Origin of the sequence: Polynucleobacter necessarius, assembly GCF_900095185.1 — a bacterium.
Lineage (GTDB): Bacteria > Pseudomonadota > Gammaproteobacteria > Burkholderiales > Burkholderiaceae > Polynucleobacter.
Genome location: NZ_LT606948.1, coordinates 1,305,262 through 1,361,341, shown reverse-complemented (window position 1 = coordinate 1,361,341; position 56,080 = coordinate 1,305,262). Strand labels below are relative to the sequence as shown.

Here is a 56,080-nt window from a genome sequence, read left to right as displayed (position 1 = left end):
CCCAATTCCAGAACCGCCCGAGCGGACGGCTTCCAGAATTGATGCTCGATCGATCGAATCAATAAAGGCATCCAGCTTTGCACCAGCACCGGTTAATTCGATAGTGTAACTTTTATCAGTCACATCAATAATACGACCGCGGAAGATATCGGTAGTGCGTTTAAGCTCTTCCCGCTCTTTACCTACAGCACGAACTTTAATCATCATCAGCTCACGTTCGATATGCGGGCCTTCACTTAAATCAAATACTTTGACTACTTCAACCAAGCGGTTTAAATGCTTAGTAATCTGCTCGATCACATCATCAGAACCAAAGGTAACAATAGTCATGCGAGATAAAGATGGATCTTCGGTAGGTGCTACGCTCAAAGTGTCAATGTTGTAACCGCGAGCAGAAAATAAACCCACTACACGTGACAATGCGCCTGGTTCGTTTTCAATCAGTACAGAAATAATATGACGCATTAGAGATCCTCACTACCCAAAAGCATTTCAGTAATACCTTTACCTGCTTGAACCATAGGCCAAACGTTTTCCTCTGGATCGGTCTGGAAGTCCATAAATACAGTGCGATCTTTTAGGCAGATTGCTTCCTTCAGCGCATCTTCTACATCAGACTTCTTTTCAATACGCATGCCAATGTGGCCATATGACTCGGCTAACTTCACAAAGTCAGGCAGAGAGTCCATATATGAACTCGAGTAGCGCTTGTTATAAGTCAATTCTTGCCACTGACGCACCATACCCAGATAGCGATTATTCAAAGAGACAATCTTGACCGGCGTATCGTATTGTTTGCAGGTAGAAAGCTCCTGAATACACATCTGAATAGAGCCTTCACCCGTAATCGTAAATACCTCCTTCTCCGGGAATGCTTTTTTGATGCCCATAGCGTATGGCAATCCAACACCCATAGTGCCAAGACCGCCCGAATTAATCCAACGACGTGGCTTATCAAATTTATAAAACTGCGCTGCCCACATTTGATGCTGACCTACATCAGAACAAATAAATGCATCGCCGCCAGTCAGCTCCCATAGCTTTTGAACGACGTACTGCGGCTTTACAATTTGCGAAGCTTCGTCGTATTTCAGGCAATCTTTTTTACGGCACTCATTAATCTGATCCCACCAGGCAGCAATCTTGTCACCGTTTTTACGTAGTCCAGCTGCTTTGAGTTGAGTAGTCATCTCAACTAAGACTTCCTTGAGATTGCCGACAATAGGAACATCAACCTTTACACGCTTCGAGATCACAGAAGGATCGATATCAATATGAATAATCTTGCGTGGATGACTTGCAAAGTGAGTAGTATTGCCAATCACGCGGTCATCGAAACGCGCGCCAATCGCAATCAATACGTCGCTGTGTTGCATCGCCATATTCGCTTCATATGTTCCATGCATACCGAGCATACCCACGAATTGTGGACTAGTTCCCGGGAACCCACCTAAACCCATCAAGGTATTAGTAACGGGATAACCCAGGAGATCTGCGAACTCTTTTAATTCTGCAGAGGCATCGGACAAAATCACACCACCACCGGTATAGATGTATGGGCGCTCCGCTTCTTGCAATAGAGCGACTGCTTTACGAATCTGACCGCCATGACCCTTGACAACTGGGTTGTAAGAACGCATCTCTAAGGTCTCTGGGTAAACAAAAGGTCCTTTTGCTGCAGACACGTCCTTTGGAATATCAATCAATACAGGACCAGGTCGACCTGTCTGGGCAATATGAAACGCCTTCTTCACTACGAGCGGAAGATCCTTCACATCCTTGACAAGGAAATTGTGCTTGACAACAGGACGAGTGATACCGACAGTATCAGCTTCCTGAAAAGCATCCTCACCAATCGCATTGGTCGGTACGTTACCGCTAATAATCACCATTGGAATCGAGTCTGTGTAGGCGGTTGCAATACCAGTTACGGCATTCGTAACACCTGGACCCGAAGTCACCAATGCAACCCCAACCTTACCGGTCGCACGAGCGTATCCATCGGCAGCGTGAACAGCAGCCTGCTCATGGCGCACAAGAATGTGCTCAAACTTATCCTGCTTAAAAATTTCATCATAAATAAAGAGGACTGAACCGCCGGGGTAACCCCAGACATACTCAACACCCTCTTTATGCAATGCTCGAACGAGCATTTCCGCTCCAATCATTTCTGGAGGCGCTATTTCATTATTTATATTTGCTGTGTCTTTATTAGCTTTGGTAGCTAAAAATTCGGCGCTGCTTGTATTAATTTTCTTTCGTCCTTTGCAATTTTCGGCAAAAAATTGTTTGGTCTGTTCTGTCTCCTGCTTATGGCCTGAGTTCGAACGGCGCTGCTACCGGAAAATCCACTTCTTGGATGCGATTCTAGGTAGACAGCCCTATATTTTATAGCAATCCCCTAAAATGGCGTAATTCTTACCGATTCAGGTCTAATCTATTACATGGCATCACCTCAAGAACTATCTGACTTTTTAAGCGGTGTCGAGCAACGCGCTTTTAAGCAAGCAGTTTATGTCATGCGCGACGATGATGCAGCTCTAGATATTGTTCAAGACGCCATGATCAAATTGGCGGAGAAATATGGGGAGAGACCTGCTGGCGAACCTCCCCTTGTCTTTACCAGGATATTGTAAAACCGCATTCATGACTGGTTGAGAAGATAAAAGGTGCACAATGCTTAGGTTACCTTATTTTCTAAGTTGGGCAAGACAACAGATGAAAATGATAACTTTAACCCTTTAGCGTCACTCTCAACGCCAGATGACAGTGAAATTCACCAAGATGGGGCTCAGAAACTGGAAATAAGTCAGCTTTGACAGGCTTTGGAGTCGGAAATCTCTAAATTACCCGTACGTCAACGAGACGCCTTTCTGATGCATTCTTGGGATGAGCTAAGCATTACTGAAACGGCGCAAGCAATGCGTTGTAGTGCAGGAAGTGTCAAAACTCACTGCTCTAGAGCCACCCAGACATTAGCTAAAGCATTGAAATTAAAAGGAATTACGCTGTGAAACACTTTGATAACCAATTAACCCATTCCCAAGTCGACCAATTTGGCCAGACTAGCGCTGCCCTGCTTCGTCAAGATGCCCACAATATTCCTCAAAATATCAAGGAGCGCTTGTACGCTGCCCGTATGAAGGCTGTGAATGTCCAAAAGCGTGAGAAAGTACTCATTCAAAAGCCAATTTTGGCTGGCCCGTCACACAACTGGACTACTGGCTCAAATGGGGTTTGGGATACGGTTGGCTGGATTGCTCCACTAATAGTTTTGGTATTTGGTCTCATTGGTATGGCTGAATGGCAGGAAAATTCGCGTATCAACGATATTGCTGAAGTTGATGCTGCACTTTTATCGGACGATGTGCCTCCAGACGCTTATGCAAATAGCGGATTCATGGCCTTCTTAAAAAATGGCCCTCTTTCTAAATCCGACAGCTCATCTGACTCTGCTCTCAATAAATAATCATCGCTTGTTTGCGACTCGCTTGATGCCTTCAACATCTAGAACGTGTATTGCATTTAGCATAGCGCTCATTTTGCTTGCTTACGCCATGTCCATAGGCGTGACGCATGCACAAACAAACAACCCCTAAAAGTCCGAATCGCAAGGTTGTCACCACAACGAACCCTGAGAGAAAGCCTGACGGCACTTGAGAAAGTCTCCAACCAGCACAACAAAAAATTCTTGCCCCGCTAGAAAGCGACTGGGACTATATGCTGCCAGACAGCCGCAAAAAATGGATTCAAGTTGCAAACATCTATTCAAAACTGAGTCAGCAAGATCAAGAACGCCTCCAGTCGCGGATGACTGGTTGTGGTCTAACTTGTCTCAAGAAGAACGTGGCATGGCACGCGAGAACTATCTTGCAAGTCTACAATTTCCAGCGGAGCAAAAAGCAGAAGCATGGAGCGCTTACCAAAAACTGACTGATGAACAAAAAAAGAAACTCGCTGAATCAGAGGCTAAGAAAAAGCCTACTGCTGCTAACGCGCCTACACTGCAGCAACATCCAATTTCTCCCAAAACCACTTTGCCGCCAATTCCTATTGGCCCAAGCTCACCCGCACCTACAGAAAGCACTGGAAGCAATACGGAAAGTGGTTCGTCAAGCAACTATAAGCAGTAAATGACGCCTGCCGAACTAAACGTACTTCCATCGCCTCAATTTTGGCGACGAGTTTCATGTGGCCTTTACGAACAACTGGTTTTACTCGGGGTCATAGCCTTTACATTTTTACTCCCCAATCTGGGCTTGGGAATACTATTTGGCATCTCGCTACCAAGCTGGCTGACATTTATATACCTATACGCAATTCTAGGAATTTACTTTGTTTGGTATTGGACCAAGTTTGGCCAAACCTTAGCCATGCAGACTTGGCGGGTTCGTTTGATTAGCAAAGATGGATATAACCTAACCAAGCCACAGGCTTTTTGGCGTTATGTCTATGGGTCGTTATGGCTCATTCCCTGTGTTGTTCTGCAATGGGCTTTTCATTTAGAAAAGTGGCAAATTATTGAAATGCTTTTTGCTGTAACTCTATTTATGTGGCCTTTAAGTATTTATCTAGGCCGCAAACAGTTTTTACAACGACAAAGTATTCCTGATCGATTGGCTGGCACACGTCTTGTAGAGCTTCCTAAAAACTTAGTAACACTACCCTAAGCTTCACGAAGACACTCAATTGCAGTAGCTTTTTGAATGCGTTGTTGAAAGCAATATCCCGAAGCAAGACAAGCAATTACTCCAAACGAAACGCCCATCAATAGCGCTTGTCCAAAAGCATTAAATTGAATATCCATGACATAGCGCCCTAGTACCCAGGCAGAGAGACCTGAAAATAATCCAGCTAACGCACCAGAAACCAATCCCACCATCAATAATTCAGTATTAGCGATGTTGGATAAGGGTAGCGCTCATCTTGAGCGGCTGCAATAGCAGTCATTAGCACCAAAATTGCCGCAGAAAGCGTAAATGCCAGTAACAAACCCAATACTGAGGACAGTTTATTGAGCACTTCCTGAATTTACTGAAAGGAGGCAGATATATCGACAATCGTTAAGTTAGGATAGGTTTCACTGAAAGTCTAAGGCCGCTTTTTGAGGCTCTATGTAGTAAGAGGTAATCCAAGATTGTGGAAGTGCTTGCAACTGTGAAGGCGGCATGCTGACAAAAAAGTTAACACGCATCGATCCCTAGTCTAACTTATGCAAGGAAGTAATGGGGGCAGTAATTTTTTCACCTGCAACCTTCGAAAGTGAGTTGATCACACATTTTCAGCTTCAGGGTTTTAGCAATGCCTGTCCCCATTGAAATCTGTGGGGTATCGCCCTCAATCCATTTGCCCGCCATCATCTGATTGCCAAGAGGCAATTGATCTGTGTATGACAAATTAAATTCACGATCAATTAAACGCTTCGCATTATCTTCGGCACAACTATTGGGGGGGTGATGTCTTTGCCATTAATCTCACTTAAACGCCCCCGCACCATTGGATAGAACTGCGGCGCAGATACTCCTCCAGCTGCTAGCGCCTGTGCCAGAATGACGAATGACCAAGCGAAGCGTTTGGTTCGAATTCCACATAGCAAAAATAATGATGACAATGGAAAAACTGAGGATAGTCCATAAAGCCAATTTCCAATCCCGAGCAGCCAATATAATTAATACGACAGCCGCACTAAAACCAAATAAAGCAGTCAGCAAAACAGATGTGCCGATAGGATCAAATGCACTTCTAATCAGATGAATTGGTGAAATCTTCACCAAACTCCAAAATGAAGGTCCAGCAAAGCCAAATAATAAACACCAAGATTCCTAAATCCATCTTGCCTCCAGATACTTTTTTTATATTTTTAGTCCAACTGCAATTATTTAAACTACTTCATTACAAATGGTGCACACCATCTTCACTTCCGGTCACTTTCGCATGCTTATTGCCCCATCAGTTTTGGTAAATTAGCCGCATATTTAGATAATTGAGCTTCATCTTCCTGGATGATCTCAGCTAAGGCTTGTTGCTGACCCAAAACAAGCGCTTCAGGAGTGTTATCTTTGATGGCCACTCATTTGCTGTAGCAGTTTGCGCCAATTAAGGGATTTGTCTTCGCTGCGTTTGTAACCGAGAGAAAAAGTTCAACGCTCACAACAGCCTCTGGCTTAACACGATAGTCGCCATAAAATTCATTTACCGTACACTGAAGGGTATATAGAAAGGGAAAAGCTATCGCTTTGCCCCATGGTTGCAGCAAAGATATTTGCTCTGTTAAACCACTGACGTTCAGCACTAGCGATCCTCATCCGCTGGGATGACGGTATAGACATTATAAAAATCTTTCCCATATCGAGAAACGCCCAAGCGGTATACCAAAGACTTTCCATCAAATGGGGGCGCAACATTAATATTGCCAATCTTGAGCCATATATCCGTCCGCGTCTTCAGGGGTGCAGCTGTGCGTTCAGGTGTACCCATCCAGCTGACGGGGTGGTACAGGGGCCCTCGTCGGTAGAGAGCAAGCGGTTAAACTCAAAATAACAATTGAGAACGGAGTTTGTTTAATCATTTTTGTGCTCCAGAAGCGCCCACGCCATTCATTGGTGGCGTAATTTTGGCGGGTGGCTCACTCCAAAATAAGACTAGAGGGCGATTGACTCTCGCAATACGACTAAATTCATTGAGCTTCTCACTCGCCTGTTTGAGATTCTCAAACGTTGCGCTGGTATCACCCTGAATACTTGTTATCGTTTGTCGCAAAGCCACCACCGTGCCAACAAGTTCCCGCATCAAAATATTGAGCTCATCTTTATCGGTCACTTTAGCAATACGCGCCATGATAATATTGAGCTGCTTGACAGCTGCAAGCACACCCTCGTTACCTTTACCATCACCAGCCATCAACACATTCAAATTACCCAATAAAGCATCCAGCTTCTTTTGGGTGCCATCAATGTTCATGTCATTTAGGGCGCCAATCAATTTTTCTATTCCGGGCCAAAAATTTGCATTCTGACAACCACGTATTGGCAGCGGTCATGAAATGGCTTATCTCTTTCGTACATATCGCCTGATAGACCAATTCAGGTCACCTGGCCTATTTTGACACCCCGAAAGCGTACAGCCGCTCTTGTATCAAGACCAGTTACAGACTGCTTTAGATAGATCTCAACATAAAAAGATTTTTTAAAGATCTGCCCGGATCCAAAAATTGGATAACTACCAATAGCACTCCGATCGCCGCTAGAACAAATACGCCGAGGCGGAAATAATGCGGATTTGAGTTATGCTCATGCTGCGTCCTTACTCATAATGCGCTTGAAAGCTAATCCCAACAATTCAAATTTTCCGCCAGCAACAGATTGTGCCTCTTCAACAGCAATTAAAAAGGCAATTCCAGCTCTCTTCTAAACAAGAGACTTTTGATACCTCAACACTGAGGGTTCTGCTTTTACTGTCACCTTGGGCTAGCCAAGCATCCTGAAGGTCGCGGATTTGAGTCCAGGTGCCGCCCAGAGAATACACATTGATAACGCCACTCCAAGACACTTTTGCACTTTACGGCGTCAATCAGTCCCCAAACTGCTACATATGGGTACTAGAAACGCTATTGATGGTGCTTAATGTGGTCATGGATCAACAATAAGGGATCTCTGTGAAATATTTAAGAAATTCAAAATGAAAAATGGTCTCGTTTTTCAGCTAGACCATCGTATAAGTTGGTGCGGCTGGCAGGAATTGAACCCACGACCCCTTGGTTCGTAGCCAAGTACTCTATCCAGCTGAGCTACAGCCGCAGCAGCTATAATTATGCCATGGAAGAGAAGAACTACATCACACTCGCCGGTCACGAGCGGATTAAAACAGAGCTATTACAGCTTTTAAACCTTGAGAGACCGGAGATTGTCAAAGTGGTGCACTGGGCGCAACGGTGATCGGTCTGAAAATGGCGACTATATCTACGGTAAAAAGCGCCTTCGGGAGATTGATAGGCACATTCGCTTCCTCAATAAACGACTGGAATACGCTGTAGTTGTGGACAATTCCGCTTGAAAATCTGGGGAAAATGAAGCCGATCAGGTTTTCTTTGGGGCTACAGTGACTTATTCCTCTAATGAGCGCGAATACGAGTGACATGCATTACATCGGGATTAGCGCGTAGGCTTCGCATCACCTTGGACAGATGTAGACGATCGTAGACCTTAATGGTAAAGCGAATTATGACCGAATCTTCTTTAAAGCGATCCGCCATCGAAACATTCATGATATTGGAATCGGCCGCTGTCACGCTACTTGCTACCCTTGCGAGAACACCCTTACCTTGGCGAGTATCAATTGCTAAATCCACTTCAAACTCGCGATTCAGCTCTTTCCCCCACTCCACTTCAACCCATTTATCGCTGTCTTTAGAAAGTATACGTAAGGCTATAGGGCAATCATTAGTATGCACTTGTAAGCCCTCACCCTTGCCTAGGTAGCCAATGATATTGTCCCCCGGGATAGGATGACAACAGGTTTGGAAGTGGATTGAATTACCCTCACGACCATCCACCAATATTGCTTGACGCTGGTGATGATTGATTTCTTGGCTTGGTGCAACCCAATCAGCAGTGCCCAAACGCATTTGTTCGGTACCGCCCTCATCATCAATCAAGATTTTTAGGCGTATTGCTAATTCTTGTGGTGAGCGTCCACCAAGAGCAATGTTGACACAGGCCTCTTCGCGGGTTTTATCGCCTGTCCCATGCATGAATTTCTCCCAAATTTCTGGAGAAAGTAAGGCAGCATCAATGCCCTGCTGACGCAAAGCATTTCCCAAGAGACGCTCACCCAATTGCAGCGACTCTGAATAATGCTTTGTATTTAAGGAACGCCGAATGGAAGCGCGCGCTTTTCCAGTCCGAACAAATGCTAACCAACCAGGATTAGGCTGAGAATTTGCTGATGTAATCACTTCAACGATGTCACTATTCTTAAGCTCACTACGTAAAGGCAGTTGCAAGCCATTGATCTTTACAGCTACACAGGTATTACCAAGATCGCTATGAATAGAGTACGCAAAATCAAGGGCGGTTGCGCCCCTCGGTAATGCCCTAATTTGTCCAGCAGGAGTAAAAACATAGACCGCATCTGGGAACAAATCAATTTTGACGTACTCTAAAAACTCTTGTGAATCACCGCTACTATCCTGAATATCGATCAGCGACTGCAACCGCTGATGAGCGCGATTGTGGACCTCGCTCATATCTGGTGAGCCGTCCTTATATGCCCAATGTGCAGTTACACCTGCTTCTGCTACGGCATGCATATCAGTTGTACGAATTTGAAACTCTACAGGGACGCCAGAGGACCCTAGCAAAGTAGTGTGAAGTGATTGGTAAGCATTGAGCTTTGGAATGGCAATGTAATCTTTAAACTTACCCGGCATTGGCTTGTAAAGGGAATGCAGAATACCGAGGGCACGATAACACTCGTCAATCGTATGTACAGTTACACGAAAAGCATAAACATCCAAAACCTGAGAAAAACTCAAATGCTTTAAGCGCATTTTGTTGTAGATGCTAAATAGGGTCTTCTCACGGCCTCGCAGATCCACTTCAAGATTAGCTTTGGCAAAAGCCATACGTGAAGCTTGCAAGATTTTTTCCATCATTTCCTTGCGGTTACCTCGTGCTCGCTTTACAGCACCTTCAATCACCCGAAAACGCATGGGCATCGAATAACGGAAACTTAAATCCTGCAGATCACGGTAAATGACGTTAAGACCCAGTCGGTGAGCAATTGGTGCATATATCTCAATCGTTTCAGCAGCAACACGGCGACGCTTTTCCATAGGTACTGCATCAAGGGTTCGCATATTATGAGTACGATCGGCCAGCTTAACTAGGATCACTCGGACGTCGCGCGCCATTGCCATAAACATTTTTCGCAAGCTTTCTGCTTGTGCTTCTGCATGACTCTGAAACTCCAATTTATCCAGCTTAGTTAAACCCTCAACCAGCTCTGCCACTTTATTACCAAACTTTTCGACTAAATTTGCTTTGGTACAACCAGCATCCTCAATAACATCATGTAATAAAGCAGCCATGATCGAGGGAGCGTCAAGCCGCCAAGTAGCGCAAAGTTCTGCAACGGCAACGGGATGCGTGATATAAGGTTCACCGCTATGGCGATATTGGCCAAGGTGAGATGCATCTGAAAAATGAAAGGCTTTTTTTACTTGCGCGATTTCTTCAGGCCTGAGATAAGAAAGCTTTGATAGCAAGCCTTCAATAGAGATCACTTGATGCTTGAGTGGAAGATTGGGTACGGAGGTTGGCCCAAATAAATGACGACTCGATTGAGCAAGCAAACTTGCAAGAATCGATTTTTTACCGCCCTGATTTATTTGATTAGTATCGCTACCCAATAACTGAGTTTGGGCTGAATCAATAGAAGCGTCTTTAGGCAAGGCGCCTCCAACTTTTTCCGATGTATTGACGATTCCTAAAGGGAACTCCACACCGGAACTCCTTTATTACAAAGGTACTTTGGTCAACATGTCACGGTCAGTTACACCAGCAGCTACTTCACGTAATGCAACTACAGTAGCTTTATCTTTGGACTCAACACGTGGAGAGTGACCTTGCACCAATTGGCGCGCGCGATAAGTAGCGGCCAAAACTAATTCGAAACGGTTTGGGATAGTTTTAAGACAATCTTCTACAGTAATACGGGCCATGCTGAACTCACTTAATTTAGCTGCAATATTTATAGGATAACTGATTAGACCCCGAGTCGCTTTAAAAGGGCAGGATTTCTGGCTATACTGGGCCTAGACCGAAGACGGCTGGAGGCCAAAATATGCTTCAGGTCGACTAGAGCTTGGTCAAAAGAGTCATTTAGGACAATATAGTCTGCTTCATTGGCGTACATCAGCTCAATATGGGCTGCGGCTAAACGACGTTGAATAGTTGCCTCGTCATCCTGACCACGCTTTCGCAGACGCTCTTCCAGAGCCTCAATTGAGGGCGGAAAAATGAAAATCCATTGAATCGTAGAAATGAGTTTTCGAATCTGTTGGGCGCCCTGCCAGTCGATCTCCAACAAAACATCGCTACCAGTCTGCATTTGAGACTCAATCCAAGACTTTGAAGTGCCGTAAAAATGTCCATGCACTTCCGCCCACTCTAAAAAATGACCTTGGTCGCGTTCTTGCAAAAAAAGTTCCTTAGTGAGAAAGCGATAATCCTTACCATCCACTTCACCAGGACGTGGTGCACGGGTAGTGGTTGATAAAGATAACTTAAGACCAGAATCTGCTTTTAATAAAGCATTGACCAGAGAGGATTTACCAGCACCAGATGGTGCAACAATCATGAACATACTGCCTTGATAGGCTGGCGTCAAAATTGAGTTAGTCATAAGTAATGAATGGAGATTATTCGAGGTTTTGAACTTGCTCGCGCATTTGCTCAATCAGAAGCTTGAGCTCAAGAGCGGCTTGGGTACATTCTGTCGATACAGACTTTGAGCTCAGGGTATTTGCTTCACGATTGAGCTCTTGCATCAAAAAATCCAAACGTTTACCCACTGGCCCTTTACCAGCAAGTGCAGCATCTACTGCTTGTAAGTGAGTTTTTAAACGAGCAAACTCTTCAGCTACATCTATACGTACTGCATATAAAACCACTTCCTGACGGATACGCTCCATCAATTCGGCGCCTCCCATAGCCCGCCGCTCCTGAGCTGCTAGAACTTCAGCGAGGCGTTCTGTAAGTTTTGCTTGATATTGAGCCACATATTCGGGAACCTTCGGTTCTATCACTTTCAGAATCTCGCACATCTTGGAGGTAATGCTAGTTAGCACCTCTACCAAAGAGCTGCCTTCAGCATGGCGACGCTCGATCAGACTTACCATGGCTGCACGTCCAGCTTCAATTGTGGAAGCTATCCAACTGTCTTCTTCAGCACGGGGCTCAGAAATAACGCCAGGCCAACGCAGTACTTCGGAAATACTGAGCTCTTGCGCTTTTGGAAATGCTTCTTGGGCTTTTTCTTGCAAGGTATTGAGGGCATCAAGACGATCCCGATTAATTGCACCGAACGCATGTGGATTAGTCCTGGTAGCGTCTGCTGCGCCACTATTCACCCGCCAGGCAGCCCTAAATTCCACCTTACCGCGGGCAAGGCTTTGAGAAACCATTTCTCGTAGGGCAGGCTCCGCCCCACGGCATTCGTCTGGAAGACGAAAACCTAGATCCAGAAAGCGGCTGTTAACAGTCCTACATTCCACCTGCAGATCAGCAACTACGCCCGCCCCCAAGGAGACTTGACGAGAAGCGCTGCCATAACCAGTCATGCTCGATATCATATGGACATTGTAGATTCATTATTGATGCACATACTAATTGCAGATTAGCTCTGCAAATCGAACCCAAAAGACCATTTTCATGAGTACAGCAAAGCCAGCCGATATCACCCGTCCAAGTGGCCGTCAACCAAAAAATTTGAGGCCAGTCAGCATATTGCGCGCTTTTACAAAGCACGCTGAAGGTTCGGTGTTAATTGCCTTTGGCGAGACAAAAGTGCTCTGTACGGCCAGCATTTTGGAGAAGGTTCCTCCGCATAAAAAAGGCGCTGGCGAGGGTTGGGTAACAGCTGAGTATGGCATGCTACCCCGCTCTACTCACACTCGCAGCGATCGAGAGGCCGCTCGCGGCAAGCAATCTGGACGCACTCAAGAAATTCAACGTCTCATCGGGCGAACCATGCGCAGTGTTTTTGATTTAAAAATCCTAGGGGAAAGAACGATCCATTTGGATTGCGATGTATTACAAGCAGATGGTGGCACAAGAACAGCATCGATTACAGGCGCTTATGTTGCTGCACGTGATGCAGTCAATCAGCTCCTTAAAGAGGGTACTCTCGCTGCAGATCCGATTAGCGATAGCGTTGCAGCAATTTCAGTGGGTATTTATCAAGGCACACCAGTGCTTGATTTAGATTATCTAGAGGATTCCTCTTGCGACACCGATATGAACATTGTGATGACAGGTCAAGGAGGCATGATTGAGGTTCAGGGCACTGCTGAAGGCTCAGCCTTTTCAAGAGCTGAGCTCAATGCACTACTCGATCTAGCAGAACAAGGTATTGCTGAGCTTACGCAATTACAAATTGACGCCTTCAAATAGCCATCCACCTTCTGCGAACTTAGTAATGCAAAAACTCGTTCTCGCATCCAATAACGCCGGTAAGGTAAAAAAATTTCAGGAGCTACTAGCCCCTTTGAATTTCAATATGATTCCCCAAGGAGAGCTCGGCATTCCCTCAGCAGATGAGCCTGATCAAACCTTGATTGAGAACGCGCTCGCTACAGCACGTCACACTAGCACTCTTTCTGGCTTACCAGTACTAGAGCTGACGATTCCGGTATTTGTGCGCATGTCTCAATGGGGGCCCAGGTATTCTATCAGCCCGTTATGCTGGCGAACAAAGTAATGATGCTGCGAATCATCAAAAGCTGATAGATGTTTTGAAAAATCAAACTGATCGAGGCGCTCATTATGTTTGCGCTCTAGTATTCATCAATAGTGCAAATGACCAAGAGCCCGTTATCGTCCAAACTCGATGGTACGGACACCTCATTGATCAAGCGAGAGGCAACTATGGATTTGGATACGACCCACATGTCTTTATAACGGAGCAAAATTGCACTGCTGCTGAATTAGATTCACCAAAAAAGAATGCCATTAGTCATCGCGGCTAAGCCTTACGTGAGCTCATTGCACAACTTCAATATCGTGCTTAATTCACATCAAGTCAGCCTTACAGCATTGCCGCCACTGGCTTTGTACATTCACTTTCCATGGTGTGAGAAGACATGTCCCTATTGCGACTTTAATTCGCACCAAATTAAAAAGGGTCAATCCGGATTTGATGAAAAGCGCTATATCAAGGCCCTCATTAAAGATCTCGAAACCGAACTCCCTAATATTTGGGGGCGCCAAGTCCACAGCATCTTTATAGGCGGAGGAACTCCGAGCCTACTTTCTTCTGAAGCAATGGATGAGCTGCTGTGCGCCGTTCGCGCGCGCGTGAATCTTGCGCCAGATGCTGAGATCACTATGGAGGCTAATCCGAGCTCAGCGGAGACAGAAAAGCTTGCTGCATTTGCTAAAGCCGGCATTAATCGTGTCTCTTTAGGTATTCAGAGTTTTCAAGATGAACATCTCAAAGCCCTAGGGCGCATTCACAACGGCGTAGAAGCTAAATATGCTGTAGCAATTGCTTTAAAGCATTTTAAATCTGTAAATCTAGACTTGATGTATGGTTTGCCAAAGCAAACACTTGAAGGTGCTAAAGCAGATATGGATGCAACGCTTTCTTTCAAAACGCCTCATCTCTCTTTCTACAATCTCACACTAGAACCCAACACCTATTTTGCGAACTTTCCACCGCAGTTACCAAGCGATGATGAAGTAGATGCAATATTTGAACAAAATTTAGCTTTACTATCCGCAGCTGGCTACCAGCGCTATGAGGTGTCTGCATATGCTCAAAAAAATCAGGCATGCAAACACAATCTGAATTATTGGCGCTTTGGTGATTACATCGGTATTGGTGCTGGCGCACATGGAAAAATTTCCTATCCGAACAAAATTACCCGCCAAGTAAGAGAGCGTCATCCAGAAAGCTATATGCAAGCGATGGAATCAAAAGGGAATGCGCTCATGGAGTCTAAAGATATTGCTGCGAAGGACCTGCCATTCGAGTTTATGCTCAACACCCTAAGACTGACAGATGGCGTTGCCATCAATACTTTTAGCGAGCGAACCGGACTGTCTTTGAGCGTAATTAACAAAAGCCTGACTGAGGCAAGCGGCAAAAAATTACTTGATAACCATCCAAGCCAATTAAAGGCTACTGCTTTAGGATTGCGCTACCTGAACAATCTACAAGAGATGTTTTTAGATTAAGAAACCACTATTGTCCAGTCCATGCAGGTGCCGGTCCGCTCAAGAATGCTTTCACTCCATTCTTGAAGTCATCACTCCCATAAGTTTTACTAATCAGGTCATTGCAATCGGGCAAGTGATTTTTGAGCAATCTTGCCATAACCAACTTACTAGACTTTTGGGTGATCGGCGCCAATTGACCGAGTCGTTCAGCAAGCATTTCAGCCTCAATGCCTAATTAATCTTGGGGGTATGTTGCCAAGAGGTATCCTTGCTCAAGCAACTCTGAAGCTGGCAGCATTTCTGCCACAAGCAACATACGTTTCACAATCTGAATATTCAGATGCGCTATTAGCCAGGCAACATTACCCACAGAGAGGCCATTACCCAAAGTTTTGGCTATAAGCACACCAAACTTAGCGTCTGGGGTCGAGATATGGAAATCACAACAACTTGCAATCGCTAAACCGCCCCCAACAGCCATACCGTCAATTACAGCCATCGATGGCATGGGCAAAGTAGCTAATGGCGCTAAGTAGTCATCAATACCCTGCTCATACCCAATACCATCCCCACCAGCTTTGAAGCTAACAAACTGGGCAATATCACCACCAGAAATAAATGACTTACCGTCTACCCCCCTGAGGATTACGACACGCACCGCAGGATTTAAGGCAAGATCGGTGCAAATCGACTGGAGCCTTTGATACATGCCAACAGTCATGGCGTTTCGGGCCGCCACATGATCAAAGTAAATGTGGGCAATGTTGCCGCGATTCTCTAGAGTAACCTGAGCAACCTTGTCCTCGCCTTTTTGCTTTCTCTCCTGTTCATTCATACCAAGTTATTCTGGCTTGATATTTTGTAAGTCAACAATCGCTTGACCGCTTCCTTTGTAAGGCACGTGGTTTATTTGTATGCCAGCTCTCTTGGAGAATAAGGCGCCAGCCAAGTGTTGCGTACTCCCGATACCCGAAGATCCATAAGTCATCTGACCCGGATTAGACTGGGCCCATGATATGAGTTGCGCGATAGAATTAACAGGCAAAGAAGATTTCACCACCAATACGTTTGGAACATAACCCAAATACGTTATGGATGTGAAATCAGTTACAGGGTTATAAGGAACATTGGTCAATACAAATGGAGCAATCGCATTAGAGTTAGAGTGACCCACCAACAAGGTATAGCCTCTTAGCTACCAACTCAGCGCGGATTGTTCCTGCAGCTCCTGATTTGTTTTCGATAATGACGCTCTGACCCAAAATTTCACCCATCTTTGGCGCAATGGCACGCGCAACAATATCGGTACCGCCACCATGCGCAAAACCCACGATCAGACGAATCGGTTTATTCGGATATGCTTGTTGAGTAGTAGCAAGAAATGAAGCTGCTCCCAGATCAACGGCACGCAAGCTATGCAATGCCCATTTGGGTGTTTTAACCAGCATAAAGTCTCCAATATTGTTTTTATTAGAGGGTAATTCTAAACATATAAAAACAATTGAGACAATGACGAAAACACCTACCAATGCCGATCTTATGAGCATTCAGACTGCAACTACTAAGCCTTTACCACTTTCAAGAGTGCGCGTTCTTGACGTGAGTCAAGTCATGGCAGGGCCCTATTGCTGCATGCTCTTGGCCGATCTTGGTGCTGACGTCATCAAAATCGAACCTCCCGGAACTGGCGATCAAACGCGGGGTGCCGTGGGATTCAAGATGAAGGGTTCAGATAGTGTGGGCTTTTTAAACATGAATCGTAACAAACGTAGCCTTACATTGAATCTCAAATCCAAAGCAGGGAAAAAAGTATTTTTTGAATTAGTAAAAACCGCTGACATTTTGGTTGAGAACTATCGGCCAGGTGTCATGAAAAAATTAGGCATCGATTACGCCAGTCTGAAAGAGCTCAATCCTGTACTTGTCTATGCCAGTATTTCTGGTGTTGGGCACACTGGCCCTTCGGCGGATCGTCCTAGCTTTGATCTCATGGCACAAGCTATGTCAGGCGTCATGAGTCTGACTGGTTATCCGGATGGCCCCCTGTAAAAGCCGGACTGCCAGTTGCAGATATTGGCTGCGCCTTATTTGCAGTCTATGGAATTTTGTCTGCTTATATTGGCAAAACTAAGACAGGTGAAGGTCAATTTATCGATGCCTCACTCTTTGCTTCAGCTTTAGATTTTTCAATATGGGATGCCGCCCAATATGAGGTACCGGCGTAGAGCCCTATAAATTAGGCACAGCGAATCATATGAGAGTGCACCCTACCAAACCATAAAAGCTTCTGATAGCCATTTCCTGTGCTGCAAATGGATTTTTTGCAGGTAGAGCTGCTTTATTTGCAGACTTTGCCTTAGTGCCTGGCATCAGCTCAAAATCAGGAACAAAGATTGTCACAGTGCTTTTCAGTTGATCAAAGACCTTATGGTCTCGATCAACTGTAACCTTACCTTCAGTTTGCAATTGATCAAATGTAGCTTGACCACCCATCACACGCTCTAAATCGCTGCGATTGAGAATTACTGTTAGGTTTGGATTTTTTGCTTGCTGGCCTGTGATGTTGATTAAGGCAGAATTACTCATTTCGATCACAAATTTTTCGCCATTATCTGGGGTCGAGAGGTTAATAACGAAATTCATCCCCGCTACTTTTTTGCTATCCATGCTGATTGGCCAATGCATTGAGCCATAGCTCAGTAGTCATTCCCTTAATCATGTCTGAACCATTAGACTTTGGTGAAGCTCCAGTCGGCATGCCATGACGTAATTCATAAGCCGCTCCCAAGAAACTGTTACGCATACTTGGACTTTCTTTTTGATATCCTATCTGCTCAAAAATATCTGCTAACAAATCTTTCGCGGCTGCATTGATAGTGACGCCATTATTAGCTAGATGTAATACCTCATGATGTAAATGCGCATAACTACTTTGCCACTTTTAACATCCGCTTCATCAACGACACCGCGGACACCACCAAAATGGTCTCCATGAGAATGGAAATACACAACTGCCACCGCAAGTCGTTTACCCAATTTCTCATTCACCAGTTCTAAAGCAGCGCGTGCCGTCTCTTTGGCCGTTAAGGGATCACACACAATCCAGCCAGTATTAGTCTTAATAAAACTAATATTTGCTAAATCAAATCCGCGAACCTGATAGAATCAGAGCTTGCAGCTGAACTAGAAAAAACTTGTATTACTAAACCAGCAGAAAAATGGGTTACTAGATTGTTGCCGGAAGGCATCCCAGCTGGTCCGATTAACACCTATCCAGAAGCATTTGATAGCGCGCATGGAGATTGATCACCCTATAGAAGGGAAGGTTCCTAATATCGGTTTTGCTGTAAAGATGAATGGCACACCCCAGCAAGTCTATCGCCACCCGCCTCTATTGGGCGAACATACTAGCGAACTTTTAGCCGAGCTTGGTATCAAGGGAGATAATGTGAAATCGCTTGCCTTGCATTGCTCCAGGATCTGGAATAGCACCTCCACCACCTGCTGCGTAAACAAAGCTTGAAAATAATAAGGATGCAAATGCGGTCAGTTGGGATGATGTCTTATTCATACTGAATTCCAATAAATGATGAGATGAAATATGGAGTAGGCAGAGCTGATATATTTGAATAGTACATTGAGTTAGCTCCCCTGACTAAAATGCACGCCATGCTGTCTTTTTATCAACCCTTCCACATCCTGCTTGCCAGCTCAAGCATCTTTGGCGCCAATTTTGCGCATGCACAATCTGCTTTGTATAACGCAACCAATAGCTATCTTAAAAAACGGGCTGATGCTGTTATGACCATAACTGGCTACTCGCTAACGCCAGATGTGACTACCACCGGATCTTTATCCATTCGCCATTAATGGGGGCGATGCTTCAGATCTACAAATGATTTCCTTAGGAGGCGGAGATCGAATTAGCGCAAACTTTCCACCCTATCTTGAGGGGAGCAGGGCAGTCAATCGCTAAAACCCAAATTTTACCGATGGGATTGCACATAGCTCAGTCACAATACCCGTTCACTGGAATAGTATTACTGGCACAGGCGGTATTGGTTTGGACTTTCCAAGTACCAATGAGTTACGTTTTCGGACTATAGCTGATGCTTGGACATCTTGAAAGTGACCTATCCATTGCATCTATGGTCCTCCAAAATCGTACTTGGGTAGATATGCAATTTTTAAATCGTGGACGAATGCATTCTTATGGGCTGGGAGGTTCTGTAATTCTTGATGACGAAAACTACCAACCTGATCAAGAGATTGACGTTGAGCTTCGTTATACCAATATTGCAATACAAACTTTTGACACTTCTACAGCTGTTCAAGGTTCAGCAGACTCACAGAGTCTGGCTATTTGGGCTCGCAGTCGTGTACCAACCCCAATTTCTTTATTTGATGGACCGCTGAGAGCAGTATTTGAATTAGCTCATACTGAATTTTTAGGTGATCTTCGAGGGGCATTGGGTTTTAATTCTTTATCCTCAGTTGGTACCGGTTTTGAAATTGACCGTAGCGCTTCTGATCCCATCTTTTCAAGAGTAAGAATCGTATTTCGTTACCAATTTGGACAAAATGTTCATGGCACTTCTATAGGATTGGCCACAAGCTTCTAAAAAACCACTCGAAGGTGGTTGAAGGCATTTGGCGGAAGAGGTGAGATTCGAACTCACGGAGGACTTTCATCCTCGCCAGTTTTCAAGACTGGTGCATTCAACCGCTCTGCCACTCTTCCATTTGCTTGAATCTCTGATGATTCAAGCCATGAATTATAAAGAACTGTTGATTTGACCCTCTAAATGCCTAGCAATAGCTAGGCTAGCAGTCAGTCCTGGGGAGACTCAAAGCTATATAGATTGAAGAGCCCCTCTAATCCATGGTCTTGGGGCGTATTGAAGCAAAAGTCTCCCGCAGGAGCATTTGGTTGGACGATTTTAGCCCTCACCCCAGGGTAATCTGGCTGCAAAGCGTTATCTTGAAGACTGGGCCAATATCGCCTAACAACCTCATAGAAACCATCACCCTTTTTAGGATTGACTGTGTAATCAATTTGTGCTTATTGATCAATATCGAGCGTAAGGTGAACACCTAAGCCGCCAGGCTCTGGAATAGGATAAATCAAATGTTTGAAGGGAGATTTTCCAGAAAGAGAAAAATAGTTTCCCTCAGCAAAATACGCTTTAGGAATTTGATCCAAGGGTAATGATTCAATTCTTTGCGCAACAGTCGGGGCACTCATGCCTGCGCAGTTAATGAGCAACTTTGTTTGTATGCGCATGTCATCAACGCCACCGATTTCCAACTCAAACCCATCTTTGGCATTCTCGCCAATTGGCTTTGCACTGATCAGTGGTGATTGATACGCGACCATGCCACCAGTATCTTCAAATCCGCCAAAAAGTAACAACATTATAGCCATGGCTCTCATCAATGCCTGTGCTTGATGAGAGTATGGCGGCTACGCAGTTTAGTTATGGCTCCAGTTGATTTGCCTCATCAGCAAAGATCATTTTGATACTCGATACGCCGTTGTTATGAGCTTTGTGCAAGAGCGCCTGTAAATCATCTATCTGGGAAACATCGGTTGCCACTATGAATTTGCCGTAAGTTTGAGTTGCCACCTGATGACTGCGGCAAGATTCATAAAGCAAGCGATTGCCTTCAACACAGAGTTTTGCCTTGAGAGAATCCTTGGGATAGTAAATGCCAGCATGAATGACTTCACTATTACGTGCGCTACTAAAAGAGTCCCAAAAGAAGAAGATTCACGCTCTAGCAGAATAGTTTCTCGACCGCGAAAGGACATTTCTCTGGCTACGGCTAGTTTTTTTCCATTAGCCAAAGCTTGTGCTTGTGCTAGGCAGTTAGAAAGCAAAATACGATGATGCKCTTTTGCTTCAGGCAAGTGACTCATTGGCTCACGTCCGATGACGCCGGCACGGATAACCACACAGTCAACCCGCTCCATTTATTCGTCCCGACCGAGAATGATTGTTAAAAACATCCTGAAATCGTAAAATTTTCAGTGTTTTAGTGGGTTTTCAGACGCTTCTTGATAAAATCTATTCATGTCCTTGAAACCAGCTGCAAAGCTCATCAATACCAACCTAAGCGCCCATGAGATCGCTTTAGATAGCGCCTATCAGGGCATTGATGACGCAGCTTGGACATCTCTCTTTGGCTTAGCTAAGAAAGTGAAGCTGGAACAATTTATTGCCGATTTATTTGCTGGCAAACCTGTCAATAACTCTGAAAATCGTCCCGCTTTACATTCTGCTCTGCGCAACCTAAATAAGACTTCTGTTTTAGTCAATGGACAGGATGTTATGCCTGAAGTCACTGAAGTATGGCGCCGTATCGAGGCTCTATGTAATAAATGGGTTGGCGTTACTGATGTCATTCATATTGGCATTGGTGGATCAGATTTTGGACCACGTTTAGCAATTGAAGCTTTAGCTCATGTACCCGATGTTGATAGTCGCGGCATGCGCATCCATTTTTTAGCCAATATTGATACCGCTGATCTGAATCGGATTTTGCAACGCGCGCTTCCTAACAGCACTCGCGTCATCATCGTTTCAAAGTCATTCACTACGCTTGAAACCATGATGAATGCCAAGGCTGTTGTCAAATGGCTGAAGGATCATGGTCGAACGGATAGTCAGATTTCTCATGCTCTTTATGCAGTTACTGCTAATGTGCGGGCTGCCAAGTCCTTTGGCATTGATCCTAATAATGTCTATCCATTTTGGGATTGGGTTGGTGGGCGGTACTCAGTTTGGTCAGCAGTGGGGCTACCTATTGCCCTACAGTTTGGGTTTGACACCTTTAAGCAGTTCTTGGCTGGTGCCCATGCCATGGATCAACACTTTAAATCTGCTCCACTGGAAGAAAACCTTCCGGTCATCATGGCGCTCAGCCTGCTCTATCAGCAACAAAAACATCACATCAAATCATATGCTGTCATTCCGTATGCGGATGCATTGGATTGGTTCCCAAAATGGTTACAACAACTAGATATGGAAAGCAACGGTAAGAGCGTTGATCGTGATGGCAAGTCTGTTAAGTTCTCTTGTCCTGTAGTCTTTGGTAGCTCTGGGAGCAATGCACAGCACTCCTACTTCCAGCTTTTGCATCAAGGTACAGAAATGATCCCCATTGATTTTATCGCGATACGTGAGCCAATGAGTCACTTGCCTGAAGCAAAAGAGCATCATCGTATTTTGCTTTCTAACTGCCTAGCACAAGCACAAGCTTTGGCTCATGGAAAAAAAACGGATAACCCAAATAACACCTATCCAGGTAAACGTCCCAGTAATCTCCTGATTTTGCCTAAGCTCAATGCATTCTACTTAGGCGCCCTGCTAGCCCTGTACGAAAATCGTGCTGCAACTTTAGGCGCTCTCTGGAACATCAATAGCTTTGATCAACCCGGGGTTGAATTAGGTAAAGTTTTGGCCAAGCCAATTGAAGCAGCCCTCAAGGCTGGAGGCAATATTCAAGCAAATGAAGATATTGACGCAATCACAGCGAACCGGATAAATCTTATAAATCAATTTCATTGATAGCATTTGCGCTATCTAGTTAGACAATCATATCTAGAGAAAAACAAGGAATTTATATGCACCTTTCTCCATCGATCTTTAAGGCATACGATATTCGAGGCATCATTGATGAGACTCTAGGCCCATCAATTGCTAGACTGATTGGACAAGCCTTTGGCACAGAAATGCGTGAGATTGGTGAAACTGAGATAGTCATTGGTCGTGATGGACGATTATCAGGTCCAAGCCTAATGGAGACCCTAACTGAAGGATTGCTCTCGACCGGCATCAATGTAATTGATCTTGGCATGGTTGCTACACCGATGGTGTACTTTGCTGCCAATCAAGATATCCCCGGCAAGAGACCGAAGTCTGGCATCATGATTACCGGCAGTCACAATCCACCGAATTACAACGGCTTTAAGATGGTATTAGGTGGCGCAGCAATATATGGCGATCAAATACAAGCTCTGCGTAAGCGTATCGAAGCAAAACAATTTACGAATGGTCAGGGCACTCGCAGTACCTTTGATATTTTTCCTCTGTATTTAGAGCGTATCGTGGGTGATGTGAAATTGGCTCGCCCAATCAAGATTGCGGTTGATTGTGGCAATGGTGTTGGTGGCGCTTTTGCTGGAAAGCTTTTTAGAGCTTTGGGCTGTGAAGTGCAAGAACTATTCTGCGAAGTAGACGGTCATTTTCCCAATCACCATCCCGATCCCGCTCATCTTGAGAATCTGCAAGATTTGATTAAAAACCTACAAACTACTGACAATGAGCTTGGTCTTGCATTTGATGGCGATGCTGATCGTTTAGGCGTGGTGTCCAAGGATGGACAGGTTATATTCCCCGACCGTCAAATGATGCTCTTCGCCAAAGATGTACTCTCGCGCAATCCAGGCGGCCAAATTATTTATGACGTCAAATGCACCCGCAACCTCGCAACCTATGTGAGGAAACATGGGGGCGAACCTTTAATGTGGAAAACAGGTCACTCGTTAGTAAAGGCAAAGCTTAAAGAAACTGGGGCGCCGCTTGCCGGAGAAATGAGTGGCCATATTTTCTTTAAGGATCGCTGGTTTGGTTTTGATGATGGTCTCTATACAGGAACCCGTTTGCTCGAGATACTCTCCAAAGAACAAGACCCCAATCAAACGCTCAATGACCTACCAAATGCGATCTGCACCCCTGAACTACAGCTAGCCTGCGCTGAGGGTGAGCCATTTGCATTATTAGAGACCATTAAAGCGAATCCTCAATTCCCAACCTCTGAGTCTATTAATACTATTGATGGTGTGCGTGTGGAGTATTCAGATGGTTTTGGCTTGGCCAGACCCTCGAACACCACCCCAGTCGTGGCTATGCGCTTTGAGGCGGATAGTAAAGCCGCGCTTGCTCGGATTCAGGCGGAATTTAAGGATATAATACTGGCCGCAAAGCCAGACGCTACACTGCCTTTCTAGTCCCTCAACATAAAATATGAGGGTCAAGTAAGATTTCGTATGAACTCAACTGTGAACGCCCCGATAGCCTTTGATTACCCACACAACAAAATGCTGCTGGAATCACTTGCACTGCCAAGCATGGACTAAGCCCCCTCCTCTGCTTCACGGCGATAAAAAAGCAACTGTAATTGCGCGCATAAAAAAGTTGTGAATCGATAAAGATGCAACCTTAGTTGCTCATTACTATGTAGACGGTGATATTCAAGATCTAGCATTGGAAACTGGCGGATTTGTGGCCGACTCCTTAAAAATGGCACGATTCAGTAAAAATCACTCTACCAAAAATTTCATTGTTGCAGGCGTACGCTTCATGGGCGAGTCCGCAAAAATACTGAGCCCAGAAAAACGAGTATTCATGCCAGACTTGGATGCGACCTGCTCTTTGGACTTAGGGTGCAATGCTTCTGACTTTGCCACTTTCCACGTGGCACATCCTGAGCGGGTAGTTGTTGTGTATGCAAATACATCTGCCGCTGTTAAAGCACAAGCAGATTGGATGGTAACTAGCTCTTGTGCTCTTGCCATCGTGCATCAACTCAAAAGTGAGGGCAAGCAAATCTTGTGGGCGCCAGATCGTCACCTAGGACGCTATATACAAGAGCAATCTGGCGCAGATATGTTGCTATGGAACGGTGCCTGCATTGTGCATGACGAATTTAAGGCTGCTGAACTATCCATGTTCAAAGCAGCTCATCCCAATGCGATGGTCCTAGTACACCCAGAATCCCCTCAAGCCGTTGTTGACCTGGCTGATGTCGTTGGCTCAACTTTTGCCATGATTAAAGCAGTGGTTGAGGGATCCGCCACCGAATACATTGTTGCAACTGATAACGGCATCTTGCACCGCATGCGCCAGTTAGCACCACACAAGAAATTCATTGAAGCACCAACCGCTGGAAATAGCGCAAACCTGCAAGAGTTGTGCCCACTGCCCCTGGATGGCTATAAATGGCCTTCAAGGCATTTTGAGCTGCCTAGAAAATGCTTCTGGTGAAATCTTTATTGATGAACCGATTCGGCTTCAGGCTTTGAGTTGTATAGAGCGCATGCTCGATTTCACAAAAAATCATCCAGAGCTATTGGCCAAGGCACAGCATGGCTTTGTAAACAACATTGGTGCGACTTAAATTAGCACCACATCGGTTCGCTTTCATTTATAAATTGATACATGTTTGACTACAACGAAACCTTAGAGCAAGCTCGTCAACGTAATATTCATGATGCACTCATGGGAGGATATTGGAACAGGCGATTGGACCGCCAAGCTGGTTCCTAGCAAGCCAGTAAAAGCCCAACTTATCGTTCGTCAGGCAGCAGTTCTTTGTGGAGTAGATTGGTTTGAAGGCGCTCGCAAGAAACTAAATCCCAATGCAAAGGTCAATTGGTATTACATTGAGGGTCAACTCATGATGCCCGATACCTGCGCTATTGAAGCTGACTCCCAAGCACTACTCTCTGCTGAGAGTACTTGTATTAATTTTTTGCAGACACTCTCATGGACGGCTAGTATCACCCGCCAACATGTCGATGCGATTGCGGTCGCTAGCCCAAATCCTAGAGGATGCGCAGTTTTAGATACGCGCAAGACTATTCCAGGTTTACGTCAGGCACAAAAATACGCAGTCTTTTAGTGGGTGGTGGTAAGAATCAACATCTAGCCCTTTGGCATGGCATCCTGATTAAAGAAAATCACATTGCTGCCGCTGGCAGCATATCAGCTGCATTAAAGAGCGCGCATACCCTGAATGCTGGAGTGGATATTCAGATTGAAGTTGAGAATTTTGCTGAGCTTGAAGAAGCTTTAGAGGCTGGTGCCAAAAGCATCCTGATTGATAATTTTAATACCGATGAAATGAAAGAAGCAGTGGCTATTACTGCCGGTCAGGCATTACTAGAGGTATCTGGTGGCATCAATCTCGATCAAATGCGTGCTATCGCAAGCACTGGTGTTGATCGCGTCTCTCTTGGAAAACTCACTAAAGATGTAAATGCAGTAGATTTCTCAATGAGAATCTTGGGTTGGATCATTAAAAAATGAGACTTAACTTTCCCTGCCTGTATAAATAACCTGCTTTTCTATAGCATTGCGGATAAATTCAATATTGTTTCGCAAGCTGTAACATTCAGCAGTGGCTAATTTGGCTGCTTTTGATTTAAGAACCCATCGCTCCATCACATTTATCACCTCAATGTACTCTCCCCTGCGATTTTGATCAAAGGTCTCAATAGTGTTTTGCTCAAACTTATCAAGCTCTTTATAAATCGAATTAATTTGCTTCTTAGCTACATTTGTTCTGTAAGTAGGAATCGACTTGATAGTTGGATATGCAAATGCTACAAATGGCAGAAGCAAAAAGAACATCCTCTCCAAAAACTCTGCAAGCCACAATGGCAGATACTTCATTCATGCTCTTGATCAACAACCCCGACAATTCCACCCTGCGCCCAAGCAGTCGCAGCTTCGCCCAAGCCACGTTTAGCCATCAATATCACTGGTTGAGATTTAGCCATGTGTAAAGCGACAGTGAAACCTGCGAAGCCAGCGCCAATGATGAGAACGGGGAGCTCAGGTTTTACAGTGTTTTGGGAGGGTTTGGAACTGGCCATAGAGTAATAATTCTAAAGGGCAAAACAAAACTAGGTTACAAATGCAAAAAGGCCCCGCTGGAGGAGCCTTTTTACTTTTCAGCCCATACAATTAACGCGGAATCGCAGCCTGATCCGCAAGGCTTTTAATTCAGGGCGTACAGTGACATCCATACGCGCTGCCCAAGTACTGAAGTTCACCGTGTTGATTTTTTTGCTTTTCTACTGTGTTATCACCACCCCACTTAAAGCCTTCATCCGGCATATCAGAAAGCAACATCTCCAATACAAGCCTTGGCTTGCATGAACTTAGCAGCCTTGCTTGTACCAACTCGGCAAGGAGTGCATTGACCGCAGCTTTCATGGTCAAAGAAATGCATCACATTTCAAGCCATATCACGTGCTTTATCTTTGTTACTAAAAACCATGACTGCAACCGAACCAATAAAACAACCCTATGGCTGTAAGGTATCAAAATCAAGTGGAATGTCATTCATGGTGGCAGGCAAAATTCCGCCGGAGGCTCCGCCAGGCAGATAGCCATAGAAGCGATGACCGTCTTGCATTCCGCCGCAGTACTCATCGATCAACTCTTGAATTGTGATTCCAGCTGGCGCCAATTTCAGACCCGGATTTTTAACGCGCCCACTCACACTGAAGCTTCGCAAGCCTTTGCGATCATGGCGACCACCGTATGAGCTAAACCATTCTGGTCCACGCTGGACGATATCGCGCACCCAGCACAAAGCCTGAAACTTATGCTCTAGGGTTGGCCTGCCAAATAAACCAACCTGCGCAATGTAAGGTGGTCGCATACGGGGTTCACCACGTTTACCCTCGATACTTTCAATCATGGCAGACTCTTCACCGCAAATATACGCTCCTGCACCACGACGTAACTCAACGGTGGGCAACTTAAATGGGGGATTTGCCTGAAGTTTTGCCAATGCAGCCTCGAGCAACTCGCGGCAGCCGTGATATTCATCACGTAAATAGATATATAGCAAGCGTCGATACCAACTACGCTAGCTGCGATTAAAAGCCCCTCTAGAAAACGATGAGGATCACACTCTAAATAAGTGCGGTCTTTAAAAGTGCCCGGCTCACCTTCATCAATATTGACTGCCATTAATTTAGGGGCGACTTGATCGTTCACAATACGCCGTTTACGACCTGCCGGGAATCCTGCCACTCCCAGACCACACAGACCAGAACTTTCCATTGCCTTGATAACACTCTCGGCATCCGTCTTACCCTCAACAATCCCCTTTAACCACCTATGAGCACGATAAAACTCATAGCCACCATAATCTGGTGAAACTGTTTGTGTTTCACCTTGCAGTGAAACACCCTGCTCTGCAAATAATGCGGGCTCAAAAGTAGCATCGTCTTTGGCCATGGGATGCGTAGTCAGCTTATTTTTGACAGCAACTGAAACCTTATCTTCTGTAACAAAGAGTACGGGATACTGGTGAACTTCCGAGATTTAAATCACATTGTCCACGCGCGCCAGTCACTAAACCATTCTTATAATGGTTTCAATTCTTCTTTTAACTGAGTTGACTCGTCAATTAAACATAGAGATGCTGCGCTTACTGTCAACGCATCAACCGAAATTTTGAGAGGCTTGCTTGAATCTGCAGAATCAGATGGGGGAAGGGTTTTCTCTACTGCTGCAATAAATTCTTGCCTTGGATAACTTCTTTTCAACAAGAATAGTTGGTTGAACTAGCAAAACCTCATCAAATCCAAGCTCACCCATCATCAGCTTCTGGAATTCTAGTAATTTAAGGCCGCCCGCTTTTGCTAAACGAAGCTGATCCAGCCCCAACCCTGAGGCGTAAAGGGGAAATACTGAGATCTTGGTAGCTAAAGTTATATCCAATTTTTCCACTAAATTCAGCAGCAGACTGCTTCACAAAGCCAAGAACAAAAAGGTGGGCTCTAATCCAAAAGAGTGCAATACAAGAGCACCGTACTATCCCAATCCGTATGGGCCAGATCAATAATCGCGGCAACTGAATGAATGTCATTGCATAAATTTAGAAAACTTAGTTTGAGCAAAGATATGAGGCTAAGTGTTTACTACTGAGCAGGCGGGAATCCCACTTTTTGCTGCCACAGATTATTAAATACATGAATAACGGGCTTCTCATAAACTCCTGCTTTGGTGTACGGCTCATCTTTTAACCAAGCATCGACATCCGCCCTACTCGGGAAGTCAATTGCAATTAAGCTACCCAATGTTGTTTTGCCATCTTCTGATGTTAAGGGTCCTGCAAAAGCCATGCGATCAGCCATTTTTACCAAATAAGCGCGGTGCTCAGGGCGAACCTGGATACGTAAGTCTGCCGTACCTGGGCGGTCCATTAATAACAGTGCAAAGATCATGATTTCCCCAGAATTGAATTCATTTTATTTTTCATACGCAACATACTAGATATTACGGGATGTGCAAAAGAAACAACCACCCGCAGGTGGTTTTACTGATACTTGGCGGAAGGGGCGGGATTCGAACCCGCGGTAGGCTATTAACCTACGCACGCTTTCCAGACGTATGACTTAAACCGCTCATCCACCCTTCCGAACAGTCGTCAATTATACGAGTACCGAAAGGGCTTTACCCCAAATCCAAGTAAATACGCTTAGAGAGACTCTTTCAGCTGCTCCAAGATGTGTGAGTTTTCCAAGGTTGAAGTGTCTTGAGTAAACCTCTTCACCTTTAGCAATCACACGTAACAAGCGACGCATAATCTTGCCAGAGCGGGTCTTCGGTAAATTATCACCAAAGCGGACGTCCTTCGGTTTAGCAATCGGACCGATTTCTTTACCAATCCAGTTGCGTAATTCGGTAGCAAGCTTTTTAGCCTCATCACCAGTTGGGCGACCACATTTAAGCACTACGAATACACAAATTGCCTGACCAGTTAATTCATCTGGACGGCCAACCACCGCTGCCTCAGCAACCAATGGTTTAGCGACTAAACAAGATTCGATTTCCATGGTTCCAATGCGGTGACCGGAAACGTTCAAGACATCGTCAATACGGCCGGTAATGGTGAAGTAGCCATGATCCTTATTACGGATTGCGACATCACCAGCAAGGTAAAGAGTGCCTCCTAATGTTTCTGGGAAGTCAGACTTTACAAAACGATCAGGATCACCCCAAATTGTGCACATCATTGAAGGCCATGGACGTTTCACACCCAAGATGTCACCTTGACTATTAGGCACATCGGCACCTGCTTCATCCACAATAGCCGCCTGAATACCTGGCAATGGCAATGTGCATGAACCTGGAACCATAGGAGTTGCACCAGGTAATGGTGAAATCATATGACCACCAGTTTCGGTTTGCCAGAAAGTATCTGCGATTGGGTAATGTGAGCCACCTACATTCTCGTAGTACCACATCCATGCTTCTGGGTTAATCGGCTCACCCACAGAATCCAAGAGACGGAGTGAAGATAAATCGAAGCTCTTTGGATGCACCGCTTGGTCGTTACGAGATGCCTTGATCAAGGAGCGAATCGCTGTTGGTACGGTATAGAAAATAGATGCTTTGTGTTTCTGGATTATGTCCCAGCAACGACCAGAATTTGAATCTGTTGGTAGACCTTCAAATACGATCTCAGTGGCGCCAACTGCAAGTGGGCCATAAGTAATGTAATAGTGGCCTGTTACGCAACCAATGTCGGCAGTACACCAGAAAACATCATTTGGTTTGATATCAAAAGTCCACTTCATTGTGAGACTTGCCCACAAGCGATAGCCACTAGTAGAGTGCTGTACACCCTTAGGCTTACCAGTAGATCCTGAGGTATAGAGAATAAATAAAGGATACTCAGCGCTAACCCACTCTGGCTCACAAGTCGTGGATTCATTCGCTACGATCTCTTGCATCCAAACATCACGACCTGCTTGCATAGTGACATCAGTGCCAGTGCGCTTACTTACGATCACATATTGCACCTTAGGACATTCACCGGTGGAAAGTGCTTCGTCACAAATAGCTTAAAGGGGCAATGCTTTACCGCCACGGAATTGACCATCAGCAGCTTTGTAAGCTACCTTAGTAACCCGTACCATCAATAGAAAGGCACCTGAGATTCATCTAAAACCTTCGTAAAAGGCTTTTTCCAGTAGATATTTTTTTAGCAAGGCGACCCCAAAAACCGTCGTAATCTTTTTCTGCTTCAGCACAAAGCTGCTTGTAGGCTTCCATGCCTGGAATGGCCGCACCCTTAACAAAGTTGCAGATGGGTTAAATACGGGGTTTTCTTGTTTTTCAAGACCTTAGAAGATAAGTGAAAACACTTGTAATTTGCTCTATGGCAAACCCTTAAAATGGGGCAAACCTTACTAATAATGTGGAAATAAGCCTAAAACCATGACCAAGATTAAACAAAACGACCTCATTCAAAGCGTTGCAGATGCATTTCAGTTCATCTCCTACTATCATCCCAAGGACTTCATTACCGCGATGGGTAAGGCTTATGAGCTCGAACAAGGGCGCGGAGCTAAAGATGCAATTGCCCAAATTTTGACCAACAGTCGCATGTGCGCGGAAGGCCACCGCCCCCTTTGCCAAGACACCGGCATTGCCGTAGTTTTTCTGAAGATTGGTATGAATGTGCAGTGGCCAGACGCCACCATGAGCGTAACCGATATGGTCAACGAAGGTGTGCGACGCGCCTACCTTAATCCTGATAATATGTTGCGCGCATCGGTCTTAGCTGATCCCGCAGGTAAACGAAACAATACGGGAGACAACACCCCTGCTGTGATTCATTATGAAATCGTGCCTGGCGATGACGTTGAAGTCATTTGCGCTGCTAAAGGTGGCGGCTCAGAAAATAAAGCCAAGATGGTCATGCTGAACCCTTCCGACTCAATTGTTAGCTGGGTTCTCAAAACCGTTCCCACCATGGGTGCTGGCTGGTGCCCGCCTGGCATTCTTGGTATTGGCATTGGCGGCACACCAGAAAAAGCCATGCTCATGGCAAAAACAGCCTTAATGGGTCCTGTGGATATTCAAGAATTGATTGCACGCGGCGCAACGACTCGCGCAGAAGAATTGCGCTTAGAGATCTATGACAAAGTCAATAAACTGGGTATTGGTGCTCAAGGCCTTGGTGGTTTAGCAACCGTGCTTGACATCAAAATTATGGAATACCCCACACATGCCGCATCGTTGCCAGTTGCGATGATTCCAAACTGTGCGACTACACGACACGTACACTTTCACCTGCATGGCGACGGCCCCGCAAAATTAGAGACCCCATCTCTATCTGATTGGCCAGCAGTCACTTGGACGCCTGATGTGCAAAAATCCAAACGTGTTAATTTAGATACCTTGACCGCCGATGAAGTGGCTAGCTGGAAACCAGGCGAGACTTTGCTGCTGAACGGCAAGATCTTGACCGGACGCGATGCTGCCCACAAACGGATTCAGGATATGCTTGCTAAGGGCGAGGCATTGCCGGTTAGCTTTAAGAACCGGGTCATTTATTATGTAGGCCCCGTCGATCCAGTGCGCGATGAAGTGGTTGGCTCAGCAGGCCCTACAACCTCCACCCGCATGGATAAATTCACCGAAATGATGCTATCTAAGACTGGTTTGATCTCCATGATTGGTAAAGCAGAACGTGGGCCTGAGGCTATTGAAGCGATCAAGAAACATAAATCTGCATATTTAATGGCTGTTGGTGGCGCTGCTTACTTGGTATCCAAGGCGATTCAAACTTCTAAAGTCGTTGGCTTCGCTGGCCTAGGCATGGAAGCCATCTATGAATTTGATGTCAAAGATATGCCAGTGACTGTTGCAGTGAATTCTGAAGGCATTTCCATACATCACGAAGGACCGCGTGATTGGCAGGCGAAGATTGCCGGCATTCCAGTCAAGATTGCTTAAGCGTTCAGTGACAACTGAGTAAGCGCAGTCAACATTGGCACTTGTTGGGGTATTCGATTCTGGCGTTGGAGGCTTATCCATTTTGGATGAGGCTCTGCGCCAGCTTCCCCAAGATGATTATATCTATTTAGCCGACTCAGCAAATGCGCCTTATGGTGAAAAATCGAGCGACTGGATAGCTTCGCGCAGCCTCTCCTTATGCAAGTTTCTAGCCAGCAAAGGATGTGATGCAATAGTTGTGGCTTGCAATACAGCCACTGCCGAAGCTATAAAACAAATCCGAGCAACATTATCAATTCCTATCATCGGCGTTGAACCTGGCATCAAGCCTGCTGCCATGCAATCACAAAATCATATTGTGGGCGTACTTGCTACCGAGGCAACTCTCAAGAGCGATAAATTTAACGCCCTTTTAGCAACCCTACCTAGGGATTGTCAGTTCATCGAACAATCTGGTGCGGGACTTGTTCTCTTGATTGAATCTGGTAAGGCTGATAGTGAAGAATCCTTGGAATTATTAGCCAAACACCTAGAGCCCATTCAAGACGCCGGTGCCGACACTCTAGTACTCGGTTGCACTCACTACCCTTTTTTAAGAAAAGCCATTCGCAAGTTACTAGGTGAATCGATAACCTTAATTGATACAAGTGATGCAGTAGTAAAGCAACTTAAAAGACAGCTAGATACTCTAGAGCTCAAAAGCAACACAGTCACATATGGAACCGTTACCTTCGTCAGCAGTAAAGATGAATCCTCCTTGCTATCACTGGCAAACAATTTAATGTCTGTCGACCTGACTTTGCACCCAACGCATGCGCGTATTCTGAGTGACGTGTCATGACTAATTTAGTTAGTCCTGAGTCAGTTAATAAGAGCCAGCAGACACCCACCACCCCTCCTCCAAAACCCAAGGAGGAGAAGAAGTCGGTACAAGAAAAGCCGAAAGAAAAGTTGGCTGAACAGTCAAGCCCTACTCAGGGTCAGCAAGCTCCCCAGCAAAACCAGCCCCAGACCAAGTTTGAAAATCCGCCTCCGGCTGCTACAGTAGCCCCCGCAACCAGCAGGGGTGCCAGCGGCACCCCTATTCAAACTGACATTGGTAAACTAGCCATTTTCTATCAACCCGACGCCGATGCTGATTACCTTTCGTTTTCAAAACGCTCTGGAGAGCAAGGTGCAGTGGTTGTTCGCCTCATTATTGATGCAAGCGGAAGCGTAGAAGATGTTGCATTACTGCAATCAAGCTCTTTTCCAAGATTGGATCGTGCGGCAACAGAAATTGGTAAACGTTATCGCTTTAAACCTTTTTAGGGCATGGTTCACCCCAAAAAGTTTCCACTAATCTTTTAATCAAATTTAATCTTAAAAATCAATTTATATACACCATGTGACATAGCTAATCTCTGGCTTGAAGGCGATGTTGTTACACGCTTTGTGGCAATCGTTCTATTACTCTGCTCTATTATTACTTGGGTAACTTGCTCACTCGACTATAGGACTTGCGCAACCTACGCAAACTGCCACCCAAGCTTGCACACTTCTGGCGCGCTCCCTCATTTGATCAAGGGATGCAGTCGTTTAGTAATCACTCCATCAATCCGTATTCTCATACAGGAGCAATCTCACTGTTCATCGGCTTGTTGGGTACCTTTTGGGGTATCTACCACGCCCTGATTGCCATTAGCAGTTCTGAAAGCGCACAGATAAGATCAAGTTGCTGGCCCCATTGGTGAGGCACTGAGATTGAATGTCCTCAATCATGCGAATAAACTCTTCATCGCGGATTTAAATTGCTTTGGCAATGATCTGTTGGCCTACTTTATAACTGGTGCCCGTGTGAACTCTGGGGAATAGTGATGTCTTTTCATATGCAAAACGACCAAAAAGACGACAGCATCATATCGGAAATTAACATGACACCCATGGTTGATGTCATGTTAGTACTCTTAATTATTTTTATCATCACCTTACCCGTACTTCAGGAAATGAAGTAAAACCAGAATCCATTCAGCTATCAATTGATGCTAATGGCCAAATATTTTGAAATAGCACTCCAATTGACTTAAAAACATTTGATGGCTATGCAGTAAAGATCTCAAAAAAGGATCCCCAGCCAGAAATCAATTTGCGCGCTGATAAGTCTGTGAAATATGAGTATGTCGCTCAGGTTTTAGCCGCCTCATGTCACGCTGGCCTAACCAAATTGGGCTTTGTAACCGAACCAAACTCAGGCTTTGTGGAAGCGCTTGTCTAAGCCACTTACCTAACCTTGTAGGGCGCTTTCGCAAGAAGGTAAGTCTCTTCACTAGTGTGGGTGCCGTTTCCAATTGTTGCACCCAAGATGCCGCTTTGTATTTTTTCGGCTTTTTTAACTTGCCAGTTACCGGGTCAAGCATAATGTTAGTCATTACACTATCAACAGGATATGAGACTCCCATCAACTCTTCTGGTGCACACTTGGCCTCTATCGAAACCAAAATATTGGGGCGAGACAAAGTGATGTTTTGAACCACTTGGGTACCAAACGCATCCGACTGATCTAAATCACGCCCATCTAGAAATATCTTGGCTTTTTGACTTCTCGAAGCGAGCATCATTTTCATTTCATACTCCTCTGGGAAATTTCTCTCCACTCGCTTGCAGTTGAATTCAAGAACATCGACAGCCCATGCAGTCAGCGCTGGGAAAACCAAGCATGAGCAAAGGAATACTTTAGATAAATTCATTTTGCGGTAAGTAAGCTATTTAACCCAACAGCCTGATGAGATTAACAATTACTGTCATTTGGTGAAATGAAGCTTCAAGTGTCTTGGTGCCCGAGGCCGGAATCGAACCGGCACGACTTTTTTGGGTCGGCAGATTTTAAATCTGCTGTGTCTACCGATTTCACCACTCGGGCCCGCACTATTTACCAACAAAGCTATCCCATAAAAATCAAGACAGAAAGAATTCTAGCATGCAAGCCTTGGGCAGGCCCCTACACCCCTTTTGGCCCCAGCACCTGAGGCTAGACTAAATCCAGCATCTAAAATACTTTGATGAATCTACCGAGAAAATCAACTGGGTTGGGCAAGCTGTTACTGCTCAGCTTATGGCTTATTGGACTATGTTCGATAGCCTGCATCACAGCCCTCTTGGCGTATCTTTATTCGGCACAATCTAATATCTCCAGTAAGCGGACAATCAAAAGTCTGGGTGATGCTATTGCCATCACTTTTAATGAAGTCGATATACCCCATATCAAAGCCAAAAGTCAGGCCGACGCCTACTTTGCTTTATGATATTGACATGCTTCTGAGGGCTCATGGCAACTGGAGATGAATCGTCGCATTGCCAGTGGACGTCTTTCTGAAATCTTAGGCAAAGACACTGTCAAGATAGATCGCTTTGTACGCACGCTTGGGATCAAGCGAGCTGCAGAACGACAATTTGATCACTACCCTGTTGCTGCTAAACGATTACTCCAAGCATATGCCGACGGTGTCAATGCTGGCAATGCTGGCAATGCGCAATTAGGATGGGCACTACCCGTAGAATATTTATTGACGGGATCTAAACCAGGTCACTGGTCTCCAACTGATAGTGTTGCCTGGATGCTCGTGATGGCTTATGACCTCGGAGGAAATTGGCAAAAAGCGTTACAAAGGCTTGAGCTTTCCCAATATCTCACTACCAAACAAGTTTGGGAGGTAATGCCGCCTTATGAGTCAGATGAGCCCATAAGTAATATGGACTTTGCCAAGCTCTATAAGGACATGAATGTCTTTCACCAAAAGACAGGTCCTGCAGAAAGTAAACCTCAAAATTTACCCGCAACCGAGTTAAGTCAATGGGAGCAGATGGGCGGCAGAGATGGGATTGTATCAAATAACTGGGCCTTAAGCAGTAAGTTTAGTAGGTAAGTACGGGGGCAAGCCATTATTGGCTAATGATCCGCATTTAGGCCTCTCTGTACCCGTCATCTAGTACTTTGCGCATCTTGTGAGGCACACCCGGCTTAGACGTCATTCGCGGAACGCTTCCTGGCATCCCTGGAGTTGTTTTGGGAAGAACGGAAAAGTTTGCCTGGAGCTTTACAAATAGGGGGCCGATGTTCAGGATTTATATATCGAGCAAATCGATTCAAAAAATCCTAGCCTGTATTGTCGGCCCGATGGTTTACTTCCTTTTTAAAGTACGCCAAGAAATCATCGACATCAAAGGCGAGCCCTCTTTAACCTTTCTGGTAAAGAAAACTTGTCATGGGCCTGTTATCTCTGATTCTCATGCAAAAGCGAAACGCACTATTGATACCAGTCGTTACGCTTTAGCGTTACGTTAGCCTGCTCTTGATATCGATAACCAATCCGTAGTGGGCTTATTGGATATGAACCGAGATCACCGATCTGGATCAATTTAAAGAAGCGCTGCGAAAAAATTACGCTCCTATGTAAAACATAGGAATCGCAGATATCGAAGGTAATATTGCCTATCAGGCCCCTGGGGTTGCCCCAAAAAGCACTCTGCATCATGGCTGATACGGCGTAGCACCAGCGCCTGGCTGGGAGAAACAGTATAACTGGAATGGAATGGCTATCTATGTTCCGTTCGAACAACTTCCCGCGAACCACAATCCCGAGCAAGGCTGGCTTGCCACCGCTAATCAAAAAATCATTTCGGTTAATGATCCCAACCCTCTCACAGGCGATTGGGAAATGCCTACGCGGTTTCATCGCATAGTAGATTTAATTCAGTCCAAATCAGTTCATTCACTGGATGATATGAAGGTCATGCAAGGGGATACCTTATCACTTGGTGCCACCCCTCTATTAGACCTATTTAAGTCCAGCCAATCCCCTCATCCACTAAATGCAAAAGCAATGGAGATAGGCCGTAGCTTTGATGGTGACATGAAAGTTGATAGCGTAGACGCGCTGATTTTTCATGCATGGGCTGACCAGCTGACGCGCAATCTATTTTCTAGATTGAATTATTTATTTAGCGAAAATTATGGGTCACGTAACGATCGCGCCTTACTTCTCAATCAAGCGCAAAACCCGAATAGTCTTTGGTGTGATGATCCAAAGACTGAACAAGTGGAGACCTGTCAAGAATCGTCAAATAACGCACTGGATCAAGCGTTAGACTACCTAAGTAATGCCTATGGCAACGATCCTTCAGCATGGAATTGGGACAACGCGCATATCGCCATCTCAGCACATCGTCCTTTTAGTAAAGTTCCACTACTCAGAAATCGCTTTAATATTCGTACGCCCTTCCCAGGTGATAGCTTTACGGTAAACGTTGGGCGCCTTGAGCTTCTGCAAACCAATAATCCCTATCAAAGACTACACAGGCGCCAAGTTTGCCTACCATCTATGATTTGTCAGATCTTGAAAGATCGCTCTTCATTTATCAAACAGGTCAATCAGGCTGGGTGCAAAGTAAGTTTTATCGCAATTTAAACTCTTTATGGGCCAATAATCAGTCTCTGCCATTACAAATGAAGCCAGAAAAAGTAAATCGCCAGCTTGAGTTAAGCAATCAGTAAATATTTCAGCAATATTGGCATAGTAGGGATAGCCGTTTAAAATACCAACGGATCTTCACAGTCACCTCTTAGGACTCCACTTACATGAAATCACTTATCACCTTTCTAGCTATTACTATTACAGCCCTTATTAGCAGAAATGCGTCAGCTGCTTGGCAAGAATTGGGACAAAATGATTTATCCGTTGTGTATGTTGATACAGCTACACTACAAACCCACGATGGGAAAGCGCAAATCATATCAATGTTAGATTTTAAAAAGCCGGGGCAAGATCCGCAAACTAAAGAAGTAGTGAATTCGATTATTGGGTTAAATGAGTATGACTGCTCTAGCGGACAATATCGCCCAATTGAATTTAAACTCTTTGCCGAACAACAAGGAAAAGGTAAAGTTGTATTTGATCAAAAAACTCCTAATAGCGTATTTGAAACTATCGAAAATGGTTCATGGGCCGCTGGAGTCTTCAATGTTGCTTGTCGAGCTAAATAAGCTATTGTTTCGCGTATAAGCCCTTATATTTGGATTGCCGTAGTTATTAGCACTCTCGGATTTTTAGCGGGATGTGCTGCACCATTAGCGGCCATCAGTACTGCGCGGGGACTACTCGCAGTATAATAAGCCCCTTATAAGCAGTAAACACAGCCGGAACGGCCGTAGTTGCTAATCCGGGTACTGCGGCAAGCCTAGCCGCTAAGAGCAAATCTCCCTTGGAGCATGCTGCATCTGCAGCCACAAAGAAAGAGTGTAGTTTTTTCACTATCATCGCTTCAAAGCCCATCTGTATTGAGGGGATATTGCCAACCGTAACTGACAAAAGCGAACCCTTAAGAAGTCCAGCGGATATAATTTCAGACCCCTCCAAGTAATAACTGAATTACTTATGCGGTCTATGCACCGATCAGACTAAAATAAATTTTATGATTCATCTATCCTCGATTTAATATGGCCAACGAAAATTAATATCTGACCATCACCTGCCCCAATAAACCTGGCATCGTTGATGCAGTCGCTACCTATATTTTTGAACAAGGCGGGGATATTGAAGAAGCACAACAGTTTGATGACAAGGCATCAAAACGCTTCTTTATGCGTGTGAGCTTTAGTTGTCCTGCCAGTGTCGATAACTTGAGAGCAGGATTTTTAGCAATCGCCAATCGCTTTGCGATTACCTGGGCATTACGTGCCGTCAAAGATCTTAAGCGCGGGTTAATCATGGCATCAAAGCTAGACCATTGTCTCGTAGACTGACTGTATCGTTGGTGAATGACCAATGATTATTTTCGGCATAGTCTCCAATTACCCTCGAGAAGTATATACCAGCATCGACTTTGCTGATATTCCGTTCTCTCCACCTGCCCCGTTACACCAAACTATCTGGCCGTTGCATCAACGTACATCACTCTTTCTTGTCTAGCTTTAAAGGCACCAAGCCCTATCATCAAGCTCATGCTCGTGGTATTAAGTTAATTGGTGCGACTGCACACTTCGTGATTTAGATGAAGGCCCAATTATTGAGCAAGACGTTACTCGAGTAACCCACGGGGATACGCCAGATGATTTAGTTCGCAAGGGTCGAAATCTAGAACGTACTGTTTTATCAAGGGCTTTACGTTACCACTTGCATGATCGTGTACTAATTAATGGCGCAATCTCTGTTGTCTTTTCTGATTAATCGAAGAATCCTAATTCTCTAAGGCCGAACGCCTGGGGATTGAGATTGAAAGGCGATGAGCGCTGACCATGCCAAAAGATCTTTGCTCGCGTATGCTAATGCAGGCATCGATTTTTTTACGTCGCCATGACAAGAGCTGCATGACTTATTTTGCGGACCTAACTTTTGCTGCCAGAGAGACTCTCCATCACCCACCCAAAACATAGCAGGATTGAATAATGGATCGTCCTGCATAGCCTTTCACAACTGGATTGTTGGCGTTGGGAATAAGGTTACGCAACTGCAGAATCACCCACCTGAACCACCTTCTTTACACCCTTCATTGATTGCCCTTTCGCAGCATCGTAACTTTTCACTTTGCCACCAAAAACGGGAGACTGCTTGATATTGGCCACCAACATGCCAGGTAACTTTAGGTCAATGGCATATACCTATCTACCTGTTACTTTATCGGCTGTACCGTCAATACGGTTAACTGACTTACCAATTAGATTCCACTCTTTTGAATCTTTTAGGGGCACCTCTAATTGCGAAGCAGCAACAGATACCTTGCCGAACTAACATCATGCGCGCAGCAGCACCGCTCTTGCGAACATACTGTTCGGAGGTGCGAATACCTCGGCTTCCGCCAGTAGAATAGCTGCCACAGACTTTATTGCGCTTGAGATTCTCTCCTGAATTAGTGAAAAATACCTTGTCCAATCCTTTAGGCGCCATCTGAGCAATTCGATTGGCGAGACTGAAAGTAGTTTCACTAGCCATCTGAAAAGCTGGACAGTCATCCATTGACTCAAACTGTTTTTGGATAGCGGCCCCAATACGTGGCTCAACATGCCCCAATGGGGAGCACCATAGTCCTGATAGGCCGTCGAATAACTTTCTTCCGTGATCGTCAAAATAGTAAGCACCCTTGGCTGACTGCATGATCTTAGGGTAATGTTGAAAGTAGCGGTTTGGAGTAAATGGCAGCCAATAGGCTGACATGTCAATCGACTTAGATGCGGTGCTGTTCATACTGGTCTCAAATATTTTTTTCTTGATCGAACCTATTGTGCCTTTTAATGATGAAGTTTCGGTAGCTACTTTGGCAGAAGAATTTAGCGCAGCCTGGAATAGACATGACATTAATGCCCTAATGAGTTTTATGAGCGATGACTGCGTATTTCACGCTGCAGCCGGTCCAGATGCTTGTGGTGTACGACACGTTGGTATGGGAGCAGTAAACGTGGCTTTTGAAAGTGCTTGGCTAAATTTTCCAAATGCACAGTGGATTAATGACCGACATTTTGTCCACGGGAACTTTGGTGTTTCTGAATGGCCCTTTGTTGGAACCGCTCTTGACGGGGCACGAGTAGAGGCGGACGGTGGTGTTGATATCTTCACTTTTAAGAACGGTAAGATTCAATTGAAAAATGCCTGCCGCAAGAAGCGGCTGCACTTACCAGCAGCAAAATAATGAGGAATGCCCTAGACTGAATCCTCACGAGATACGATCCGCTATACAACCCACTTACCTCTCCTCTAACCCCGGATATGAGCCGAGCTATTGGGTAGCAAGCGCAGGTATACCGCCCGATACAGATGGCCGGCCCTGTTAATGGAAACTTAGAGGCAGAAGTTGTGGTGATTGGTTCAGGGTCAACTAGTGTCTCTACGGCACTATATTGAGCTCAAGAACATGGCATACAAGCGGTTATTCTGGAGGCCAACCAAACCTCGGGGGGATGCTCCAGTCGGAGCGGCGGACAAAGGCAGAATGCTAGCGGTCGACTATCGCGCTCCCAATGGATTGATCGTTGGGGATTAGATACTGCAAAAAAATTAGACCGAGAAATATTCTCTGGATTTGAAAATTTCAAGGATCTAACAAGTCAAATTAATTGCGACGCCACAGATGGTGGACATCTCTATGTAGCACATCGCCCAGAAAAAATGGCTTATCATTCAAAATGAAGGGAAGATCCGAACAGAAATAACAGATACCCGCACCCTTCGCTTCTATTACCGCCTTCTTAAAGATAATCGACTGCAATTAGGGAGCCGCAGTTCAATCAGTGGCGCTGACGCCAACTCACCAGAGCATCTGAAATTACTAACGGATGCAATTGCTCGTAAATTTCCACCACTAACTGGTATTGCAATCGATTATTCATGGTGGGGCTGGGTAGACGTGAGTCACAATATGATGCCTCGCATTACTCGACCCGATCCTCAGTAAAATATTTGGTATGCCGTTGGCTATGGTGGCAATGGCGTTTCCTTTTCCACCTGGGCTGGCAAGCGCTTAGCAGAAACGCACTAGAAATTAAAACTCATACGAAAACTCGTACAGAAATACTCATAAAGGCTCATATGAAACTCGCATACAACGAAATCAATCGTATTTTGTACTTGGTATCGACCTGACTCTAGGCCTGGCGAATGCCAGCACATCGGCACCCGAATACTGACTGGCCAAAAAAACCGATTCAAATGATTCCCTCCTTCCCTACTGGAGGATCAACCGATGTCTTTGCACGAAGTATTTCAGCCCCGCTTGGAGAGTCTCTCGGCCAAGCCGTAGTCATCGAGAATAAGCATGCGCTTCCGCTTAGAAGATGGTCATCCAAATCAAGTTGCGCCCGGTAAGCGCCCTTTTCACACAATCCTGCCGGCCATCCTCACCAAGGATGGCAAACCGACAATGGCGTTTGGTGTGATGGACGACAATATGCAGCCCCAAGGACATATTCAGTTTGTGATGCGCTTTGTAGATGAATATCTTAATCCTCAAGCTTGCTCAGACGTACCACGTTGGCGAATTGATGATTTAGGTAATTTGACTGTTGAGGCATCAATGCCGTCAAACGTAGTTGAAGGATTAAGAGCGCTCGGACACACTTAAGTTGCAGGTAAGCAGTTAAGATAAAAACGCTTGATCTCTTGATCACAACTCACATCCCGTGGTTCGATCGGCCTTTGCAAAGAAATACCTTCAATTGTTTTGCAACGACTCAGCGCTACATACACCTGCCCTGACGCAAAGACTCCCGATGAGAGGTCTACCTTTACTTTATCGAGAGTTTTACCCTGACTCTTATGAATTGTAACTGCCCAAGCTAGCATAAGAGGAATCTGCACATAAGTGCCAACAATGCTTGGTGAAATTTTTCCTGACATCATGTCGTGATCGTAGCGGTAAGATTCCCATTGGTGACCGGTCACTTCGACTGTATTAGCATAAGGTCCGTTTTGCACCACCACTTTTACTTTATCTGGCAATAACTTACGCACCACCCCAATAGTGCCATTCACCCAACGCTTTGGAAATCCTGGGTCAGTTGCCGTAAACATCACCTTGGCTCCAACCTTCAGGACAAGATTATTCGGTGATGGCAAGTTACGCGCATCGACATTAAATTTTCCGGTAGATTTACCAACGTAGACTTTAGCTTCAGTGGCAATAGCTCGTAATCCTGCACCATTAATTTGATCTGCGCGTGCATTAGTCGTTGTCAAAGTAATCGTATGTTCATCAACTTCAACATCTTGGCGAAAGCACTGCGCATTTAAGGTATCGATAGCTTCATCGACATCTTGATTAATACGTATGCGATTAAGCAAACTGGCAAAGTGTTCATCCTTTTGACGAAAGATCTTCGAGAGCTCGACCATCGTGACGTCTTTGCGATGTAATGCCATTGCGCAGAAGAAATAAGGTCCTTCATACCCTCGGTTTGCCAATACCTCCATGTCTGCACTTGAAACGACTGGAGGCAATTGGAATAAATCACCCACAAACACCACCTGAATTCCGCCAAAAGGCTTTCCTTTTTGCGGTCCATTTTCACGCAGAAATAGATCCATGGCATCGACAACATCTGCTCGTACCATCGAAATCTCATCGATGATGAGCAAACAGATATCTTTGTAGAGTCGCTTATTCCGCAGCGGCTTAATATCCTCTTCGGGAAAAATTAAGCGTGGTGGTAGGCGGAAAAATGAATGAATTGTCGCCCCCTTAACTTGTAGTGCCGCTACTCCAGTAGGAGCAACTACAACGACATTTCCAGGAATGGTTTCTCGGAGGTAACCGATTAAAGTTGTTTTACCAGTGCCCGCTTTACCGCTGACAAATATATAAGGGTCTTGGCGTTCAATGGCTTCGATTACTGTCTGGTAATCGGAGGTAATTTCAATCTCAGATGTCTCTACAGCGGAACTAATCATCCCCTATTGTTTCACAGCATCAGCCACGCACCGAAATCCAATATAAACGACGGCGATATCGCCTGGCTTAGACTCCACGTCTGATTCCTCTGCTGCCTTTCCCGCCCATACCACCAAGAGGCGCCACGGGTAATGAAACCACCATTTCTTTTGGTAGAAGTCCATTCCCAGACATTACCCCCATGTCATGCAGACCATTGACACCGGGTTTAGTGCTTCCTGCGAGCACATGTCCAGTTCCACGGTTTAAAGCGCCTGCAGGCGCTCGACCTTTGTAATCACCACAGCCCCTCAGACAATGTGAGGGAGTTGGTCGGCAAGCGTTTACTGTAGTAACGACACACCATCTCTGCTTCTTTTTGATTAAGATGAACTTTGCCGGTTCTAGATCTTTTGCAGCAGCGCCGTATGGGGTCTTCCATGTCCATCCAGGCTTTTGCACAAATCCACCTTCATAGGTAAGTCCGCCACTGTTTTTTCAGCTGCACTGACAGAGTCGTTGCAGCAAAAGGCTTGACATCGGCAATCGTCATCTCTATTTGCTTCCCAAATTTTCTCTGGAGCACATGCACACTCTAAAGGATTTTGCAAACTTTTGCTCAAAATGTCGTGGGATGCTCACGAAAGATGGAGTTTACCGTTATCGCGGCAAAACTGATGGATTATTGCTGATAAGCGCTATTGGCTACAGCTGAACTTGCTTGAAATTTTCTAAAGCTTGGTCAAAGTCATAATTTTCGATGCTTTTCATGACCTGCTTTAACTGTAAAGCGATCGGGTCGGCATGGGCTTGCTCCAAAATTTCATTTAAGCAGTCCACAGCATCTCGATCGCTCTCCTCTAATAGCGATGATTTGAGTAGATGTAATTTGCTCTGGAATTCTGCTGGATTAATTGCACCCCTTTGCGTACTTTCGCCCGCAGTACTAGCAATCATACCCTCTAAACTGGCAATAACAGGCTCTAATTCCAGAACAACCTTAGAGAGAAGCGCTTGTGGATTTGTGGAGGACTTGCTTTATCTTTACAGACCGCTTCGAGCTCTGCTGCAGCCAGCTGGATTCCTTTGGCTCACTAGGCTGTAGGCAATCTTTTCTGCTGACTCATAAACAGGGTATCGAACAAATTGATTGCCCGCATGATCTGAAATACCGTCGGTCCACATCATCAAAATTCCAGAATTCACCAACACAGCGATTAGCTCCAGTATTCCCGATACCAAGAGATTGAAATGTTTGTGAAGCAATATCAAGTAATAGCAATCCAGCCGCTGCGCCAAGAGTTCCAACTAACACCTTATGTAAGCCAGTCATCAAAACCGATAGATCTCTGCAAACATTGTCTGCAATGTATTTAGAAATCATTGCGCTAACTTCATGCGATTTTGGTCCATGACCAGATACATCCGCAATCTCTAATAGCAGAGAGCCCTTAAAATCAATGACTAATATTGCATCTCCAGAAACATGCTCTCCAGGAATGGGACGGTTGTATACACCCACGTCATATAAGGCATGTTTTTCTTCTATCGGTTTTTTTCAATTGAACTGATTGATCTAGTTAAATCAATGTCATTTTTATTGCCGCGTATACGCTTTCGAACATATACAATCATGTTTTCCTCTGACTCAGACTCCATAGCAAATTCATCGGCCATACGTCTTACACCAGGTAGACCAAGACCAAGAGTGTTACCCGTTGTGAAATAATCTTTCATCGCCATTGAAATGTTTGCAATGCCGGGACCTTTATCTTCAGCCCACATTTCAATATCTAAGGTTCTATCGCCCTTTACTTAAGCCATCCGAATTAGACCCCTACCTGCATACTTAATAATATTCGTAGCTAACTCTGAGACCATAGTGCCGATAAGAGACCGATCAATTGAAGAGGCGTCTTTTATGAATAAGGGATTTATCACTCGACTCACTGTAATTTGCACGTCCGTCATATCACTTAACAGAAATACGGTGGTTTCCGGCTTTGACTTAATTTCTTGATGCGGCATCGGTGATTCCCAGCTTCTCAAGTGCTTCATTCAAATCAAGAGCAGCACTTAAGCCCGTTGTTTGCGTATGATTGGCAATCAGGTGTAAGACAATCCCGGGCTGTATTCCCACAAACATGGATTGAGCACCCAAAATAGAAGTCATCTCAGAACCAGTCTTTAAACCCTCAAATTCAGTAGTGTCCATGAATTTCAAGGCTGACATTTCAAAAATGATACTGTGAGGCAGCCCTTTTCGTGGACATCCCTCAGGACGACTCTGCGTACCTCTTCAAGCCCTCCGCCAGACAGTTTTTTACTTTCGTTGCAACAACGCTCGAAGAGTTTGTACTAGACATGAATCAATTCTATGGCTGAGTATTAATGAGTATTGCCAAGTAGTTATCGATCAACTCCTACCACCTTGAGAGCACGCTCGAAAAAGTCTCTCACAGTGGCGGTGGTTTTCACTTCACTAATGCTGATGCCTAATTCAACCAAAGAATCATCGTCTCACAACCCATTAACTGCGTTGCCTCAGTAATTTTGATGAGTTGATTGGAAACCTCAGTATCCATTGCACTAACGCCACTAATATCCCATACAAAGACTTTAGCTCTGCTCTTCATTAAAGCCTTGCTTCCTGCAGCAATCTTCTCTCTTTGGATGCGAGAGATTTCCTCAATCACCACAAAGCTGTCCATAAAGATCAACTTCATGATTCAGCACTATCTTTTAAGGCGGATTTGATGGTCCGTATACGATCAACTAGGGATTTTCCTGACATGGACATGCCAGCGAAGTAAATATCATTTGGTAAGTCAATGTGAGCATTGAACTAGCTTAAAGAACTTCCTTTCACAACCCTACAATTTTATGCAACGGCTTCTTACGCCTGCAGCTATCTGCCCAACAGAATGGCTCGGTCACAAGTGGCCACACCATCTCATCTGATTCATGCCGATGTTTACGGCGACTTATTGAATGCAGGCTTCAGACGCAGCGGTTTATATATCTACCGTCCTTACTGTGATGAATGCAAACCCTGTATTGCAACGCGCATTTTAGTAAATCAATTTACCCCAACCCGCAGTCAACATCGTGCTCAAAAAAACATGCTGGGCTTGAAGTAACCGTTCTCAATCTTGGCTACCAGGAGGTAACACTATCAACTATATCAACGCTATCAAACAGAACGACATGCAGGTGGCGATATGGATAGCGATGATCAAGATCAGTACATGCAGTTTTTATTGCAGAATCGTGTGAACTCCCGCATGGTGGAGTTTCGGGATGGTCCTCATGATATTCATCCAGGGAGATTACGCATGGTAAGCATGATCGACATCCTGGAACAAGGCATCTCCTCTGTTTACACCTTTTACGACACCTCTCACCCCAACGCCAGCTATGGTAGCTTCAGCATTATTCTTTAACAAATCGAACAATCACGTCTCCTTGGCTTATCCTATCTTTACCTTGGTTATTTATCAAGGATGAGTGACAAGATGTCTTACAAAGACAAATACCAGCCGATGGAAGGTCTGATTGATGATCATTGGCAGCACTGTCTGAGTCATAATATGCACTCATGATCGATCGTTATTCACTGTTACGCCCCTGGCTTTTTTGCCTAGACCCTGAAAAGGCGCATAACCTTACCTTAAGCAATCTTGATCGCGCGCAGCGCTGGGGATTATTGGATCACCTTGTTACTAAGTCTATTCACGATCCTCAAATACTCTGTGGCATTGAGTTTCCCAACCCAGTTGGTCTAGCCGCTGGTTTAGATAAAGATGGTAAACACATTGATGCACTTGCTGCATTGGGATTTGGGTTTTTAGAAATCGGCACGGTCACTCCTAAACCACAGCCTGGCAATCCCAAGCCACGCATGTTCCGCTTAACCGAGGCTCAGGCCATCATTAATCGCATGGGATTTAATAACGAAGGTGTTGAAGCTTGCGTAGCAAGAGTACGACGCTCACAATTTTGGCAAAGCGGTGGCGTTTTAGGCATGAATATTGGTAAGAATGCTAGCACCCCTATTGAAGAGGGTTCACGCGATTACATTTTGGCAATGGAAGCCGTTTATGAAATTGCTAGCTACATTACCGTCAACATCTCATCACCCAATACTCAAAATCTTCGCGCCCTACAGGGCGAAGAAATGCTTCGCGAATTACTGAGCAGCTTAGATGAAGCAAGAAAGCGATTATCAGATCAATATGGCGTCAGGAAACCCCTCTTCCTCAAGATTGCGCCTGACTTAGATCCTCATGACATTAATCTGATTGCCGATCTTTTATTGGAATTTGGTATGGATGCAGTAATTGCTACCAATACCACCATCTCTCGAGAAGCGGTACAAGGAATGGAATTTAGCTCTGAAGCGGGTGGTTTATCGGGTGCGCCCATGCGCGCTGCTTCAAATATAGTGATAAAAGCTTTAAACGCTCGCTTGGGTAATCGCTTACCGATCATCGGCGTGGGAGGGATCCTCTCTGGATCTGATGCAAGACAAAAAATAATGGCAGGTGCCAGCTTAGTCCAGCTCTATAGTGGCCTGATCTACCGCGGTCCTGACCTAGTAAACAAATGCGCTAAGGCACTAAGACAGCCTGAATAAGGCCCTGATTGAGCAGTCCAGCTTAATAAAATCAGATTGCATAATATGCAATTTCACTTGACTTCAAGTAAAACTGTCAAAACCTCGAAAGCTACCGGTGCAGATGGCAAAACTGCCATCTAGGTAGTAGAGCGCATGATGAACTTGCTTGATGCTCTCGCAGAACTAGAAGAATCTAGCAGGCTTAAGAGTCTCGCTGAATTAACTGGCCTGCACCCCTCCACCGCCCATCGGATTCTGAATGCTATGGTGGCATGCCGACTTGTAGAGCGTGGCGATGGCGCGGGGCGGCACCTATCGTCTTGGCTTAAAACTTCTGGAACTCGGTAATCTAGTCAAGGCACGGCTGTCTGTGCGTCAGGGCGATGAAATCATTTATGTTGATCGCGCATATAGTGAACGCTCAGGCATGCAAGTTGTTCGTGCTATCGGTGGGCGCGCACCCTTAGACCTCACCTCAGTTGGCAAACTCTTTTTGGCTAGCGATGATCCACAAGCCAAGTGCGTGCTTATGTAACTCGCACCGGTTTATCTGGTCACACCCGCAACAGCATTACCGTCTCAGGGAAACTAGAGACTGAACTTAATCAAGTGCACGCGATGATGAAGAGCTTAAACTAGGGGTCAGCTGTTTTTAGCTGCGTGCTTTACAAGAAACTGCCTTACAAATCTCTAAGGGCATGGGCTATAAGGCCATGTCTGCCGAACCAGGCTCGACAGCATAGTTTTTTAGTTCTGTATCACATCAGTCGACGAATCGATTGCGCACCAGGTGGCATGCGTTCATACCAATCACGAACTCGTACGGCATCAGCAAAACGGGATTGCGTTCCAACAGCATCCAGGAAGACCAATAAAAGCGGCGTGTTATTGACCCTTGCTTGCATCACTAAACATTTTCCAGCAGCATTAATAAAGCCCGTTTTTTGCAAACCAATATTCATATCACCAGAGCGCACCAAGTGATTTGTGTTCAAAAACTTTTGCGGACGTTTAGCAATGACCATAGTTAAAGCTGGCCATGTTGAAAACTCGCGAATCATTTTGTATTGATAAGCCGCGCCTAACATGCGCGTCAGATCTTCAGCGGTAGCAACGTTCTCACTCATGAGTCCAGTTGGGTCAGCAAAATGAGAGTGGTCCATTCCTAGTTCTCTTGCCTTGCGGTTCATGGCAGCCACAAATGATGGAACCCCGCCCGGGAAATTTCTTCCCAAGGTATAAGCAGCGCGGTTCTCAGAGGACATCAATGCCAACAGCAAGGCCTCCTCGCGAGTTAATACGGTACCACCTGCCAAACGAGAGCTGCGATCACTCTGCACATCTTCAGAATCAATCACTAAGGTCTCATCTAAAGGTTGCTCTCCATCTAAAACAACCATTGCTGTCATTAACTTTGTTATGGAGGCAATTGGCAAACTTACCGAGGGATTCTTTTCAAAATACACTTCTTTAGTATCTTGATTAACCACCATTGCAACACTAGACTTTAGATTGAGGTGATCGTGTTGACCACGCAATCCCAATGCGGTTGCAAGAGATGGTCTCGCTGGAACAACAGGCTGGGCAGAACGAATCACTGTTACACGGACAGTTTTAGACTTCTTGGCAGTTTTAGACGTTGTCTTTGAGTTTATTTTAGCAGTAGATTTGGTTTGCTGCTTTTCTTTATTGGCGGCAATGGCAGGCGTATTGATGAAGACGCCAAACGCAAAAAAAACTGCCAAAGTAAAAAGCCAAATTCGATTCAAACGCATCCCAAAATACCTTCCAAAACTTTCAACATACGGAATGATAATTAATTTCTGAGGTCATAACGGTTTTATTTGCCCCAAACTAGATTATTTACTTCCCTGAATTCATCAGTCTTTGCTAGACTACTCTGCGATAATTGCCACAGTATTGTTTTGACGAGGATTAACCAGCACCACCAATAGATAGGCCATGAAAGCTGTTGTTGGTGGAGTCAAATACAAGAGACTAGAAACTTTAGTCGCAGCACCTTAAAAGTAATGCGGTGAAAGCCAAAATATAGCTAGCAATAGGAATGTGTGCAAAGCTAATCTTCTCCAAGGCCACCAAGGCCACTCCAGCAAAATCAAATCCTAAACCAACCCACTGGCGCTGCGTTACTTTTTCTGAGATCCAGGCTGCAAACCATGCTGTAACAATACGCTGTAAGTCTACAATGATGACCACCAAACCTGCAGTCATTTCCAAGCTGATGGCGAACCAAACACCTAACAAATACCCAAACTGAAGCAAAATGCCGGCAATCGCAATGTGCTTGATTTGCGACCAACTGGGTCCAAGTGCTCTTCCAAGCAAGACTCAGTGCTGCCATCGCCGCCAGAACCCCGGCAAAGCGCCAAAATAAAAAGGTTGCAGGTTCAATATATAATAGCATCGCTAAACGAGTGATCACAAAGCCCGTGCTCCAAATTAGTACAAATATTGGGGCGATGGCATTGTCTAGAGAAAACTGCATGGGTAACTTGCTGAAATAATTGATTTTTTTGGCTTAATCTATCGCTTTAGGCGCTTTTCCAAATGCTCAATTAATACTTGAGCACCCCTCTGCATATGTTGCAACGCAACATAAATGTCCTATAACGATGCAAAGAGAGTACTTTAGTTTGTAGCCTAAAATCCAGAATAAAGAAACTAGTAAATCGGAAGGAATAGACATGAACCTAACTCCAGAACAAATTGCAGCCGCACAAAAAGCAAATTTAGAGCCTTTGAGCGGATTAACCAATCAAGCATTGCAAAGTATTGAAAAATTCGTTGAACTCAATATGCATTTTGCAAAACAAAGCTTGAGCGATAGCATGAACAGCGCTAAAAAAGCCCTAGAGGCAAAAGATATTCAGCAACTACTCGCACATCAAGCTGAAGCAGTTCTTCAGCCAATGGCAGAAAAAATTATGGCTTATAGTCGCCATTTATATGAGTTGGCTCACGAGACACAAAACAACTTTACTCAGTCTGCCAAACAAGAATTTCAAGCAGGCTAAAACATTGCTTCTGCCAACAATGTTTTTGAAACCTGTCAGAAGACAGTTAAGCATGCAGTAGATGTTGCGCAAACGAATCTTCATAGCGCTCAGATACTGTTCTCGTGGCTTTTTCTGTACTCTTTGTTGCGATGAATCTAAGCCTACCCTCGCTTAAGACTTTTTCTTCACCGGTGGCAAATCAGTGCAATGACCATGAGCCGCCTCAGCTGCGAGACCAACTGATTCGCCTAGGGTTGGATGCGGATGAATTGTCTTTCCAATATCCACAGCATCTGCACCCATTTCAATAGCCAAACATACCTCGCCAATTAAATCTCCGGCGTGTGTCCCAACAATGCCACCACCAATCATGCGATGGGTAGTTGCATCAAATATGAGCTTTGTGACACCCTCATCGCGCCTATTAGCAATCGCACGTCCACTTGCTGCCCATGGAAACAAGCCTTTCTCATACGCAATACCTTGTGCTTTACACTGCTCCTCTGTCAGACCTGCCCATGCTACTTCTGGATCCGTGTAAGCGACTGATGGAATTTGTTTTGCATCAAAATAGGCTTTTTCACCAGCGGCAGCTTCTGCGGCCACATGACCTTCATGCACCGCCTTATGAGCCAGCATCGGCTGACCCACTAAGTCACCAATCGCAAAAATATTGGGAACGTTGGTTCGCATTTGTTTATCAACCGGAATAAAGCCACGCTCGTCAACTTGAACCCCTGCTTTACCTGCATTGATTTTCTTACCGTTCGGTGTTCTTCCAACCGCTACCAATACCAAGTCATATGTCTGAGGTTCTGCTGGCGCATTTTCACCTTCAAAACTCACCTGAATTCCGTCAGGCTTTACCTCAGATTTTGCGGCACGAGTCTGAAGCACGATTTTTTCAAAACGTCCGGCATTGAATTTCTCCCAGACTTTCTCTAAATCGCGGTCAGCACCAGCCATTAAGCCATCCATCATTTCGACAATATCAATGCGAGAGCCGAGTGTGCTGTAAACGGTAGCCATCTCCAAGCCAATAATGCCTCCACCAATCACCAGCATCCGTTTTGGAATGCTCTTAAGTAACAGTGCGCCTGTGCTATCAACAATACGGGGGTCCGCTGGCAAGAAAGGCAATTTCACTGGCTGACTACCAGCAGCAATAATCGCCTTTTGAAAACGTACCACTTCTTTTTTACCAGTGAGATCTTGACCACTGCCGTCCGTTAAGTCAACCGCAACATGGTTTGCGTCCAAGAACTTGCCCAGACCGCGAACGACTTTTACTTTACGGGCCTTTGCCATACCAGCAAGACCACCCGTCAACTTAGCGATGACAGATTCTGTATAGCCACGCAATTGATCAATCTCGATCTTCGGTGCGCCAAAAGTAATGCCGTGCTTAGCCATAGTCTTGACTTCATCCATGACAGCAGTTGTATGTAGTAATGCTTTAGAAGGAATGCAGCCGACGTTCAAGCAAACTCCGCCCAAAGTTGGATAGCGCTCTACTAGAACGGTATTCATGCCTAAGTCAGCACTGCGGAATGCAGCACTATAGCCACCAGGACCAGCGCCAAGCACTAAGACTTCGCACTCATGATCCACCTTACCGTTGTACTGCCCTGCTACTGGAGCTGCTGCAACTGCGACAACTGCTGGAGTCGAGGTCGGCACTGAAGCTGCAGCTGGAGCAGGCGTAGCAACTGATGATGCACCACTCGCCTCAATTTCAGCAATCACAGAATCTTTGCTGACCTTATCGCCCAACTTCACTGCAATGCTGGTTACCGTGCCTGCAGCATCCGCTGGCACTTTCATGGTTGCCTTGTCGGACTCGAGAACCAATAAGGGCTGCTCTTTGTCAATGACATCCCCTACTTTCACAAGCACTTCAATTACTGGAACATCTGAGTAGTCACCGATATCCGGAACGAGGATCGTTTGCTTAGCCATAGATCCCCTTATAGACTAGCGCGACGGAAGTCAGCTAAGAGCTCAGCAATATATACATGAAAGCGAGTTGCTAAAGCACCATCGATGACACGATGATCAGCAGACAATGACAATGGGCAAATCAGACGTGGCACAAATTGCTTACCATCCCATACAGGTTTCATTGCGGCTTTGCTTACGCCTAAGATCGCCACATCAGGAGCATTGACGATTGGTGAGAAGTAAGTCCCACCAATACCCCCTAGAGAAGAAATCGTAAAGCTTGCACCCTGCATCTGATCTAGCTTTAATTTGCCATTACGAGCAAGTGCTGCCAGCTCTGAAGTTTCTTTTGCTAACTCAAAAATGCCTTTCTTATCAGCGTCTTTAATGACTGGTACAACCAAACCTGTTGGAGCATCAGCAGCAAAGCCAATATTGAAGTATTTTTTGAGGATCAAATCGTCGCCATCCAATGAGCTATTGAACTCTGGATATTTTTTCAGCGCAGCCACTGCGGCCTTCATTAAGAAGGCCAGAATTGTGATCTTGATGCCCTTCTTTTCATTCTCTTTATTAGTCAGAACACGGAAAGCCTCTAAATCGGTAATATCGGCATCCTCGTGATAGGTCACTGCTGGAATCATGACCCAGTTACGGCCTAAATTAGCTGCGGTTAGTTTCTTGATTCGATTCAGAGGCTGACGCTCAATTTCGCCAAACCTTGTGAAATCCACCTTAGGCCAAGGAATGAGATTCAAGCCGCCCAAACTACCACCACTAGAAGCGGCAGCAGGGCTACCTGCACCACCACTCATGGCAGCCTTCACAAATGCTTGAACATCCTCTTGGGTAATGCGGCCCTTAGGCCCCGATCCTTTGACTTGAGAAATTGTGACGCCTAGCTCACGCGCAAATTTACGCACTGATGGGCTCGCATGACTGCCTGCAGAACCTACAGGCGGAGGTGTATTGCTAATCGGAGGCGGTGCTGGTGCACGCGGAATCGACGGCTCAACTGTTTTTGCCGTAGGCGCTGCTGCTGGGGTAGCAGGAACGGGAGTAGCAGCACTTGATGCGCCACCTTCCAAAATTATAACAACAGACCCTTCAGAGAGATTGTCACCGACCTTGACTTTGACTTCTTTCACGACACCAGAGTGCGACGAAGGAACGTCCATCGTAGCCTTGTCTGATTCCAAAACGACGATGGATTGTTCTTTTTCAATCCGATCTCCAGCCTTGGCTAAGACTTCAATCACGGGTACGTCTTTATAGTCACCGATATCCGGGACTTTGATTTCAATTGTTTGACTCATAGTATTTGTCTCTCATCAAACCGTCATAGGATTTGGTTTAGTAGCATCGATGTCGTACTTTTTGATGGCTTCTGCTAATTTAGAGCGATCCAACTGGCCAGAATCGACTAAGGATCTCAAAGCAGTGAGGACTACCCAACGACGATCTACTTCAAAAAAGTCGCGAAGTTTTTCACGGGTATCGGAACGACCAAAGCCATCGGTACCGAGCACTTCATAGCGACGACCCATATGTTGAATCGCTGGACGAATTTGCTCGGCAAACAAACGGACATAGTCAGTTGCAGCAATGACTGGACCGGCCGTGTCTTTCAGACACTTCTCAACATGAGATAAAGCTGGCGCTGCCGTTGGATTCAAGAGATTATTGCGATGTACCGCATTCCAATTGCGACCAAGTTCAGTAAAGCTTGGGCAACCCCATAAGTCTGAAGCGATACCCCAGTCTGTGTGCAGAATCTCAGCAGCCTCAATGACTTCTCGGAAGATCGTACCAGATCCTAAGAGCTGAACACGCAATTTAGCTTTGTCATCGCCAACGGATTTGAGTTTATACATTCCTTTAATGATGTCTTTTTCAGCACCCTTCGGCATTACTGGGTGAGCATAGTTTTCATTCATTAAGGTGACGTAGTAATACACGTCCTCCTGAACTTCCAGCATACGACGCATACCGTCTTGAATGACAACTGCTAATTCAAATGAGAATGTCGGATCAAAACTAATGCAATTTGGTACTGCACCGCTCCATAAATGGCTGTGACCATCTTCATGCTGTAAGCCCTCACCATTCAGAGTAGTTCTACCAGCGGTTCCGCCTAACAAGAAACCACGGCTCCGCATATCACCCGCAGCCCAAGCGAGATCTCCAATACGCTGGAAACCAAACATGGAATAGAAGATATAAAAAGGTAGCATCGGCACACCATGGGTAGAGTATGAAGTGGCGGCGGCGATCCAATCACACATACCGCCTGCTTCATTAATACCCTCTTGCAGAATTTGCCCAGTCTTATCCTCTTTATAGAACATCAATTGATCATGATCTTCAGGTGTGTACAGCTGACCCAATTGATTCCAGATACCCAATTGACGGAACATGCCCTCCATGCCAAACGTACGGGACTCGTCTGGAATAATCGGCACTACACATTTACCGATTACCTTGTCGCGCACTACAGTGTTGAGCATGCGCACGAAAGCCATCGTCGTTGAGATCTCGCGCCCTTCGGTAGTTGCTTCGAGTAATGGCGCAAATGCATCTAAGGCGGGAACAGGCAAGCTTTCAGCTTTGGTACGACGC

59 protein-coding genes, 4 tRNA genes and 17 pseudogenes (2 of these 80 running past the window's edge) are annotated in these 56,080 nt (G+C 45.2%); 36 read left to right on the top strand and 44 right to left on the bottom strand.

Going from position 1 to position 56,080, the window contains the following annotated elements; all coding sequences use genetic code 11:
• On the bottom strand, positions 1–465 hold the 5' portion of the coding sequence (gene ilvN / locus DXE31_RS07895; protein WP_114698399.1) for an acetolactate synthase small subunit. The gene continues 27 nt to the left of window position 1, outside the view; 465 of the gene's 492 nt are visible here — the first part of the coding sequence; the start codon lies at positions 463–465; the stop codon falls past the left edge of the window.
• Positions 465–2,252, bottom strand: coding sequence for an acetolactate synthase 3 catalytic subunit (locus tag DXE31_RS07890; protein ID WP_114698398.1), 1,788 nt, complete (start codon positions 2,250–2,252; stop codon positions 465–467). Before DXE31_RS07890 ends, ilvN begins: the two co-directional genes overlap by 1 nt.
• 192 nt (positions 2,253–2,444) lie before the next feature.
• On the opposite strand from DXE31_RS07890, the pseudogene DXE31_RS07885 reads away from it, so the two are divergent.
• From DXE31_RS07885 to DXE31_RS07870, 5 genes and pseudogenes are all read left to right on the top strand, one after another.
• Positions 2,445–3,014, top strand: a pseudogene (locus DXE31_RS07885) (RNA polymerase sigma factor).
• Positions 3,011–3,469: a DUF3619 family protein gene (locus DXE31_RS07880; protein ID WP_114698397.1), complete on the top strand. Its 459-nt coding sequence runs from the start codon at positions 3,011–3,013 to the stop codon at positions 3,467–3,469. Before DXE31_RS07885 ends, DXE31_RS07880 begins: the two are co-directional and overlap by 4 nt.
• A gap of 251 nt (positions 3,470–3,720) precedes the next feature.
• Positions 3,721–3,933 carry a hypothetical protein gene (locus DXE31_RS12995; protein WP_415077936.1) on the top strand — a complete coding sequence of 71 codons (213 nt, stop codon included), beginning with the start codon at positions 3,721–3,723 and terminating at the stop codon, positions 3,931–3,933.
• A complete protein-coding gene (locus DXE31_RS07875) occupies positions 3,852–4,133 on the top strand; it encodes a hypothetical protein (protein ID WP_415077934.1) in 282 nt (93 codons plus the stop codon). Before DXE31_RS12995 ends, DXE31_RS07875 begins: the two co-directional genes overlap by 82 nt.
• The gene (locus tag DXE31_RS07870; RefSeq protein WP_114698396.1) at positions 4,134–4,670 is read left to right on the top strand and encodes an RDD family protein; all 537 of its coding nucleotides are present in this window, start codon (positions 4,134–4,136) and stop codon (positions 4,668–4,670) included.
• Here the strand turns inward: DXE31_RS07870 and DXE31_RS07865 are convergent.
• From DXE31_RS07865 to DXE31_RS07840, 7 genes are all read right to left on the bottom strand, one after another.
• A complete protein-coding gene (locus DXE31_RS07865; protein ID WP_162785577.1) occupies positions 4,667–4,885 on the bottom strand; it encodes a hypothetical protein in 219 nt (72 codons plus the stop codon). The genes DXE31_RS07870 and DXE31_RS07865 overlap by 4 nt on opposite strands.
• A 358-nt stretch (positions 4,886–5,243) precedes the next feature.
• Entirely contained in the window at positions 5,244–5,396 is a 153-nt protein-coding gene (locus DXE31_RS09790; protein WP_162785575.1) for a hypothetical protein, read from the bottom strand.
• 78 nt (positions 5,397–5,474) lie between these two features.
• The gene (locus DXE31_RS07860) at positions 5,475–5,771 is read right to left on the bottom strand and encodes a hypothetical protein (protein WP_114698394.1); all 297 of its coding nucleotides are present in this window, start codon (positions 5,769–5,771) and stop codon (positions 5,475–5,477) included.
• Between the two features lie 167 nt (positions 5,772–5,938).
• The gene (locus DXE31_RS12210; RefSeq protein ID WP_269460606.1) at positions 5,939–6,070 is read right to left on the bottom strand and encodes a hypothetical protein; all 132 of its coding nucleotides are present in this window, start codon (positions 6,068–6,070) and stop codon (positions 5,939–5,941) included.
• A gap of 221 nt (positions 6,071–6,291) precedes the next feature.
• Positions 6,292–6,477: a hypothetical protein gene (locus DXE31_RS07850; protein WP_114698392.1), complete on the bottom strand. Its 186-nt coding sequence runs from the start codon at positions 6,475–6,477 to the stop codon at positions 6,292–6,294.
• 87 nt (positions 6,478–6,564) lie between these two features.
• Positions 6,565–6,981: a hypothetical protein gene (locus DXE31_RS10600; RefSeq protein WP_197712205.1), complete on the bottom strand. Its 417-nt coding sequence runs from the start codon at positions 6,979–6,981 to the stop codon at positions 6,565–6,567.
• A gap of 738 nt (positions 6,982–7,719) precedes the next feature.
• A tRNA-Arg gene (locus tag DXE31_RS07840) sits at positions 7,720–7,796 on the bottom strand.
• Positions 7,797–7,814: 18 nt separating this feature from the next.
• Here DXE31_RS07840 and DXE31_RS07835 point away from each other — a divergent pair.
• A pseudogene (locus DXE31_RS07835) lies at positions 7,815–8,118 on the top strand (transcription elongation factor GreB); the annotation flags it as partial.
• Here the strand turns inward: DXE31_RS07835 and DXE31_RS07830 are convergent.
• Genes DXE31_RS07830 through DXE31_RS07815 form a run of 4 tightly spaced genes read right to left on the bottom strand, consistent with a single transcriptional unit; the run spans position 8,111 to position 12,340 of the window.
• Positions 8,111–10,501: a RelA/SpoT family protein gene (locus tag DXE31_RS07830; protein WP_114698391.1), complete on the bottom strand. Its 2,391-nt coding sequence runs from the start codon at positions 10,499–10,501 to the stop codon at positions 8,111–8,113. The pseudogene DXE31_RS07835 and the gene DXE31_RS07830 overlap by 8 nt on opposite strands.
• A gap of 15 nt (positions 10,502–10,516) precedes the next feature.
• Positions 10,517–10,720 (bottom strand): DNA-directed RNA polymerase subunit omega, encoded by a 204-nt coding sequence (rpoZ, locus tag DXE31_RS07825; protein ID WP_088525928.1) that lies wholly within the window; start codon positions 10,718–10,720, stop codon positions 10,517–10,519.
• Between the two features lie 44 nt (positions 10,721–10,764).
• A complete protein-coding gene (gmk, locus tag DXE31_RS07820; protein WP_114698390.1) occupies positions 10,765–11,403 on the bottom strand; it encodes a guanylate kinase in 639 nt (212 codons plus the stop codon).
• 16 nt (positions 11,404–11,419) lie between these two features.
• Complete coding sequence (locus DXE31_RS07815; protein WP_231969474.1) at positions 11,420–12,340, bottom strand: YicC/YloC family endoribonuclease; 921 nt, start codon at positions 12,338–12,340, stop codon at positions 11,420–11,422.
• Between the two features lie 91 nt (positions 12,341–12,431).
• Here DXE31_RS07815 and rph point away from each other — a divergent pair, with 91 nt between their 5' ends.
• The 3 genes and pseudogenes from rph (at position 12,432) to hemW (ending at position 14,957) form a co-directional block, all read left to right on the top strand.
• A complete protein-coding gene (rph, locus tag DXE31_RS07810) occupies positions 12,432–13,172 on the top strand; it encodes a ribonuclease PH (RefSeq protein ID WP_114698683.1) in 741 nt (246 codons plus the stop codon).
• A 25-nt stretch (positions 13,173–13,197) separates the two neighbouring features.
• A pseudogene (rdgB, locus tag DXE31_RS07805) lies at positions 13,198–13,747 on the top strand (RdgB/HAM1 family non-canonical purine NTP pyrophosphatase).
• Positions 13,725–14,957 carry a radical SAM family heme chaperone HemW gene (gene hemW / locus DXE31_RS07800; protein WP_114698388.1) on the top strand — a complete coding sequence of 411 codons (1,233 nt, stop codon included), beginning with the start codon at positions 13,725–13,727 and terminating at the stop codon, positions 14,955–14,957. The pseudogene rdgB and the gene hemW overlap by 23 nt, the downstream one beginning before the upstream one ends.
• 217 nt (positions 14,958–15,174) lie before the next feature.
• Here hemW and DXE31_RS07795 read toward each other — a convergent pair whose 3' ends face one another.
• From DXE31_RS07795 to DXE31_RS12205, 3 genes are read right to left on the bottom strand one after another with little or no spacing between them, the layout of a single operon-like run.
• Complete coding sequence (locus DXE31_RS07795) at positions 15,175–15,774, bottom strand: enoyl-CoA hydratase-related protein (RefSeq protein ID WP_231969473.1); 600 nt, start codon at positions 15,772–15,774, stop codon at positions 15,175–15,177.
• A gap of 6 nt (positions 15,775–15,780) precedes the next feature.
• Positions 15,781–16,113: a Bug family tripartite tricarboxylate transporter substrate binding protein gene (locus tag DXE31_RS07790; protein WP_162785574.1), complete on the bottom strand. Its 333-nt coding sequence runs from the start codon at positions 16,111–16,113 to the stop codon at positions 15,781–15,783.
• On the bottom strand, positions 16,100–16,387 hold the full coding sequence (locus tag DXE31_RS12205; RefSeq protein ID WP_162785573.1) for a type 2 periplasmic-binding domain-containing protein: 288 nt from the start codon (positions 16,385–16,387) through the stop codon (positions 16,100–16,102). The genes DXE31_RS07790 and DXE31_RS12205 overlap by 14 nt, the downstream gene beginning before the upstream one ends.
• Before the next feature lie 91 nt (positions 16,388–16,478).
• Between DXE31_RS12205 and DXE31_RS07780 the strand changes: the two are divergent.
• A pseudogene (locus DXE31_RS07780) lies at positions 16,479–17,243 on the top strand (CaiB/BaiF CoA transferase family protein); the annotation flags it as partial.
• 108 nt (positions 17,244–17,351) lie between these two features.
• On the opposite strand, the pseudogene DXE31_RS11620 reads toward DXE31_RS07780, so the two are convergent.
• The 3 genes and pseudogenes from DXE31_RS11620 to DXE31_RS10585 all read right to left on the bottom strand — a co-directional run.
• Positions 17,352–17,606 (bottom strand): annotated as a pseudogene (locus DXE31_RS11620) (alkyl sulfatase C-terminal domain-containing protein); the annotation flags it as partial.
• Positions 17,599–17,793 carry an alkyl sulfatase dimerization domain-containing protein gene (locus DXE31_RS10590; protein WP_231969472.1) on the bottom strand — a complete coding sequence of 65 codons (195 nt, stop codon included), beginning with the start codon at positions 17,791–17,793 and terminating at the stop codon, positions 17,599–17,601. The gene DXE31_RS10590 and the pseudogene DXE31_RS11620, both read right to left, overlap by 8 nt.
• A 38-nt stretch (positions 17,794–17,831) precedes the next feature.
• Positions 17,832–18,077, bottom strand: a pseudogene (locus DXE31_RS10585) (MBL fold metallo-hydrolase); the annotation flags it as partial.
• 33 nt (positions 18,078–18,110) lie between these two features.
• Between DXE31_RS10585 and DXE31_RS07765 the strand changes: the two are divergent.
• The 3 genes and pseudogenes from DXE31_RS07765 to DXE31_RS10575 form a co-directional block, all read left to right on the top strand.
• A pseudogene (locus tag DXE31_RS07765) lies at positions 18,111–18,462 on the top strand (CoA transferase); the annotation flags it as partial.
• Positions 18,463–18,599: 137 nt separating this feature from the next.
• Entirely contained in the window at positions 18,600–18,809 is a 210-nt protein-coding gene (locus DXE31_RS10580) for a hypothetical protein (protein WP_197712203.1), read from the top strand.
• A gap of 278 nt (positions 18,810–19,087) precedes the next feature.
• Positions 19,088–19,561 carry a hypothetical protein gene (locus DXE31_RS10575; RefSeq protein WP_231969471.1) on the top strand — a complete coding sequence of 158 codons (474 nt, stop codon included), beginning with the start codon at positions 19,088–19,090 and terminating at the stop codon, positions 19,559–19,561.
• A gap of 29 nt (positions 19,562–19,590) precedes the next feature.
• Here DXE31_RS10575 and DXE31_RS07755 read toward each other — a convergent pair.
• A tRNA-Ser gene (locus tag DXE31_RS07755) sits at positions 19,591–19,680 on the bottom strand.
• A 34-nt stretch (positions 19,681–19,714) separates the two neighbouring features.
• Positions 19,715–20,913, bottom strand: a pseudogene (locus tag DXE31_RS07750) (NAD(P)/FAD-dependent oxidoreductase).
• A 100-nt stretch (positions 20,914–21,013) separates the two neighbouring features.
• Between DXE31_RS07750 and pgi the strand changes: the two are divergent.
• The 5 genes and pseudogenes from pgi to nadC all read left to right on the top strand — a co-directional run bounded on the left by pgi (position 21,014) and on the right by nadC (position 26,032).
• Positions 21,014–22,510, top strand: a complete 1,497-nt coding sequence (pgi, locus tag DXE31_RS07745; RefSeq protein ID WP_114698383.1) for a glucose-6-phosphate isomerase — start codon at positions 21,014–21,016, stop codon at positions 22,508–22,510.
• Positions 22,511–22,566: 56 nt separating this feature from the next.
• Complete coding sequence (locus DXE31_RS07740) at positions 22,567–23,952, top strand: phosphomannomutase/phosphoglucomutase (protein WP_114698382.1); 1,386 nt, start codon at positions 22,567–22,569, stop codon at positions 23,950–23,952.
• A gap of 256 nt (positions 23,953–24,208) precedes the next feature.
• Positions 24,209–24,988: a quinolinate synthase gene (gene nadA / locus DXE31_RS07735; protein ID WP_331852014.1), complete on the top strand. Its 780-nt coding sequence runs from the start codon at positions 24,209–24,211 to the stop codon at positions 24,986–24,988.
• Positions 24,960–25,121, top strand: coding sequence for a hypothetical protein (locus tag DXE31_RS12515; RefSeq protein ID WP_415077926.1), 162 nt, complete (start codon positions 24,960–24,962; stop codon positions 25,119–25,121). The genes nadA and DXE31_RS12515 overlap by 29 nt, the downstream gene beginning before the upstream one ends.
• Positions 25,122–25,162: 41 nt before the next feature.
• Positions 25,163–26,032, top strand: a pseudogene (nadC, locus tag DXE31_RS07730) (carboxylating nicotinate-nucleotide diphosphorylase).
• 3 nt (positions 26,033–26,035) lie between these two features.
• On the opposite strand, the gene DXE31_RS07725 reads toward nadC, so the two are convergent.
• The 7 genes and pseudogenes from DXE31_RS07725 to DXE31_RS07695 form a co-directional block, all read right to left on the bottom strand.
• The gene (locus tag DXE31_RS07725) at positions 26,036–26,398 is read right to left on the bottom strand and encodes a hypothetical protein (protein ID WP_114698381.1); all 363 of its coding nucleotides are present in this window, start codon (positions 26,396–26,398) and stop codon (positions 26,036–26,038) included.
• Positions 26,395–26,601 carry an FAD-dependent oxidoreductase gene (locus DXE31_RS07720; RefSeq protein ID WP_415077923.1) on the bottom strand — a complete coding sequence of 69 codons (207 nt, stop codon included), beginning with the start codon at positions 26,599–26,601 and terminating at the stop codon, positions 26,395–26,397. The genes DXE31_RS07725 and DXE31_RS07720 overlap by 4 nt, the downstream gene beginning before the upstream one ends.
• Positions 26,602–26,876: 275 nt before the next feature.
• Positions 26,877–28,066 (bottom strand): annotated as a pseudogene (locus DXE31_RS07715) (NADH-ubiquinone oxidoreductase-F iron-sulfur binding region domain-containing protein); the annotation flags it as partial.
• A gap of 159 nt (positions 28,067–28,225) precedes the next feature.
• Entirely contained in the window at positions 28,226–28,474 is a 249-nt protein-coding gene (locus DXE31_RS07710) for a hypothetical protein (RefSeq protein ID WP_114698380.1), read from the bottom strand.
• A gap of 191 nt (positions 28,475–28,665) precedes the next feature.
• Entirely contained in the window at positions 28,666–28,971 is a 306-nt protein-coding gene (locus tag DXE31_RS07705) for a YciI family protein (protein ID WP_114698379.1), read from the bottom strand.
• A 103-nt stretch (positions 28,972–29,074) separates the two neighbouring features.
• Positions 29,075–29,165, bottom strand: a tRNA-Ser gene (locus DXE31_RS07700).
• A 60-nt stretch (positions 29,166–29,225) separates the two neighbouring features.
• Positions 29,226–30,864 (bottom strand): annotated as a pseudogene (locus tag DXE31_RS07695) (acetate--CoA ligase); the annotation flags it as partial.
• A 106-nt stretch (positions 30,865–30,970) separates the two neighbouring features.
• Here DXE31_RS07695 and DXE31_RS07690 point away from each other — a divergent pair.
• From DXE31_RS07690 to DXE31_RS07670, 5 genes and pseudogenes are all read left to right on the top strand, one after another.
• The gene (locus DXE31_RS07690; protein WP_114698378.1) at positions 30,971–32,494 is read left to right on the top strand and encodes a fumarate hydratase; all 1,524 of its coding nucleotides are present in this window, start codon (positions 30,971–30,973) and stop codon (positions 32,492–32,494) included.
• A gap of 34 nt (positions 32,495–32,528) precedes the next feature.
• Entirely contained in the window at positions 32,529–33,335 is an 807-nt protein-coding gene (gene murI / locus DXE31_RS07685; protein WP_114698377.1) for a glutamate racemase, read from the top strand.
• Complete coding sequence (locus tag DXE31_RS07680; protein WP_231969470.1) at positions 33,332–33,805, top strand: energy transducer TonB; 474 nt, start codon at positions 33,332–33,334, stop codon at positions 33,803–33,805. The genes murI and DXE31_RS07680 overlap by 4 nt, the downstream gene beginning before the upstream one ends.
• A gap of 257 nt (positions 33,806–34,062) precedes the next feature.
• A complete protein-coding gene (locus tag DXE31_RS12990; RefSeq protein WP_415078100.1) occupies positions 34,063–34,227 on the top strand; it encodes a MotA/TolQ/ExbB proton channel family protein in 165 nt (54 codons plus the stop codon).
• 123 nt (positions 34,228–34,350) lie between these two features.
• Positions 34,351–34,748, top strand: a pseudogene (locus DXE31_RS07670) (ExbD/TolR family protein).
• Between the two features lie 556 nt (positions 34,749–35,304).
• Here the strand turns inward: DXE31_RS07670 and DXE31_RS07665 are convergent.
• A tRNA-Leu gene (locus DXE31_RS07665) sits at positions 35,305–35,393 on the bottom strand.
• 418 nt (positions 35,394–35,811) lie between these two features.
• Here DXE31_RS07665 and DXE31_RS12200 point away from each other — a divergent pair.
• The 6 genes and pseudogenes from DXE31_RS12200 to DXE31_RS13110 all read left to right on the top strand — a co-directional run bounded on the left by DXE31_RS12200 (position 35,812) and on the right by DXE31_RS13110 (position 39,696).
• Positions 35,812–36,396, top strand: coding sequence for a penicillin acylase family protein (locus DXE31_RS12200; protein ID WP_269460605.1), 585 nt, complete (start codon positions 35,812–35,814; stop codon positions 36,394–36,396).
• 140 nt (positions 36,397–36,536) lie between these two features.
• Complete coding sequence (locus tag DXE31_RS12195; protein ID WP_269460604.1) at positions 36,537–36,815, top strand: penicillin acylase family protein; 279 nt, start codon at positions 36,537–36,539, stop codon at positions 36,813–36,815.
• Between the two features lie 247 nt (positions 36,816–37,062).
• A pseudogene (locus DXE31_RS11610) lies at positions 37,063–37,734 on the top strand (penicillin acylase family protein); the annotation flags it as partial.
• A gap of 104 nt (positions 37,735–37,838) precedes the next feature.
• Entirely contained in the window at positions 37,839–38,024 is a 186-nt protein-coding gene (locus DXE31_RS12190; RefSeq protein ID WP_331852012.1) for a penicillin acylase family protein, read from the top strand.
• Between the two features lie 84 nt (positions 38,025–38,108).
• Entirely contained in the window at positions 38,109–38,513 is a 405-nt protein-coding gene (locus tag DXE31_RS07655; protein ID WP_114698376.1) for a surface-adhesin E family protein, read from the top strand.
• A 474-nt stretch (positions 38,514–38,987) separates the two neighbouring features.
• Positions 38,988–39,696: pseudogene (locus DXE31_RS13110) on the top strand (formyltetrahydrofolate deformylase).
• An 18-nt stretch (positions 39,697–39,714) separates the two neighbouring features.
• Here the strand turns inward: DXE31_RS13110 and DXE31_RS12510 are convergent.
• From DXE31_RS12510 to DXE31_RS10570, 3 genes are all read right to left on the bottom strand, one after another.
• Entirely contained in the window at positions 39,715–39,900 is a 186-nt protein-coding gene (locus tag DXE31_RS12510) for a hypothetical protein (protein WP_331852040.1), read from the bottom strand.
• Positions 39,901–39,968: 68 nt separating this feature from the next.
• Positions 39,969–40,091, bottom strand: a complete 123-nt coding sequence (locus DXE31_RS12185) for a hypothetical protein (protein ID WP_269460602.1) — start codon at positions 40,089–40,091, stop codon at positions 39,969–39,971.
• Positions 40,092–40,176: 85 nt separating this feature from the next.
• Positions 40,177–40,620 (bottom strand): aminotransferase class III-fold pyridoxal phosphate-dependent enzyme, encoded by a 444-nt coding sequence (locus DXE31_RS10570; RefSeq protein WP_197712201.1) that lies wholly within the window; start codon positions 40,618–40,620, stop codon positions 40,177–40,179.
• A 58-nt stretch (positions 40,621–40,678) separates the two neighbouring features.
• On the opposite strand from DXE31_RS10570, the gene DXE31_RS07630 reads away from it, so the two are divergent.
• The 3 genes and pseudogenes from DXE31_RS07630 (at position 40,679) to DXE31_RS07615 (ending at position 42,580) form a co-directional block, all read left to right on the top strand.
• Complete coding sequence (locus tag DXE31_RS07630; RefSeq protein ID WP_114698373.1) at positions 40,679–41,152, top strand: nuclear transport factor 2 family protein; 474 nt, start codon at positions 40,679–40,681, stop codon at positions 41,150–41,152.
• Positions 41,153–41,172: 20 nt separating this feature from the next.
• Positions 41,173–41,989, top strand: a pseudogene (locus DXE31_RS11600) (NAD(P)/FAD-dependent oxidoreductase); the annotation flags it as partial.
• Between the two features lie 285 nt (positions 41,990–42,274).
• Positions 42,275–42,580: a gamma-glutamyltransferase gene (locus DXE31_RS07615; RefSeq protein ID WP_415077917.1), complete on the top strand. Its 306-nt coding sequence runs from the start codon at positions 42,275–42,277 to the stop codon at positions 42,578–42,580.
• Here DXE31_RS07615 and DXE31_RS12180 read toward each other — a convergent pair.
• From DXE31_RS12180 to DXE31_RS07575, 7 genes are all read right to left on the bottom strand, one after another.
• A complete protein-coding gene (locus DXE31_RS12180) occupies positions 42,577–43,905 on the bottom strand; it encodes an ATP-dependent DNA helicase (protein WP_114698372.1) in 1,329 nt (442 codons plus the stop codon). The two genes, DXE31_RS07615 and DXE31_RS12180, sit on opposite strands and share 4 nt — an antisense overlap.
• A 67-nt stretch (positions 43,906–43,972) precedes the next feature.
• Positions 43,973–44,347, bottom strand: a complete 375-nt coding sequence (locus DXE31_RS07605) for a hypothetical protein (protein ID WP_114698371.1) — start codon at positions 44,345–44,347, stop codon at positions 43,973–43,975.
• Positions 44,348–44,590: 243 nt separating this feature from the next.
• Positions 44,591–44,842, bottom strand: a complete 252-nt coding sequence (locus tag DXE31_RS07600) for a hypothetical protein (protein WP_114698370.1) — start codon at positions 44,840–44,842, stop codon at positions 44,591–44,593.
• A 166-nt stretch (positions 44,843–45,008) separates the two neighbouring features.
• Positions 45,009–45,407 (bottom strand): hypothetical protein, encoded by a 399-nt coding sequence (locus DXE31_RS07595; RefSeq protein WP_114698369.1) that lies wholly within the window; start codon positions 45,405–45,407, stop codon positions 45,009–45,011.
• A gap of 23 nt (positions 45,408–45,430) precedes the next feature.
• On the bottom strand, positions 45,431–45,670 hold the full coding sequence (locus DXE31_RS07590) for an ATP-binding protein (protein ID WP_114698368.1): 240 nt from the start codon (positions 45,668–45,670) through the stop codon (positions 45,431–45,433).
• Positions 45,671–45,893: 223 nt separating this feature from the next.
• Positions 45,894–46,100 (bottom strand): STAS domain-containing protein, encoded by a 207-nt coding sequence (locus DXE31_RS07580; protein WP_162785572.1) that lies wholly within the window; start codon positions 46,098–46,100, stop codon positions 45,894–45,896.
• Between the two features lie 280 nt (positions 46,101–46,380).
• Positions 46,381–46,611: an STAS domain-containing protein gene (locus tag DXE31_RS07575; protein WP_114698365.1), complete on the bottom strand. Its 231-nt coding sequence runs from the start codon at positions 46,609–46,611 to the stop codon at positions 46,381–46,383.
• Between the two features lie 123 nt (positions 46,612–46,734).
• Here DXE31_RS07575 and DXE31_RS07570 point away from each other — a divergent pair.
• The 3 genes and pseudogenes from DXE31_RS07570 to DXE31_RS07560 all read left to right on the top strand — a co-directional run.
• A pseudogene (locus tag DXE31_RS07570) lies at positions 46,735–47,487 on the top strand (arginyltransferase); the annotation flags it as partial.
• Positions 47,484–48,521 (top strand): quinone-dependent dihydroorotate dehydrogenase, encoded by a 1,038-nt coding sequence (locus tag DXE31_RS07565; protein ID WP_114698364.1) that lies wholly within the window; start codon positions 47,484–47,486, stop codon positions 48,519–48,521. The pseudogene DXE31_RS07570 and the gene DXE31_RS07565, both read left to right, overlap by 4 nt.
• 135 nt (positions 48,522–48,656) lie before the next feature.
• Positions 48,657–49,153: pseudogene (locus DXE31_RS07560) on the top strand (IclR family transcriptional regulator); the annotation flags it as partial.
• Positions 49,154–49,261: 108 nt separating this feature from the next.
• On the opposite strand, the gene DXE31_RS07555 reads toward DXE31_RS07560, so the two are convergent.
• Together DXE31_RS07555 and DXE31_RS11585 are read right to left on the bottom strand one after the other, a co-directional pair.
• Positions 49,262–50,278 (bottom strand): serine hydrolase, encoded by a 1,017-nt coding sequence (locus DXE31_RS07555; RefSeq protein ID WP_114698363.1) that lies wholly within the window; start codon positions 50,276–50,278, stop codon positions 49,262–49,264.
• Positions 50,279–50,510: 232 nt separating this feature from the next.
• Positions 50,511–50,849: a hypothetical protein gene (locus tag DXE31_RS11585; protein WP_231969469.1), complete on the bottom strand. Its 339-nt coding sequence runs from the start codon at positions 50,847–50,849 to the stop codon at positions 50,511–50,513.
• Between the two features lie 359 nt (positions 50,850–51,208).
• Between DXE31_RS11585 and DXE31_RS07545 the strand changes: the two genes are divergently transcribed.
• Positions 51,209–51,538: a phasin family protein gene (locus DXE31_RS07545; protein ID WP_197712200.1), complete on the top strand. Its 330-nt coding sequence runs from the start codon at positions 51,209–51,211 to the stop codon at positions 51,536–51,538.
• 153 nt (positions 51,539–51,691) lie between these two features.
• Here DXE31_RS07545 and lpdA read toward each other — a convergent pair whose 3' ends face one another.
• The 3 genes in view from lpdA to aceE are tightly spaced (at most 15 nt apart) and all read right to left on the bottom strand, a layout consistent with a single transcriptional unit that may run on beyond the window.
• On the bottom strand, positions 51,692–53,479 hold the full coding sequence (gene lpdA / locus DXE31_RS07540; RefSeq protein ID WP_114698362.1) for a dihydrolipoyl dehydrogenase: 1,788 nt from the start codon (positions 53,477–53,479) through the stop codon (positions 51,692–51,694).
• Between the two features lie 8 nt (positions 53,480–53,487).
• Positions 53,488–54,777: a dihydrolipoyllysine-residue acetyltransferase gene (gene aceF / locus DXE31_RS07535; protein ID WP_114698361.1), complete on the bottom strand. Its 1,290-nt coding sequence runs from the start codon at positions 54,775–54,777 to the stop codon at positions 53,488–53,490.
• Positions 54,778–54,792: 15 nt separating this feature from the next.
• Positions 54,793–56,080 carry the 3' portion of a pyruvate dehydrogenase (acetyl-transferring), homodimeric type gene (gene aceE, locus DXE31_RS07530; RefSeq protein ID WP_114698360.1) on the bottom strand. It continues 1,409 nt past the right edge of the window, so 1,288 of the gene's 2,697 nt are visible here — the last part of the coding sequence; the start codon falls outside the window, past its right edge; the stop codon is at positions 54,793–54,795.

Coding starts and splice junctions, on each gene's coding strand:
- DXE31_RS12995 (WP_415077936.1), top strand. CDS start 3,721: ATGCTGCCAGACAGCCGCAAAAAATGGATTCAAGTTGCAAACATCTAT.
- DXE31_RS07875 (WP_415077934.1), top strand. CDS start 3,852: ATGGCACGCGAGAACTATCTTGCAAGTCTACAATTTCCAGCGGAGCAA.
- DXE31_RS07870 (WP_114698396.1), top strand. CDS start 4,134: ATGACGCCTGCCGAACTAAACGTACTTCCATCGCCTCAATTTTGGCGA.
- DXE31_RS07850 (WP_114698392.1), bottom strand. CDS start 6,477: ATGGGTACACCTGAACGCACAGCTGCACCCCTGAAGACGCGGACGGAT.
- rpoZ (WP_088525928.1), bottom strand. CDS start 10,720: ATGGCCCGTATTACTGTAGAAGATTGTCTTAAAACTATCCCAAACCGT.
- gmk (WP_114698390.1), bottom strand. CDS start 11,403: ATGACTAACTCAATTTTGACGCCAGCCTATCAAGGCAGTATGTTCATG.
- DXE31_RS07815 (WP_231969474.1), bottom strand. CDS start 12,340: ATGACTGGTTATGGCAGCGCTTCTCGTCAAGTCTCCTTGGGGGCGGGC.
- rph (WP_114698683.1), top strand. CDS start 12,432: ATGAGTACAGCAAAGCCAGCCGATATCACCCGTCCAAGTGGCCGTCAA.
- hemW (WP_114698388.1), top strand. CDS start 13,725: ATGCCATTAGTCATCGCGGCTAAGCCTTACGTGAGCTCATTGCACAAC.
- DXE31_RS07795 (WP_231969473.1), bottom strand. CDS start 15,774: ATGAATGAACAGGAGAGAAAGCAAAAAGGCGAGGACAAGGTTGCTCAG.
- DXE31_RS12205 (WP_162785573.1), bottom strand. CDS start 16,387: ATGCTGGTTAAAACACCCAAATGGGCATTGCATAGCTTGCGTGCCGTT.
- DXE31_RS10580 (WP_197712203.1), top strand. CDS start 18,600: ATGCACGCCATGCTGTCTTTTTATCAACCCTTCCACATCCTGCTTGCC.
- DXE31_RS10575 (WP_231969471.1), top strand. CDS start 19,088: ATGGTCCTCCAAAATCGTACTTGGGTAGATATGCAATTTTTAAATCGT.
- pgi (WP_114698383.1), top strand. CDS start 21,014: ATGTCCTTGAAACCAGCTGCAAAGCTCATCAATACCAACCTAAGCGCC.
- DXE31_RS07740 (WP_114698382.1), top strand. CDS start 22,567: ATGCACCTTTCTCCATCGATCTTTAAGGCATACGATATTCGAGGCATC.
- DXE31_RS07725 (WP_114698381.1), bottom strand. CDS start 26,398: ATGAAGTATCTGCCATTGTGGCTTGCAGAGTTTTTGGAGAGGATGTTC.
- DXE31_RS07720 (WP_415077923.1), bottom strand. CDS start 26,601: ATGGCCAGTTCCAAACCCTCCCAAAACACTGTAAAACCTGAGCTCCCC.
- DXE31_RS07705 (WP_114698379.1), bottom strand. CDS start 28,971: ATGATCTTTGCACTGTTATTAATGGACCGCCCAGGTACGGCAGACTTA.
- DXE31_RS07690 (WP_114698378.1), top strand. CDS start 30,971: ATGACCAAGATTAAACAAAACGACCTCATTCAAAGCGTTGCAGATGCA.
- DXE31_RS07680 (WP_231969470.1), top strand. CDS start 33,332: ATGACTAATTTAGTTAGTCCTGAGTCAGTTAATAAGAGCCAGCAGACA.
- DXE31_RS12990 (WP_415078100.1), top strand. CDS start 34,063: ATGCAGTCGTTTAGTAATCACTCCATCAATCCGTATTCTCATACAGGA.
- DXE31_RS12200 (WP_269460605.1), top strand. CDS start 35,812: ATGAATCGTCGCATTGCCAGTGGACGTCTTTCTGAAATCTTAGGCAAA.
- DXE31_RS07655 (WP_114698376.1), top strand. CDS start 38,109: ATGAAATCACTTATCACCTTTCTAGCTATTACTATTACAGCCCTTATT.
- DXE31_RS12510 (WP_331852040.1), bottom strand. CDS start 39,900: ATGTTTTGGGTGGGTGATGGAGAGTCTCTCTGGCAGCAAAAGTTAGGT.
- DXE31_RS10570 (WP_197712201.1), bottom strand. CDS start 40,620: ATGCAGTCAGCCAAGGGTGCTTACTATTTTGACGATCACGGAAGAAAG.
- DXE31_RS07630 (WP_114698373.1), top strand. CDS start 40,679: ATGTCAATCGACTTAGATGCGGTGCTGTTCATACTGGTCTCAAATATT.
- DXE31_RS07615 (WP_415077917.1), top strand. CDS start 42,275: ATGCGCTTCCGCTTAGAAGATGGTCATCCAAATCAAGTTGCGCCCGGT.
- DXE31_RS12180 (WP_114698372.1), bottom strand. CDS start 43,905: ATGATTAGTTCCGCTGTAGAGACATCTGAGATTGAAATTACCTCCGAT.
- DXE31_RS07600 (WP_114698370.1), bottom strand. CDS start 44,842: ATGATTGCTAGTACTGCGGGCGAAAGTACGCAAAGGGGTGCAATTAAT.
- DXE31_RS07590 (WP_114698368.1), bottom strand. CDS start 45,670: ATGTGGGCTGAAGATAAAGGTCCCGGCATTGCAAACATTTCAATGGCG.
- DXE31_RS07580 (WP_162785572.1), bottom strand. CDS start 46,100: ATGGACACTACTGAATTTGAGGGTTTAAAGACTGGTTCTGAGATGACT.
- DXE31_RS07575 (WP_114698365.1), bottom strand. CDS start 46,611: ATGAAGTTGATCTTTATGGACAGCTTTGTGGTGATTGAGGAAATCTCT.
- DXE31_RS07565 (WP_114698364.1), top strand. CDS start 47,484: ATGATCGATCGTTATTCACTGTTACGCCCCTGGCTTTTTTGCCTAGAC.
- DXE31_RS07555 (WP_114698363.1), bottom strand. CDS start 50,278: ATGCGTTTGAATCGAATTTGGCTTTTTACTTTGGCAGTTTTTTTTGCG.
- DXE31_RS07545 (WP_197712200.1), top strand. CDS start 51,209: ATGAACCTAACTCCAGAACAAATTGCAGCCGCACAAAAAGCAAATTTA.
- lpdA (WP_114698362.1), bottom strand. CDS start 53,479: ATGGCTAAGCAAACGATCCTCGTTCCGGATATCGGTGACTACTCAGAT.
- aceF (WP_114698361.1), bottom strand. CDS start 54,777: ATGAGTCAAACAATTGAAATCAAAGTCCCGGATATCGGTGACTATAAA.